The sequence below is a fragment of the Pseudomonas sp. P106(2024) genome, from assembly GCF_057480815.1.
In genome coordinates this window covers 165912-221707 of the sequence record NZ_JBLIYU010000002.1, presented here as the reverse complement: position 1 = coordinate 221707, position 55796 = coordinate 165912, and the positions used below count along the sequence as shown (strand labels likewise).

Annotated in this window: 49 protein-coding genes and 6 pseudogenes (2 of these 55 cut by a window edge); 38 read left to right on the top strand and 17 right to left on the bottom strand. The window is 63.3% G+C overall.

The annotated features are described in order from the left end of the window. Window positions 1-953, bottom strand: partial view of a cytochrome d ubiquinol oxidase subunit II gene (gene cydB, locus AC25M7_RS04575; RefSeq protein WP_486970773.1) — the 5' portion only. It extends 55 nt beyond the left edge of the window; 953 of the gene's 1008 nt are visible here — the first part of the coding sequence; it begins with the start codon at window positions 951-953; the stop codon falls past the left edge of the window. Between the two features lies 1 nt (window position 954). Beyond that, entirely contained in the window at window positions 955-2370 is a 1416-nt protein-coding gene (locus AC25M7_RS04570; RefSeq protein WP_207852627.1) for a cytochrome ubiquinol oxidase subunit I, read from the bottom strand. A gap of 290 nt (window positions 2371-2660) precedes the next feature. Here AC25M7_RS04570 and AC25M7_RS04565 point away from each other — a divergent pair, with 290 nt between their 5' ends. From AC25M7_RS04565 to AC25M7_RS04550, 4 genes and pseudogenes are all read left to right on the top strand, one after another. Continuing rightward, window positions 2661-3038 carry a DUF2946 domain-containing protein gene (locus AC25M7_RS04565; RefSeq protein ID WP_207852626.1) on the top strand — a complete coding sequence of 126 codons (378 nt, stop codon included), beginning with the start codon at window positions 2661-2663 and terminating at the stop codon, window positions 3036-3038. A 164-nt stretch (window positions 3039-3202) separates the two neighbouring features. Beyond that, window positions 3203-3592, top strand: a complete 390-nt coding sequence (locus AC25M7_RS04560; protein ID WP_207852625.1) for a DUF2946 family protein — start codon at window positions 3203-3205, stop codon at window positions 3590-3592. Between the two features lie 77 nt (window positions 3593-3669). Then, the gene (locus tag AC25M7_RS04555) at window positions 3670-4245 is read left to right on the top strand and encodes a putative natural product biosynthesis protein (protein ID WP_207852623.1); all 576 of its coding nucleotides are present in this window, start codon (window positions 3670-3672) and stop codon (window positions 4243-4245) included. Between the two features lie 72 nt (window positions 4246-4317). After that, a pseudogene (locus tag AC25M7_RS04550) lies at window positions 4318-4599 on the top strand (LysR family transcriptional regulator); the annotation flags it as partial. 41 nt (window positions 4600-4640) lie between these two features. Here the strand turns inward: AC25M7_RS04550 and AC25M7_RS04545 are convergent. Beyond that, the gene (locus AC25M7_RS04545) at window positions 4641-5129 is read right to left on the bottom strand and encodes a copper chaperone PCu(A)C (RefSeq protein ID WP_241410989.1); all 489 of its coding nucleotides are present in this window, start codon (window positions 5127-5129) and stop codon (window positions 4641-4643) included. Between the two features lie 342 nt (window positions 5130-5471). On the opposite strand from AC25M7_RS04545, the gene cydB (AC25M7_RS04540) reads away from it, so the two are divergent. Beyond that, a complete protein-coding gene (gene cydB / locus AC25M7_RS04540; RefSeq protein WP_247284403.1) occupies window positions 5472-6566 on the top strand; it encodes a cytochrome d ubiquinol oxidase subunit II in 1095 nt (364 codons plus the stop codon). Between the two features lie 418 nt (window positions 6567-6984). Further along, window positions 6985-7431: a four-helix bundle copper-binding protein gene (locus AC25M7_RS04535; protein ID WP_207852614.1), complete on the top strand. Its 447-nt coding sequence runs from the start codon at window positions 6985-6987 to the stop codon at window positions 7429-7431. 79 nt (window positions 7432-7510) lie between these two features. Here the strand turns inward: AC25M7_RS04535 and AC25M7_RS04530 are convergent, their stop codons facing one another. From AC25M7_RS04530 to AC25M7_RS04520, 3 genes are all read right to left on the bottom strand, one after another. After that, a complete protein-coding gene (locus AC25M7_RS04530) occupies window positions 7511-7942 on the bottom strand; it encodes a copper uptake system-associated protein (RefSeq protein WP_207852612.1) in 432 nt (143 codons plus the stop codon). 55 nt (window positions 7943-7997) lie between these two features. Beyond that, window positions 7998-9914 carry a TonB-dependent receptor gene (locus tag AC25M7_RS04525; protein ID WP_486970772.1) on the bottom strand — a complete coding sequence of 639 codons (1917 nt, stop codon included), beginning with the start codon at window positions 9912-9914 and terminating at the stop codon, window positions 7998-8000. A 108-nt stretch (window positions 9915-10022) separates the two neighbouring features. Continuing rightward, on the bottom strand, window positions 10023-10403 hold the full coding sequence (locus AC25M7_RS04520; RefSeq protein WP_241410995.1) for a DUF2946 family protein: 381 nt from the start codon (window positions 10401-10403) through the stop codon (window positions 10023-10025). A gap of 236 nt (window positions 10404-10639) precedes the next feature. On the opposite strand from AC25M7_RS04520, the gene AC25M7_RS04515 reads away from it, so the two are divergent. From AC25M7_RS04515 to AC25M7_RS04475, 9 genes are all read left to right on the top strand, one after another. Then, window positions 10640-11020 carry a DUF2946 domain-containing protein gene (locus AC25M7_RS04515; protein ID WP_247284406.1) on the top strand — a complete coding sequence of 127 codons (381 nt, stop codon included), beginning with the start codon at window positions 10640-10642 and terminating at the stop codon, window positions 11018-11020. Between the two features lie 198 nt (window positions 11021-11218). Then, window positions 11219-12148, top strand: a complete 930-nt coding sequence (locus tag AC25M7_RS04510) for a helix-turn-helix transcriptional regulator (RefSeq protein ID WP_241410999.1) — start codon at window positions 11219-11221, stop codon at window positions 12146-12148. A gap of 106 nt (window positions 12149-12254) precedes the next feature. Continuing rightward, window positions 12255-13418, top strand: coding sequence for a molybdopterin-synthase adenylyltransferase MoeB (gene moeB / locus AC25M7_RS04505; RefSeq protein WP_207852944.1), 1164 nt, complete (start codon window positions 12255-12257; stop codon window positions 13416-13418). A gap of 16 nt (window positions 13419-13434) precedes the next feature. After that, complete coding sequence (locus AC25M7_RS04500; RefSeq protein WP_207852947.1) at window positions 13435-13860, top strand: M67 family metallopeptidase; 426 nt, start codon at window positions 13435-13437, stop codon at window positions 13858-13860. Between the two features lie 51 nt (window positions 13861-13911). Continuing rightward, a complete protein-coding gene (locus AC25M7_RS04495; RefSeq protein ID WP_207852950.1) occupies window positions 13912-14190 on the top strand; it encodes a MoaD/ThiS family protein in 279 nt (92 codons plus the stop codon). Beyond that, window positions 14187-16001: a CoA transferase gene (locus AC25M7_RS04490; RefSeq protein ID WP_207852953.1), complete on the top strand. Its 1815-nt coding sequence runs from the start codon at window positions 14187-14189 to the stop codon at window positions 15999-16001. Before AC25M7_RS04495 ends, AC25M7_RS04490 begins: the two co-directional genes overlap by 4 nt. After that, window positions 15998-17647, top strand: coding sequence for a class I adenylate-forming enzyme family protein (locus AC25M7_RS04485; RefSeq protein WP_247284410.1), 1650 nt, complete (start codon window positions 15998-16000; stop codon window positions 17645-17647). The genes AC25M7_RS04490 and AC25M7_RS04485 overlap by 4 nt, the downstream gene beginning before the upstream one ends. Before the next feature lie 9 nt (window positions 17648-17656). After that, on the top strand, window positions 17657-18889 hold the full coding sequence (locus AC25M7_RS04480; protein WP_486970771.1) for an acyl-CoA dehydrogenase family protein: 1233 nt from the start codon (window positions 17657-17659) through the stop codon (window positions 18887-18889). Further along, entirely contained in the window at window positions 18868-20055 is a 1188-nt protein-coding gene (locus AC25M7_RS04475) for an MFS transporter (protein WP_241411011.1), read from the top strand. Before AC25M7_RS04480 ends, AC25M7_RS04475 begins: the two co-directional genes overlap by 22 nt. 38 nt (window positions 20056-20093) lie before the next feature. On the opposite strand, the gene AC25M7_RS04470 is transcribed toward AC25M7_RS04475, so the two are convergent. Together AC25M7_RS04470 and AC25M7_RS04465 are read right to left on the bottom strand one after the other, a co-directional pair. Continuing rightward, window positions 20094-20384, bottom strand: coding sequence for a c-type cytochrome (locus AC25M7_RS04470; RefSeq protein ID WP_486970770.1), 291 nt, complete (start codon window positions 20382-20384; stop codon window positions 20094-20096). A gap of 273 nt (window positions 20385-20657) precedes the next feature. Next, entirely contained in the window at window positions 20658-21149 is a 492-nt protein-coding gene (locus tag AC25M7_RS04465; protein ID WP_088852128.1) for a DUF1543 domain-containing protein, read from the bottom strand. A gap of 724 nt (window positions 21150-21873) precedes the next feature. Between AC25M7_RS04465 and AC25M7_RS04460 the strand changes: the two genes are divergently transcribed. The 4 genes from AC25M7_RS04460 to AC25M7_RS04445 are packed head-to-tail and all read left to right on the top strand — an operon-like array spanning window position 21874 to window position 24426. Continuing rightward, window positions 21874-22410 (top strand): DUF3833 domain-containing protein, encoded by a 537-nt coding sequence (locus tag AC25M7_RS04460; RefSeq protein WP_062364394.1) that lies wholly within the window; start codon window positions 21874-21876, stop codon window positions 22408-22410. Then, complete coding sequence (locus tag AC25M7_RS04455) at window positions 22407-22712, top strand: DUF6482 family protein (RefSeq protein WP_028689314.1); 306 nt, start codon at window positions 22407-22409, stop codon at window positions 22710-22712. The genes AC25M7_RS04460 and AC25M7_RS04455 overlap by 4 nt, the downstream gene beginning before the upstream one ends. 8 nt (window positions 22713-22720) lie before the next feature. After that, entirely contained in the window at window positions 22721-24247 is a 1527-nt protein-coding gene (locus AC25M7_RS04450) for a cryptochrome/photolyase family protein (protein ID WP_486970769.1), read from the top strand. After that, window positions 24244-24426: a DUF2256 domain-containing protein gene (locus AC25M7_RS04445; protein WP_083242113.1), complete on the top strand. Its 183-nt coding sequence runs from the start codon at window positions 24244-24246 to the stop codon at window positions 24424-24426. Before AC25M7_RS04450 ends, AC25M7_RS04445 begins: the two co-directional genes overlap by 4 nt. On the opposite strand, the pseudogene AC25M7_RS04440 reads toward AC25M7_RS04445, so the two are convergent. From AC25M7_RS04440 to AC25M7_RS04425, 4 genes and pseudogenes are all read right to left on the bottom strand, one after another. Continuing rightward, window positions 24364-24624: pseudogene (locus tag AC25M7_RS04440) on the bottom strand (DUF2878 family protein); the annotation flags it as partial. The gene AC25M7_RS04445 and the pseudogene AC25M7_RS04440 sit on opposite strands and share 63 nt — an antisense overlap. Before the next feature lie 83 nt (window positions 24625-24707). After that, window positions 24708-25643 carry a chemotaxis protein CheV gene (locus AC25M7_RS04435; RefSeq protein WP_207852972.1) on the bottom strand — a complete coding sequence of 312 codons (936 nt, stop codon included), beginning with the start codon at window positions 25641-25643 and terminating at the stop codon, window positions 24708-24710. 33 nt (window positions 25644-25676) lie between these two features. Then, window positions 25677-26642: pseudogene (locus AC25M7_RS04430) on the bottom strand (methyl-accepting chemotaxis protein); the annotation flags it as partial. Between the two features lie 330 nt (window positions 26643-26972). Further along, window positions 26973-27242 (bottom strand): annotated as a pseudogene (locus tag AC25M7_RS04425) (PAS domain-containing protein); the annotation flags it as partial. Between the two features lie 487 nt (window positions 27243-27729). Between AC25M7_RS04425 and AC25M7_RS04420 the strand changes: the two are divergent. The 10 genes and pseudogenes from AC25M7_RS04420 (at window position 27730) to AC25M7_RS04375 (ending at window position 39778) form a co-directional block, all read left to right on the top strand. Beyond that, the gene (locus AC25M7_RS04420; protein ID WP_486970768.1) at window positions 27730-30591 is read left to right on the top strand and encodes a sensor histidine kinase; all 2862 of its coding nucleotides are present in this window, start codon (window positions 27730-27732) and stop codon (window positions 30589-30591) included. Continuing rightward, window positions 30581-31702 (top strand): HD-GYP domain-containing protein, encoded by a 1122-nt coding sequence (locus AC25M7_RS04415; RefSeq protein ID WP_207852979.1) that lies wholly within the window; start codon window positions 30581-30583, stop codon window positions 31700-31702. The genes AC25M7_RS04420 and AC25M7_RS04415 overlap by 11 nt, the downstream gene beginning before the upstream one ends. Before the next feature lie 177 nt (window positions 31703-31879). Next, on the top strand, window positions 31880-32557 hold the full coding sequence (locus AC25M7_RS04410) for a thermostable hemolysin (RefSeq protein WP_182322589.1): 678 nt from the start codon (window positions 31880-31882) through the stop codon (window positions 32555-32557). Continuing rightward, on the top strand, window positions 32547-34010 hold the full coding sequence (locus tag AC25M7_RS04405) for an AMP-binding protein (RefSeq protein WP_486970767.1): 1464 nt from the start codon (window positions 32547-32549) through the stop codon (window positions 34008-34010). The genes AC25M7_RS04410 and AC25M7_RS04405 overlap by 11 nt, the downstream gene beginning before the upstream one ends. Before the next feature lie 8 nt (window positions 34011-34018). Beyond that, on the top strand, window positions 34019-34699 hold the full coding sequence (locus AC25M7_RS04400; protein ID WP_486970766.1) for an iron-containing redox enzyme family protein: 681 nt from the start codon (window positions 34019-34021) through the stop codon (window positions 34697-34699). Beyond that, window positions 34686-35492, top strand: a complete 807-nt coding sequence (locus tag AC25M7_RS04395; protein ID WP_069017769.1) for an SDR family oxidoreductase — start codon at window positions 34686-34688, stop codon at window positions 35490-35492. Before AC25M7_RS04400 ends, AC25M7_RS04395 begins: the two co-directional genes overlap by 14 nt. Next, entirely contained in the window at window positions 35489-36130 is a 642-nt protein-coding gene (locus tag AC25M7_RS04390) for a tetratricopeptide repeat protein (protein ID WP_028689321.1), read from the top strand. The genes AC25M7_RS04395 and AC25M7_RS04390 overlap by 4 nt, the downstream gene beginning before the upstream one ends. A gap of 2 nt (window positions 36131-36132) precedes the next feature. After that, window positions 36133-36795: a response regulator gene (locus tag AC25M7_RS04385; RefSeq protein ID WP_186594923.1), complete on the top strand. Its 663-nt coding sequence runs from the start codon at window positions 36133-36135 to the stop codon at window positions 36793-36795. Continuing rightward, window positions 36792-38156, top strand: coding sequence for a sensor histidine kinase (locus AC25M7_RS04380; protein WP_232853335.1), 1365 nt, complete (start codon window positions 36792-36794; stop codon window positions 38154-38156). The genes AC25M7_RS04385 and AC25M7_RS04380 overlap by 4 nt, the downstream gene beginning before the upstream one ends. A 340-nt stretch (window positions 38157-38496) precedes the next feature. After that, window positions 38497-39778, top strand: a pseudogene (locus tag AC25M7_RS04375) (DUF2254 domain-containing protein). A gap of 152 nt (window positions 39779-39930) precedes the next feature. Here AC25M7_RS04375 and acuI read toward each other — a convergent pair. Beyond that, on the bottom strand, window positions 39931-40914 hold the full coding sequence (acuI, locus tag AC25M7_RS04370) for an acrylyl-CoA reductase (NADPH) (protein WP_062364375.1): 984 nt from the start codon (window positions 40912-40914) through the stop codon (window positions 39931-39933). A 47-nt stretch (window positions 40915-40961) separates the two neighbouring features. Then, a complete protein-coding gene (gene acuR, locus AC25M7_RS04365) occupies window positions 40962-41594 on the bottom strand; it encodes an acrylate utilization transcriptional regulator AcuR (RefSeq protein ID WP_175406201.1) in 633 nt (210 codons plus the stop codon). Between the two features lie 280 nt (window positions 41595-41874). Between acuR and AC25M7_RS04360 the strand changes: the two are divergent. Continuing rightward, window positions 41875-42030: pseudogene (locus tag AC25M7_RS04360) on the top strand (transposase); the annotation flags it as partial. 18 nt (window positions 42031-42048) lie between these two features. On the opposite strand, the gene AC25M7_RS04355 reads toward AC25M7_RS04360, so the two are convergent. Then, window positions 42049-42963, bottom strand: coding sequence for a LysR family transcriptional regulator (locus AC25M7_RS04355; RefSeq protein ID WP_028689350.1), 915 nt, complete (start codon window positions 42961-42963; stop codon window positions 42049-42051). Window positions 42964-43170: 207 nt separating this feature from the next. On the opposite strand from AC25M7_RS04355, the gene AC25M7_RS04350 reads away from it, so the two are divergent. The 6 genes from AC25M7_RS04350 to AC25M7_RS04325 all read left to right on the top strand — a co-directional run bounded on the left by AC25M7_RS04350 (window position 43171) and on the right by AC25M7_RS04325 (window position 52603). Continuing rightward, on the top strand, window positions 43171-44193 hold the full coding sequence (locus AC25M7_RS04350) for a zinc-dependent alcohol dehydrogenase family protein (RefSeq protein WP_028689351.1): 1023 nt from the start codon (window positions 43171-43173) through the stop codon (window positions 44191-44193). A gap of 191 nt (window positions 44194-44384) precedes the next feature. Then, window positions 44385-45785: a hypothetical protein gene (locus tag AC25M7_RS04345; RefSeq protein WP_069017759.1), complete on the top strand. Its 1401-nt coding sequence runs from the start codon at window positions 44385-44387 to the stop codon at window positions 45783-45785. Window positions 45786-45901: 116 nt separating this feature from the next. Beyond that, window positions 45902-47557, top strand: coding sequence for a VRR-NUC domain-containing protein (locus AC25M7_RS04340; protein WP_088852109.1), 1656 nt, complete (start codon window positions 45902-45904; stop codon window positions 47555-47557). Then, entirely contained in the window at window positions 47554-49809 is a 2256-nt protein-coding gene (locus AC25M7_RS04335) for an ATP-dependent DNA helicase (protein ID WP_069017757.1), read from the top strand. The genes AC25M7_RS04340 and AC25M7_RS04335 overlap by 4 nt, the downstream gene beginning before the upstream one ends. Before the next feature lie 79 nt (window positions 49810-49888). Further along, window positions 49889-51526, top strand: coding sequence for a phosphoglucomutase (alpha-D-glucose-1,6-bisphosphate-dependent) (pgm, locus tag AC25M7_RS04330; RefSeq protein WP_486970765.1), 1638 nt, complete (start codon window positions 49889-49891; stop codon window positions 51524-51526). Between the two features lie 189 nt (window positions 51527-51715). Beyond that, window positions 51716-52603, top strand: a complete 888-nt coding sequence (locus AC25M7_RS04325; protein WP_197866797.1) for a pirin family protein — start codon at window positions 51716-51718, stop codon at window positions 52601-52603. Between the two features lie 95 nt (window positions 52604-52698). Here the strand turns inward: AC25M7_RS04325 and AC25M7_RS04320 are convergent, their stop codons facing one another. Together AC25M7_RS04320 and AC25M7_RS04315 are read right to left on the bottom strand one after the other, a co-directional pair. Then, on the bottom strand, window positions 52699-53115 hold the full coding sequence (locus AC25M7_RS04320) for a RidA family protein (protein WP_028689357.1): 417 nt from the start codon (window positions 53113-53115) through the stop codon (window positions 52699-52701). Continuing rightward, the gene (locus AC25M7_RS04315; RefSeq protein WP_069017755.1) at window positions 53115-54431 is read right to left on the bottom strand and encodes a flavin-containing monooxygenase; all 1317 of its coding nucleotides are present in this window, start codon (window positions 54429-54431) and stop codon (window positions 53115-53117) included. The genes AC25M7_RS04320 and AC25M7_RS04315 overlap by 1 nt, the downstream gene beginning before the upstream one ends. Before the next feature lie 286 nt (window positions 54432-54717). On the opposite strand from AC25M7_RS04315, the gene AC25M7_RS04310 reads away from it, so the two are divergent. Next, a complete protein-coding gene (locus tag AC25M7_RS04310) occupies window positions 54718-55395 on the top strand; it encodes a DUF1028 domain-containing protein (protein WP_486970764.1) in 678 nt (225 codons plus the stop codon). Next, window positions 55388-55796, top strand: partial view of an acetylornithine deacetylase gene (gene argE / locus AC25M7_RS04305; protein WP_236179432.1) — the 5' end (the start) only. It continues 752 nt past the right edge of the window; the window shows 409 of its 1161 coding nt (coding positions 1-409); it begins with the start codon at window positions 55388-55390; its stop codon lies off the right edge, out of view. The genes AC25M7_RS04310 and argE overlap by 8 nt, the downstream gene beginning before the upstream one ends.

Genomic DNA, 55796 nt, shown 5'->3' with positions numbered 1-55796 from the left:
AACGTGTAGCCGAGGATGATGGGCAGGATGAACAGCGTGCCCACCAGCATGAAGCCTTGGCTTTGCGGCGGCGCTGCGGCATCCCAGATGCTGACCGAAGGCGGGATGATGTTGGGCCACAGGCTGATGCCCAACCCGCTGTAACCCAGGAAGATCAACGCCAAGGTCAACAGGAACGGGGTGTAGTGTGCATTGCGTGCCACGGCACGCAGTAGCCCGTAGAAGGTGACCACTACCAGGATGGGCACCGGCAGGAACCACAGCAGGTTGGGCATGCTGAACCAGCGGGCGGCGATCTGCGGATAGGCCAGAGGCGTCCACAGGCTGACCACGGCGATGACCACCAGCAGCACCAACGCCAGCGGCTTGGCAACATCGTGCATGCGCTGCTGCAGCGGCCCCTCGGTCTTCATCACCAGCCAGGTGCAACCGAGCAGGGTGTAGGCAACCACCAAACCCAAGCCGCAGAACAGGCTGAACGGCGTGAGCCAGTCGAGTGCGCCGCCGACATAACTGCGCTCGACCACCTTGATGCCTTCGATGAAGGCGCCCAGGGCAACGCCTTGGGAGAAGGTCGCGATTAGCGAGCCCCAGATGAAGGCTTTGTCCCAGAGATGGCGCTTGGCGGGTTTGGCTTTGAAGCGAAATTCGAAGGCTACGCCCCTGAAGATCAGGCCGATCAGCATCAGGATCAGCGGTAGGTAGAGCGCTTCGAGCACCACCGCGTAGGCCAGGGGGAAGGCACCGAACAGTGCCGCCCCGCCGAGGATCAACCAGGTCTCGTTGCCGTCCCAGACCGGGGCGACCGTGTTCATCATCACATCACGGTCACGCTGGTCCTTGACGAAGGGGAAGAGCATGCCGATTCCCAGGTCAAAGCCATCCATCACCACATACATCATCACCCCGAAGATGATGATCACCGCCCAGATCAGTGGAAGGTCGATGCCCATGTCAATTCACCTCTGCCTGGTAATCGTCGGCGGCGGACAGCGGCCGCGCCGGGGTATGTTGCTGGCCGGGACCGCCTGGCGTGTGATGGTCGCCCTCGCCAGGTTTCGGCCCTTTGCGCACCAGGCGCATCATGTAGCCAAGGCCGGTGCCGAACAGGGCGAAATACACCACCACGAACGCCACCAGGGTAATGCTGAGTTGGGTGGCGTCATGGTTCGAGACCCCGTCGGCCGTGCGCAGCAGGCCGTAGACCACCCATGGCTGGCGGCCGATCTCGGTGGTGAACCAGCCTGCAAGGATCGCGATCAGCCCCGACGGCCCCATCCACAGCGTGAGGTAGAGGAACGGCCGCGAGCTGTACAACGTGCCGCGCTTGCGCAGCCACAGGCTCCACAGCCCCACGAAGATCATCAGCAAGCCCAGCCCGACCATGACCCGGAACGACCAGAACACGATGGTTGAATTCGGCCGGTCCTCAGGCGGGAACTCCTTCATCGCCGGCACCTGCTTGTCCAGGCTGTGGGTCAGGATCAGGCTACCCAACGCCGGAATCTCGATCTTGAAGCGCGTGGTCTCAGCCTTCATGTCAGGGATGCCGAATAGGATCAGCGGGGTCGGCTCGCCCGGCACGTTCTCCCAGTGGCCTTCGATGGCGGCGATCTTCACCGGCTGGTGCTTGAGCGTGTTCAGGCCATGGAAGTCACCGATCACCGCCTGGATCGGCGCGACGATCAACGCCATCCACATGGCCATCGACAGCATCTTGCGGACCGCCGGGTTGTCACGCCCGCGCAGCAGGTGCCAGGCCGCCGAAGCGCCGACGAAGAAGGCCGTGGCAACGAACGCCGCGGTGGCCATGTGCATCAGGCGGTAGGGGAACGAGGGGTTGAACACCACGGCCAGCCAGTCAGCCGGAATCACCCGGCCATCGACGATTTCGTAACCCTGGGGCGTCTGCATCCAGCTGTTGGAGGCGAGGATCCAGAAGGTCGACACCAGTGTGCCGAGCGCCACCATCACTGTGGAGAAAAAGTGCAGGCCACGGCCGACACGATTCCAGCCAAACAGCATGACACCAAGGAAGCCTGCTTCCAGGAAGAATGCGGTGAGGACCTCATAGGTCAGCAATGGGCCGGTAACGGCACCGGCGAAATCGGAGAACCGGCTCCAGTTGGTGCCGAACTGGTAGGCCATGACAAGGCCGGACACCACGCCCATGCCGAAATTGACGGCGAATATCTTCGACCAGAAATGGTAGAGGTCGCGGTAGACCTGCTGACTCGTTCGCAGCCACAAGCCTTCGAGCACTGCCAGGAAGCTGGCAAGGCCGATGGTGATGGCGGGGAACAGGATGTGGAAGGAAACAGTGAAGGCGAACTGGATACGAGCCAGATCTAGCGCCTCGAGCACGCTCATGATGATGGGGCCTCACGGGGTGGCGCACCTTGGCGCCGGTTTCGGGAAGCAGAGCCCGGGTCCTGGCCGGCTCAGCATTGGAGTCTGTGGGGAAATTGCACGGGCCATTGCGATGGCGGCGCCACTGTAAGGACGCTGGCGGGTGTGACCAACTGCGACAATCTGTCCTGGTAGGCCACCTGCATGGGTGAATCGAAGCCAGCTACGCGGGGTGTGACGGCTTGTCGCAGAGGGTGCATGCCGAAGGTCATGCTTCTACGGGTCCGGTTTCGATGCTAAAGTCGCCGCCCATGAACCGTCTGCTGTCAAACCGTCCCCTCATTGCCTGGGCACTGTACTTCTGTGTCCTGTTCAATGTACTTGGCTGTGGCCTTGCCCACGGGCAGGCATTGGGGTTTGCACTGAATGGATTCGGCGGTGCGTTCTGCAGCCTCGGGGGCGACACTGGCCTTTTGAAATCCAAGCAGGACAGCGCCTTGGCGGGCGATCTGAGCATCCCCTTCAGTTGCCCGATGGGATCGGCAGCCTTCCTTACCCTGGTGTTCCTGATTGCCGTCGCCTGGCTGCTGGCCAGCCGCGAACGCCGGCCATTGCCACGCGAAGTCCGCAGTCAGGCGCCGCCGCGTTATTGCTGGCCCTCGTCCAACCCTCGCGCTTCACCTCTCTGACGCTACCTGCGCCTTGGCGCCGTGGCGGGCCTGTGCCTGCCCTCAGAACGCCGACCCACTGTGCATGCACTGCATGTAACTGCTGGCTGGTTTGACCGTCGTTGGAGAGAAGCCCTCATGGCCTGTCGAATCTCCACGCCCGCGCTACCTGGCGAGGCGTGAACATGCGCCGTTGCGGCCTGCGCGCGCGCACCTGGGACAACCTCTGGGTCGTAGCGCTGCTCGCGATGCTGCTCAAGGTACTGGCATTGCCGATGGCCAGCACCCTGGGCGACCTGAGCCTGCAGCAGTTGCTGGCGGGCAGCTATTGTTCGTCGGGCGGCGTACAGCCGGCGATGCTGGACAAGGATGGCAACCTCAGCCCGAAAACGGCCGACCCCGGGCATTGCTGCTGCGCCCAGGGCGGTCCAGCGCCACTGCCTGTCACGCTGGTATTGACCGGCGTTGCTCTGGCTGCGCTGCCTGTCGACCTGCAACCCGCTGTCCCAGGGCGTTCGCCCCGACACTGCTGGCCGTCGATCAACCCCCGTGCCTCCCCGACGACTATCGCCTGACCTGCAAGGACCCAGGCCGCACCCGCGAAAGGCGGGGCGTGGGCCTGCCGATGGCTAGCCGTACCCAGGAGCACACGATGTTTCGTACCCTGACCGCTTCAGCGTTGCTGGAGCCTTCCGTTCGCCCGTCGCGCAGCGGCGACTTCCTCTTGCCGTTTCCCGACTACCCCTGCAACGCCCGCAGTTTCGTCAACCTCGATGCACGCCTGCTGCCTTACTGGCACACGCTGTTCGATGTCTGCCCAGGGCTGCTCAAGCTCGACCCGCCAGAGGGCCTGGAGTTGTTCCGACGCTTCATGACCTGGGCCTACCGGCACCACCCGGCGCTGGACTGGACCTACTACATCAGCGTTTGCCGTTGGTTGCTGAGCTCTCCGTACCAGGCACGGGTGACGGAGGAACATATCGAAGCCTTCATGGTGGCTGCAGCGGCGCTATGGGTGGCAACTGATGTGTCCCAGGCCCGTGGCCTGGTGCTGGCCTGGCAACCGATGGGTGAACGGGTGGTGGAGTGGAAAAGTGGCGTGCGCCCAGCGCTGCCAGCGCCCCAGGCGGATGAAGACTTGCCGCCACCTCCGTGGGAGTTTTCCTGGAGCCCGCTGAGTGCCAAGGGCGCGAGCAGCTTCCGGCGTTGGTTGCCGGTGCCCGGCTAAGCCAGGCCGGTACTTGGGCGGCAATACGCCGCCCGTTTCCCACTTCATTGAATGCCTAGCGAGATACTGACGATGGACGTACTCCAAGCCATGCGCGCGTTCAGTTGCGTGGTTCAGGCCGGCAGCCTGACCGGCGCGGCCGAATGCCTGGACACCACTACTGCCAGCGTTTCCCGGATGATCTCCAACCTGGAGGCGCACTTGCATATTCGCTTGCTCAACCGCACCACCCGCCGCATCGCCCTTACCGAAGCCGGCAACCGTTACTTGAAACGCTGCCGTGTGATCCTCGAACTGGTGGATACGGCAGAGCGCGAGATACACCGTACGCTGGATTTGCCCGCTAACGGGTTGCCTCGCACGCCAGCAAGCTCAGCGCTGCGACTGGGGGCGTGTTAGTCCGGCAAGTCGTCCTCACCGCTTGCCAGCGGACGCACCGGTGCATCGACCTTGACCAAGGTTTCGTTGCCATCATCATCGACAACGGTCAGGGTCAGCGGCACCGTGGCGCCTTCCTTGATCTGCTCTTTAGGGTTGATCAGCATGATGTGGTAGCCGTGGGTGTCGAGTACCACCGGCCGGCCCGCAGGCAACTCAAGGCTCGCCAATGGCTTCATGGTCATGACCCCGTCCTTCATGGTCATCTCGTGCAGTTCCGTCTTGGCGGCCACGGGCGAACTGACCCGAACGAGTTTGACGTCCTCGTTGGCGACAAGGCGCATGAAGGCACCCGTGGCGGGCTGGTTGGGCACCGTGGCCCTGACCCAGGGGTCTTCCACCTTGACTTCGACCTGGGCCAGGGCGGTGCTGGCGAAGCTCGTCAACAACACTCCGAACAGCAGGCCACTGGCTTTGCGCAAGCCTTCGAACATGAAGAGTTTCATTGGCAACTCCTTGCGGATTGGCGATGGCGGCCTGTTTTATGCCGGCCAGTCTGGATACTGGACAATAAGCATAGTCGTTGCTGCATGGGTTCGTGGCAGGGGCGCTGGCGCTGTGCTGTGGTGCGACAGGCTGCCGCAGCCAGCCCTGAACCACTGCCAGGCGTCCGTGCTGCCAGCGCTGGCCGTCACCTGCGTCGAGCGGTCGCAGTTGGGGGCTCAGGAGGCAACCCCTAGCATGGGCAGTGCCTATATCGCTGTTGTCCCATCCTCGTTGCGCGGCAGGCGATCCACAGCGGTCCTTCCCTCGGACGGGCCGCTTTCTTTCAGCCTTGGAGAGCCGTCATGGACCACGAATTGTTGAAGATCGTCTGGTGGCTATTGATTGGCGTAATGCTGATCAGTTTCATGCTGGCCGAAGGTCTGGATGTGGGCGCGCGGGTGCTGCTGCCGTGGCTATCGGGTCGAAGTGGCGAATCGCTGCAGCAAGTCCCGGTGGCGCCTCGGCATATCAACCTACTGTGGTTGCTGGCCCTGGGTTGCACGCTTGCGCTGGTCTGGCCTGCGCTCGGTGGCCTGGCCTGCTGGATGACAGGCCTGATGGGCCTGCTGATACTGTTGCGCCGAACTGCCTGGCAAATCGCCCGACCACGACAAGCCTGGCGAGCGCTGGCGATCGGCCTGCTGCCGGCAGCTCTGCTGGGTGGCATGCTCGGCAACCTGTTCCCTGGGTTGCCGTTCAGTCGCTGTGGTCAGGCGGCACTGCAGTTGCAGGGGACCGTGGCCGGGCTGTTCAGCCCGTTCGCCTTGCTGGCGACTGTCGTGAGCGTGGCGATGGTCTGCCAGTTTGGCGCTGCCTGGGTGATGCAGCGCGGCGGCCACTCCCTGTATAAGCCGGCAAGCCGGGCCGCAAGCGCTGCGGGTGTGGTGTTCCTGGCCAGTTTCATCGTGGCTGCGATCTGGCTGGCAGTGAACGCGCGCGGCTACAGCGTGTGGGCCATGGCGCGTCCGGCCACCCTGTGCGGGCCTGGCGCGTGGGTGGTGCTGGCCAACAACCCAGGTTGGCTGGCCAATTTTCAAGCCTGGCCTGCAGCCAGCTTGGCACCTGTGCTTGCCTTGTCTGGCACGCTCATGAGTCTGTTCGCCTGTACCCATGTCCGGCCTGGCATGGCGCTACTGGGCAGTGGCCTGACGGTAGGGGCGACGCTGTGCAGCGTAGGGGTTGCGTTATTTCCCTTCATCTTGCCTTCCAGCGTGCAACTGTCTGCCAGCATGACCCTATGGAGCGCGGCCAGTGATGAAAGAACCTTGGGTACCCTGCTGATTCTCGCCAGTGTGCTGCTCCCCATGTTGCTGGCTTGTACCCTGGGTGCAAGCCTCAAGGGCTCGCACTTGCTGATCGAGTCCCGGCCATTTGGTCTTGGCTTCAAAGCAAGTTGAGAAACGCCAGCAGCGCCATGCAATGGCAGCTTTGGCTGAACAAAGGCCCCAAGACGGTCCGGCCACCTCGCTTGCCGTCGGCGTGGGCTGCATGCCAGTTGCCACGGAAGAAGGCATTGCCGACAAAGAAGTCCATGCGCCTGCACGGGCTGAGGTTTGACGCGGGCATCGATAAGGCGTCCTTGTCTAAACGTTGGGCCGTGGTGGCGCCTCTTGCGAGGCGCTCGCCAGGTCCCGGTCGGGCGTTCGGGTCGCCGCAGCCAACCAGCAGGCCGGCCAGTGTCACCGTAAGTAGGTAAAGACAACCCGCCGCGCGCCTGCGCGACCTTGTTGAATGAGGCGGGTTGCCTGTAGGGTGTGGCGCAGTGCCGCAGTGAGGATGCGGTGCCATGTCCCCATGTTCATCAAGGAGTGAGCGATGCAGCGACGTGAAGTACTCAAGACAGTTGCCGGCGCGGTGGCAGTTGCCATGGTGGCGCCAGCAATGGCCGCTACCGAAGGCCACGAACACCACCATGATCATGGCGGTGGCAAGCCGTTTTCAGGTGTGATCGACAGCAGCAGTGTTTGCCTGAAGAGCGGGGAGGCCTGTCTGGCGCATTGCCTGGTGCTGTTGGGGCAGGGTGACAAGGAAATGGCCGGCTGTGCCCAGTCAGTCAACGAGCTGCTGGCAACGTGTACGGCTCTGATGAAGCTGGCTGCGCAAGGTTCCAGCTTCACGCCCGCCATGGCCGGGATGGCTGCCGATGTGTGTGCCAGTTGTGAGAAAGAGTGCCGCAAGCACGAAAACCAGCACGCTGAATGCAAGGCATGCGCCGACGCCTGTGCCGACTGCCTGAAGGCGTGCAAGGCAATCGCTGCCTGATCATTGCACGTGTCATCTGTTACAGGCTGACATTGCCGCGACACGACAAGCCGGGGCTCAACAGGCCCCGGCTTGCTTACTAGTGATTGCCGTGAGCGGCGTCCTTGTCGACCTTGACCACGCCCTGGAACAGCGCGAACTGCTTGACCCGCTCGGTTGGTTGCTCGCTTTCGGCCTGGCGCACTGCCTGGCTCAGCTGGGCCGAGTCCTGTTCACTGAGCCCGGCGCTGCGCAGGGTCGCCGGGTCGAGCAGTGAATCGCCGGCGCACAACACCACGCGCCAGCCGTGAGGCCCTTTGCGCAACAGGGCGCGACCGCCGCGCTGGTCCTGTAACCAACCGGCTACGGCATGGTCGCCCTGGACAGTAACCGGACCAACGTCCAGCGGCGAATCGGGGCGCTCGAAGTTGTGTCGCATCAGTTGCTGGATACTCTGCTGCTCGCTGGCGGTATCGGCCACGGCCATTAGCGGGCTGCAAGCCAGCAGCAAGGCAAGGATTGGTGCTTTCATCTGCTTTTTCCTTTACAAGGCTGCCGACGGTCGTCGGCAGCGTCCGGTGGCAGGCTCAGAAGCCCATCTTCACACCCAGCTGCGCCGAAGTGCCGGGCATCGGGTAGTTGGTACGGTAGGCGTAGTCACGGTCGAACAGGTTCTCCACGGCGACGAACACTTCGCCGACCTTGCCCAGCGCCGGCACGGCATAGCCCACGCGCATGTTGACCACGGTGAAGCTGTCGACCTTGGAGAAGTTGCTGGCACCGGCGCTGCGCTCCTCGGCCAGCACGTACATGTCCTTCTGGTACTGCGCGTCGGCTGACAGCCGCCATGGGCCAACCTCGTAGGTAGTGCCCAGCGACAGCGACTTCTGCGGCGCATAGGGCAAGGTCTTGAGCGACGGATCGAGCCAGGTGAAACCGACGAAGCTGCTCCAGTTGCTGGTCCAGCGCTGCTGCCAGGTGGCTTCGGCGCCCTTGACGTTGTAGTCGCCCAGGTTGATGTAGGACGGGCTCGAAACGGCCGGCGGGAAGGCAAACAGGTAGCGGTCCTGCAGCTTGTCCTTGAACACCGCCAGGTCGAGGGTGGCGTTGTCGATCGGGTTGAAGCGCACGCCCAGCTCCTGATGGTCGAGCTTTTCGGGCTTGAGGTCCTTCCAGGTTTCGCCCAGCGCCGGGATCAGGCTCGACATCACCGAGGCCTCCAGGCCCGGATAGTTGATGCCGCGCGAGGCATTGGCGCGAAACTCGACATTGTCCGACGAAAGCAGCAGCCCGGCGTGGGGCGCGGTGGCACTTTCGAAGACGTTGTGGTCGTAGGTGCGCAGGCCGGCCGATGGTGTCAGCGTCCAGCGGTCGTTGAGGGCGAAGGCATGGCTTACGGCGATATGCGGTGAGGTCACGCGCAGGGTGGGGGCATCGAATTTCGCCTGGGGGGCCGGGGCGATGCGTTTGAAGTGCACTTCACCCTTGCTTTCGTCGACGTCAATGCCCAAGGCTACTTCGCCACCTTGCCACGGGCGCAGTTGTTCCTCCCAGCGCAAGCCCTGCAGAGTGAAGTCGCTGATGGTGTCGCCGTCCAGGCCGGTCTGGTCCAGGGCGGAGCCACGGCCCTCGTTATGGTAGAGCTTGAGGCTGCCATTACCCCAATCATGCTCGTGGGCCACAGATAGCGAGGTCAGGGTGCCACGGGTGTTGAACTCGCCGTTCTTGGTCTCTGGCAAGCCTTTCTGGCCGGGATCGGAGACTTGGTTGTTGGCGTGCAGCACCAGCAAGCCGGTGCTCCAGTTGTCGTTCAGGCGATAGCCCAGGCGTGCCATGCCGTTGTTCAAGCGGCCATCGCCGTCGCTGCGGTCGCCGTCCGAGTGGGCGGCGCCCTGGGCCAGCAGGTAGTCGAAGTTGCCTTCGCGGCCGATCAGGCTGGCCTGTTCGGTGGCGGTACGGAAGCTGCCACCGGTCAGTTGCAGTTCGCCGTGGTGGGTGTCGCCTTGTTCCGCCACCTTTGGTGTGAGGTCGATGGCGGCGAAGGTGTTGCCGAACTTCTGCGGTTGCGGGCCCTTGTACACGCTGATGCTTTGCATGGCATTGATCGGCAGCAGGTCCAGCAGCGGGTGGCCCCATACCCCCATGTAGAAAGGCACGCCGTCGATGTAGGTCTTGATCTCGCTGCCCGGACGGCTGGCGCCCATGCCGCGGATGTACACGGCGCCACCTTCGGCGCCGCCGAACGAGCCGACCGGGTTGAAGCGTGACACCACTACACCCGGTGTGCGGCGCAGGGCGGAGGACAGGTCGAGGGCGTTGAGGTCACGGATTTGCTCCTGGCCGACCACGGTGGTCAGGCTGCCGAAGCTGTCAACGGTGTTCTGGTCAATGACCGATGTGCCGACCACCGTGGTTTCGGGCAGCTCCACGCTGTCGGTCTGGGCCAGTGCGGTACCACTGGTAAAGGCAAGTGCGGCTGCGCAGCAAAGCGTCTTGTTCTTCATGCTCTGGGTATTCCTGTTGCGAAAAGTCGAGGCGGGCCGGCAACGCGCGCATGGCAGCATTCCCCGTTGCATCTGAGCCAGGGGCGCGTTGTGGCCAGGGAGGACAAGTCAGGCCTGGGTGGGTGAGGCGCGGGGGTTGGCTGCTGGCCAGCAGCGGCGAGGCCAGGCTGCGGGGGAGGTGGGCAGGGAGATGTCGGTTGCCGCCCGGGCGACCGGCTGGTCGGGCAAAAGGGGCATGAACGCCAGGCCGGTGTGGCTGCACAACGGGCAATCGAGCGTAGTGCCGGCGGCCAAGGTATCACCTAGCCACTGCTCGAAGCCGAGCGGACCGGGCGCGGCCCCGGCGTGGCCGCAGAAGGCGCCGCCTGCGCCATTGAGGGTCAGGCCGCTGGCCTGGCCGTGGCCCAGCCCGCAGTGCAGTACGGCAAACAGCACGCTGGCGTAGAGGATCCAGGCGAAGGCGTGGCGACGTCCTGCTGGTCGGTGCATATCCCTTGCTCGATGGCCGCTGCGGTTGAAGTGTGCGATGCGCGAGTCTAGCAATGCTTCCTGTTCATGCAGGGTGCGACAGCCTGCCGCAGCTCGATGATACTAATACCGATTCGCAGTGGCCTGGCTGGTGGTGTGGCGAATTGTCGCAGGAGAGTCTAGAAAGCCTTGTACGGATTGCCAAGCGAGAATTGTCGTTGGCATTCGCCCCACCTTTCATGTCACGGATCCGGTTCATGAGTCGCCACCCGACACGACGCGCCTTCATCGCCTGGGCCTTGTACTTCAGCGTGCTGTTCAATGTGTTTTCCTGTGGCCTGAGCCATGGGCAAATGCTCGGGCTGGCGTTGAACGGCATCGGTGGGCAGTTCTGCTCGGTCCGTACCGATACCTCGGCGTTGGCCGCCAAGGACCTTGCGGCGTTGCCCGACAGCGGGCTGGCCACACCGTTCACTTGCCCGTTCTGCGCGGCAGGTTTCGTGCATCTGGTGTTCCTTGCCGCCTTGGCCTGGTTGCTGTCTAACATCGACCGGCGACGTTTCGCTCGTGCTCCCCATGGCCATGCGCCGCCACGCTATTGCTGGCCGTCCTCCAACCCTCGCGCCTCTCCCTGCTGAACCTCGTTTCGCGCACGTGCCCGTGCCGTGCGCGCGTCCCAGGCCCATGACAAAAGGCACAGGGCCGAAGAGGTGGCTTGCGGGACCACACAGCAAGCCTTGACCCAGCGAAGCGGGCGGCGGGCCGTCATGGTCGTGGGCCGCTTCATGGAGGAGTGCCGGCGATGGACGCTACCTTGCAAGTGGCGAATGAAACGCGTGGCATACGCTAGCGTCGACCTGCGTCGCGTTGCCCCGGATGCCCTGTTGCAGCGCCTGCGCGCCGTGCCGGCGAGCGCGCCACAAACACTGGCCATCGAGGACGACCTGCTGCTGTTGCGCCTCGATGCCAGCCACTCGAGCACCGGCGTGCAGCGCACCTGCGAACTGCTCGGCGGGCCGCTGCTGTGCCTGACGTTCCTGGAGCAGGGCCATGTGCAGTACGCCGACCGCAAAGGCCGCTGTTGGCGTTTCGAGGCGGGGCAGAGCATCGCCCAGTTGCTGCACGCGCCATACCAGGCCAGTCGCTTTCAATTCGGCAGGGGCGCCTGTGGCCTGCATCTGCTCGTCGGTGAACACACCTTGCGCCGTTACCTGGGTGAGCAGCAGGCCTGGCGCCTGCTGAATTGCCAGGGCGAGGCGCCGCTGCTGCAGCATGCTACCAGCCGTGATGCGTGTAGCCACGTCCAGGCTCTGGCCATGCGCCTGGCGCAAGGGCAATGCGCGCCACTGGACACCCACCTGCATGTGCTGAACCTGTTGAGCCACCCCCTGCGCCAGCTGGCCGTGTCGTCCCAGACCACGCCGCTGTTGCCTGCTGCTCAGGTCAAGCGACTGGAGCAAGCCCGGCAACTGTTGCACGACGAACTCGACCAGCCACTGACCGTCGCGCTGCTGTGTCGCCGTGTCGGCCTCAGTGCGGCGAAGCTCAAGCAGGGTTTTCATGAGCTGTTCGACACCACGCCCTATCGCATGCTGCTGGAACTGCGCATGCAGCGTGCGCACATCTTGCTTCAAGAGGGCTGCCAGGTCGCCCAGGTGGCTTACAGGGTTGGCTACAGCCACCCCAGCAATTTCAGCGCGGCCTTCAGCGGCTATTTCGGCTTTGCGCCCAAGGAGGTCGGCAAGCGCAGCGCCATGCCGACGTAATCCATATGTATCGAAACGCAATCCATATGAATGCATGCCGCCAACGGATAGGCGCGCCAAGTGGGCCGGCTAACAATGGGCAGGCCCTAAGCCAAGGAGCTTCACGATGAAACTTCCCGCACTGGTTGATGCATGCGCCCAACTGAGCAGCGAAGAAATTTCCCGCTACAGCCGCCACCTGTTGATTCCCGACGTCGGGCTCGACGGTCAGCGCCGGCTCAAGAGCAGCAAGGTGCTGGTCATCGGTGCCGGCGGGCTTGGCTCGCCTACTTTGCTGTACCTGGCGGCAGCTGGCGTCGGCACGCTCGGTATCGTCGATTTCGACATGGTCGAGGCGTCCAACCTGCAACGCCAGGTGATCCACCGTCAGTCCACCCTGGGCCAGGCCAAGAGCGACAGCGCCGCCCAGGCCATCGCCGACCTCAATCCCTTCGTCAACGTGCGCCGACACCCCCTGCGCCTGGAGCCGGAGAATGCCTTGGCGTTGCTCGCCGAATACGACCTGATCCTCGACGGCACCGATAACTTCGCCACTCGCTACCTGGTCAACGATGCCTGCGTGCTGGCCGGCAAACCCTATGTCTGGGGTTCGATCTTCCGTTTCGAGGGCCAGGTCTCGGTGTTCTGGGAGCAGGCGCCGGGCGGCGCGGGCCTCAACTACCGTGATCTTTACCCCGAACCGCCGCCACCGGAGTTGGCGCCGTCCTGCTCGGAAGGTGGGGTGCTGGGCATCCTCTGCGCGTCGATCGGCTCGATCATGGCCACCGAGGCAATCAAGCTGATCACCGGCATCGGCGACACATTGCTGGGCCGCCTGATGGTCTATGACGCTCTGGACATGAATTACCGCCAGATCCGGCTGCGCCGAGCACCGGACCGGCGACCCATTACCCGACTGGAGGACTACCAGGCCTTCTGCAGCGGTGTATCGCGAGCCCCGGTGACGGTGCCACAGGTCAGTGCCATGGAACTGAGCCGGCTGATGCGCGAAGACCCGGCCGTGGTCCTGATCGATGTGCGTGAACAGACCGAATGGGACATCGCGCACATCCAGGGCGCACGCCTGATGCCCAAGACCGACCAGTTGGCCGGGCAGCTCAAGGCCCTTTACGCCAGCGATACGCTGCTGGTCGTGCATTGCAAGTCCGGCGCCCGTTCACAGGCGGTAGTGCTGCAATTGCAGGCACTGGGCTTCACCCAGGTGCAGAACCTGCAAGGCGGCATCCTGGCCTGGATCGATGACGTCGAACCTGATCTGCCACGGTACTGAAAGGAAGGAACCTCCCATGCTGATCATTTCCAGGGCGTTGCTCGATGCCGCCATGGCCCATGCACAACAGCAACATCCCCTCGAAGCCTGTGGCGTGATGCCCGGCCGGCAAGGCACTGACCGGCCTTCGCGCTGGGTGCCCATGGTCAACCATGCCGGGTCGCAGACCTTCTTCCAGTTCGAGCCCCGCGAGCAGTTGCGGGTGTGGCGCGAGATGGACGCGCAGCAAGAAGAGCCGGTGGTGATCTATCACTCACACACCGCCAGCGATGCCTACCCGAGCCGGACCGACATCGACTTCGCCAACGAGCCGCACGCGCACTACCTGATCCTGTCCACCGCCAGCGGTTGCGAATACCCGGTGCGCAGTTACCGCATCGCCAATGGCCAGGTGATCGAAGAGAGCCTGCGCATCGTCGACGGCGACACCCGCGGGGCCTGAGTCGCGCCGTCTTCTTCCTTATTTGATCGGCCATTGGCCGAGGAGTACGCCATGCCGGTTTTTGTCAGTGTTCCGACCCTGTTGCGCAGCTACACCCAGGACAGCAAGCGCGTGCAAGCGCAAGGCACGACGGTGCGCGAGGTCGTCGACGACCTCGAACGGCGCTACCCGGGCATTCGCTCACGGCTGATGGATGCGCAGCAATTGCACCGCTTCGTCAACCTGTACCTCAACGACGAGGACATCCGCTTTCTCGACAACCTGGACACCGTCGTGGCTGACCGTGATGAGCTCACCATCCTGCCTGCCGTCGCGGGTGGTGCACGATGACTCAAGCGGCGGCGCTGCACGGCTGTCGCCTGCTCGGTGCGTTCGCCGATGCGCATGATCCGTTGCAGCATGCCCTGGCGGAGCAGGCGAGGGCGCTGGGGATTGCCGTGGAGCATGTATCCGACGCAGGACGCGAGCAGATCTATTGCCTGCAAGGCCAGGGGCTGCCCCCCGCGCATTGCCGTCTCACCGGGTGGGACGACGAAGCGCCTAGGGCCATCAGCGAATTCACCCTCCAGGCTGCCTGCGGGCTGATGGCTGTGCACGGCCGGGCCAGCGGGCAGGCCCAGGCCATCGACCTCGACTATCTCGCCCATGTGGTCGCGAGCCTGGCATTGACCGGGTTGATGGCGACGGCGTTGGCGCGTCTGCGCGGTGGCCAAGTGACGGACTGCAGCGTGTCGCTGCCAGGCGCCGGTCTGCAGTGCATCAGCCAGTACCTGGCTGGGGCAACGGCCGAAGAGGGCGCCGAGCGATTGCCTGCGGGGTGCTCGTCTGCCCGCTTGCGGCCACCCTTCGTCAGTGCCGATGGCGTGGTTTTCGAGCTGGAAACCCTGGACGCCGGCCCGTGGCTGGCATTCTGGGACTCCCTGGGCGTTGCCCGGGCCGACAGCAGCAAAGGCTGGCAGGGCTTCCTGCTGCGCTATGCCCGCGCCATTGCACCGATGCCCGAGGCGTTATGTCGGACGCTGGCGAGCCTGCCGTACGCGCAGGTCGTCGAGCACTGCACGGCGGTGGGAATGGCCGTCACGCCAGTCCATCAACCTGGCCAGCGCGATACCCTGACGCCAGTCAGTGATACGCCTTGGGCGTTCAAGCTGCATCCGGTGGCGGTGCCGCCGCGTCCATGCAACCAGGCGCTGCCATTGAGCGGCTTGCGCGTCATCGAGTCGTGCCGGCGTATTCAGGGGCCTTTGGCCGGCCATTTGCTGGCGACGCTCGGGGCACAGGTAACCCGCCTGGAAATGCCCGGCGGCGATCCACTGCGCGGCATGGCGCCGCTGGCGCAGGGCTGTTCGGTACGTTTCGATGCGCTCAACGGCCTGAAGGCAGTGGTCGAACTGGACCTGAAGTCGGCCAGCGAGCGTGAGCAGCTGCGTCGGAACATCGACGAGGTGGATGTGTTCCTGCACAACTGGGCCCCTGGCAAGGCCGAGGAGCTGGCGCTCGATCAAGCGGACCTGGCCCGAGTCAATCCCGCGTTGATTTATGCCTACGCCGGTGGTTGGGGCAATGCCCAGGTGCCCGTCGGGCTGCCGGGCACCGACTTCACCGTGCAGGCCTGGTCGGGCATCGCCCACCTGATCGGTCAGGGCGAGGGCAACCCCGGCGGCTCGCTGTTCACCGTACTGGATGTGTTCGGCGGGGTGATCGCCGCCCAGGGCATCGTCGCCGCGCTGCTGGCCCGCCATCTGCATGGCCATGCCGGGCGCGTGGACAGCTCATTGCTCGGAGCCGCCGATCTGCTGTGCCGCTCGCGGATGACGCGTACACGCCCACTGAGCGCGGGCGTGTTCCGTTGCCAGGACGCCAGCCTGGCGATTGACTGCTGCGCCCCTGAGCACCTTGAAACCCTCGCACGCTTGTTCGACTTCCCCTTGCCCTGCGCGTGGCAGACCCTACGCGAGCCGTTGGCGCAGCAACTGGCCGGGCGGCCGGCTGCCCACTGGCAAGCGCGGCTACTGGCTGCAGGCGTGCCCGTGGCGATCGTCCGCCAAGACCTTGCCGAACTGCAACAAGACCCACGCCTGGCGCCTTGGCTCGCGCCTGGTCGTTATACCCGCGTGCTTTCCCCATGGAGGTTCACATGAACGAATCCGGCATCATCGATCTGGTCCCCGTCACCGCCAGGCAGGCCTGGCGCGAGGCCGGCTGGTACGCCGACCGGCCATTGTTCGAGTTGTTCGAGGCGCACGTGATGGCCGAGCCCGAGAAACTGGCAGTACTGACCCTGGACGGGCAGGTGAGTTACCGCCAGCTCCACGACCAGGCCTTGCGCCTGGCCCGTGGCCTGCGGGAGCGTGGCGTGGTGGCGGGTGATGTGGTCGCCTATCAACTCGGCAACGGCTGGCAGTGCTGTGCCATCGACCTGGCCGCCGCTGTACTGGGCGCGGTGGTCGCGCCGTTCCCGCCGGGGCGCGGGCGGTTGGATATCGAAGCCTTGCTCAAGCGCTGCTGCGCGCGGGCGGTGATCGTCGCGCCTTGCCAGGGCGAAGCCGACCTGTGCGCGGTGGTGGAGTCGCTGCGCCCAAACTTGCTGGGCTTGCGCGTGCTGGTGGTCGACGGCGACGAGCGCCAGGGCTGGTCGACCTTGAGCGGGCTGCTGGCGTCGGAACCACTGACGGCGGCCGAGCGCCCTCAGGTATGTCCCGACAGCCCGGCGCGGTTGCTGGTGTCTTCCGGCACTGAGTCCGAACCCAAGCTGGTGGCCTATTCGCATAATGCGCTGGTCGGTGGACGCGGGCGCTTCCTGCAACGCCTGTATCCAGAGGGGCAGGCTTTACGCGGGCTGTATCTGGTGCCACTGGGTTCGGCGTTCGGCTCCACCGCCACGGCCGGGTGCTTGGCCTGGCTGGGTGGCTCGCTGGCGGTGCTGGCGCACTTTGAAGTGGCAGATGCCATCCGTGCCATCGAGCAGTTGCGCCCGACTCACGTGTTCGCCGTGCCGACCATGTTGCAGCGGATCGCCGCCGAGCCGGCACTGGCCCAGGCCGACCGCCGTAGCCTGGTGGCGCTGGTCAGCGGCGGAGCACTGATCGACGGGCAGAGCATCCGCCGTTGTGTCGAGGCGTTCGGCTGCCCCGTGGTGAGCCTGTACGGCTCGGCTGACGGAGTCAATTGCCATAACCTGCCGGATGACCCGCTGGAGGTGGTGTTGAACAGCGTCGGCACGCCCAACCCTAGCGTGTGCCAGATCAAGATCGTCGATGACGAGGGTAACGAACTGCCCATCGGCGAAGTCGGTGAGATCAAGGCCCGCGGCCCCTTGAGCCCGATGCAGTATGTCAATGCGCCCGAGCTCGATCAGCGCTACCGCGACGCGCAGGGATGGGTGTGTACCGGCGACTTGGGCCTGATCGATGCCGCGGGCCGCCTGGTGCTGGCCGGGCGCAAGAAAGACGTGATCATCCGCGGCGGCGCCAATATCAGCCCGGCACAGATCGAGCGGCTGGCCACCGCGCACCCGGACGTGGTCAGTGCCGCCTGCGTGGCGGTGGCCGATGCCGAACTGGGCCAGCGCGTGTGCATCTGCCTGAGCCTGCGCCTGGGCGCCCGGCGTTTTGCCCTGAAGCACCTGACCGATTACCTGGGCGACCAGGGCCTGGAAAAGAACAAATGGCCGGAGTACCTGCGCTTCTACCGCGAATTGCCCCTGAGCCCCGCCGGCAAGGTGGACAAGAAAGCGTTGGCCGCCGACTTGGCGTTCCTGCAACCCACCCTGAACATTGCCTGCTGAGGAGCGCGCATGCCTGAGCATGATCAACTTCATCCCGTGGCCCGGCGCATTCGCCGGTTCGTGGACCAGCGGCTGTTACCGCTGGAGCCTTGCCTGGACGCAGGCGATGCCAAGGCCGAGGGCTGTCTGGTGCTACTGCAGCAGGCGGCTCGCGATGCCGGCTTGTGGGGGCAGGCCAACGGCCTGGCGCCAGGCCGGCTGCTCGACTACCTGCCCTTGGCCGAGCAGGAAGGCCGGTCCGAATACGGGCCGGCCGTGTTCGGCGCCGAAGCCGTGCTGGACGGCTACATGTTACGTCACGCCAACCCACGTCTGCAGCGCGAGGTACTTGCGCCCGTGCTGGCAGGGGAGGCGCTTGTCAGCTATGGCATGTCCGAGCCGAACAGCATTGGCTCGATACCCGCGACGCTGACCACCCGCGCCCGTTGGTGCGGTGACCACTGGCAACTGGACGGTGAGAAGTGGTTCATCTGCCGCGCCGAGCAGGCGGCTTTCTTCACCGTGGTGGCGCGAACCGCCGAAGGGCCGGTGGAGCAAGCCCTGAGCCTGTTCGTGGTGCCAGCCGGCACGCCTGGCCTGGAGGTCGGCGAGCGGATGAAGGTGCTGGGGCGCTATCAGGGGCAAGCGCCTATACGCCTGAGCGCGGTCCGGCTAGCAGAGGATCAGTTGCTCGGCCAGGTGGGCCAGGGTTTCGCGCTGATTCAGGAGCGCCTTGCCCTGGGCCGGTTGCTGCGCGCGGCACACTGGCTGGGCATGGCTCAGCGCTGCTTCGATTTGATGGGAGCGCGCATCGTCTCGCCCCGTGGCGCCTTGGCGCGGCTGGCGGACAAGCAACTGGTGCGCCTGCGCATGGTCGAGGCGTACCAGGCTATCCATGCCGCGCGGTCGTTGCTGCACGATGCCGCGACCCGGTTCGACCAGGGCCGGAGCAATGACGTGGAGGCCAACCTTGCCAAGCTGGCTGCTTCGCGGGCCTTGAGCCTGAACGTCGATTCGGCGATCCAGATCCACGGCGCCGAAGGCTTGACCGACGGTACGCCACTCTCGGGGATTTACCGGCATGCCCGCGCCACCCACTTCATGGATGGCACCGACGATGCGCTGGTCAGTGCCCTGGGCAGACAGTTGATTGGCGCGTATCAGGGGGGCGGCGGGGTGAATTTTGCCGCGCCTTCTTCGTCACCCGTGGATTGGACAGGTTCATCGGACGAGGAGGGCCCGTGCAGACTGATCACGAGCTGAGCAGCCAGCCTTCCACCTGGCTGTTGCGCAGCTTGCTGGGCGCGGCCATGGCTCTGCCCATGCTGGTGTTCTATGCCATTGGAGCGCTGGGCCCCTACTTGATTGCCGACCTGCAGGTGCCCGAGCACTGGCTGGGTTACCTGACCATGAGCGCTTTTGGCCTGGCTGCGATGCTGTCGTTGGGCGCCGGGGCCATCGTCGAGCGGTTGGGCGGGCGTCGGGCGCTGGGGCTGTTGTTCGGCTGCTGCGCCGTGGCCTACACCTTGGCTGGCGTATTGCCGGGGTTTCTCGGGCTGGTGCTGGCGCTGGCCGTGTGTGGCGTGGCCCAGGCCTTGGCCAACCCGGCCACCAACCTGCTGATCGCTGAACAGCTTCCCGTGGCCGAGCGGGCCGCGACCGTGGGCTTCAAACAGGCCGGCGTGCAAGTGTCGGCGCTGTTCGCGGGGCTACTCTTGCCGCTGTTGGCCCAGTACCTGGGCTGGCGGGTAGCGTTGGTGCTGTTCGCGCCATTGGCGTTACTGCTGGGCTGGACGGTCTTGCGTCATCTGCCGGGCTTGCCGGGCAGTGCTCGCGGTGTCTCGACTACCCTGCGCCAGCCCTCGGCTGGGCTGGCGCTGTTGATGGCTGTGCAGTGCAGCGTGGCCATCGCCCTGTCATCGTTCGTGACCTACCTGGGCGTGTTCGCCCGTGCCCAGGAGGTGCCGGCGGTGCTGGCGGGGTCGTTGGTGGCGGTGTTCGGCGTGACGGGCATCGTCGCGCGGGTGTTACTGACACCCCTGGCGGCGCGGATGCGCGACGAAAGCCTGATGCTGGGTGCGCTGTGCGCATTGGCGGCGCTGGCGGTGTTCAGCCTGAGCCTGGCCACGCCGCAAGCTTGGATCTGGCTCTGGGTCGGCAGCACCGGCATGGGGTTGACGGCGGTGGCGACCAACGCGGTAGCCATGAGCATGGTCCTGCGTGATCGCGTATTCGGCGCGCCGGCGGCTTCGGCGAGCCTGCTGTCGGTGGGGTTCTTTGCGGGCTTCGCGCTGGGGCCGCCGCTGTTGGGCGCATTGCTGCGGGCCCGGGGCTACGGTTTGGTTCTGGACACGATGGTCGTGGCGCTGCTGATAGGCATGCTGCTGTGCCTGTGGCTACGGGCCTGGCGCCGGGCGGAGCGCCGGTAGTGGTGCCACCCGTGCCGGGCACGGCACGGGTGGCCGCGTCACTTGGACATGAAGTCGATCACTGCCTGGTAGTCCTCGGCGGTGCAGTCCATGCACAGGCCTCGCGGCGGCATGGCGTTGAAACCTTCGGTGACATGCTTGACCAGCACGTCGTTGCCCTTGGCCAGGCGAGGTTTCCAGGCTTCCTGGTCGCCCTTTTTCGGGGCCATGAGCAGTTGGCCGTTGTGGCACATCTGGCAGGCGCGGTTGAACACCGCTTCCGGCTCTTGGGCCGCCTGGGCCACGCTGGCGATTACCAGGCAGGCAAGCATTACCAATGTTTTTTTCATGACCGACCTCTCAGGTTTTTTTATTCGAAGCCGGAGTCTATGGAAGTGTCGGCAACTGTCAGGTGCGACGACTTGACGCAGACTTGGCGCGCCAGCTGCTGATGTGGCATCTCCATCATGGGTGTGGCAGCTTGTCGCATGCTGGCGGGGGGTGAGGGCCGTGCTAAGTTGAAATTGGCCGGGTGTTTTACTCTTGGCAGGGTTTTCACCCGGCTGAAAAAAACCGGGGCTGGTCACCAGCCCCGGTTTGGTTATTGCCTCGACTCAGGGCCTTCAGAGCAGGATGTAGTCACTGAACTGGCGGATACCTCCATGCTCGCCCTTGACCAGATGCACATAGCGTCCCGCCACTAGATCGACCGGCAGGCAATCGTCGACGTCGAGCACAGCGTCGGTATGCGGCTTGAGCCAATCAGATGCCATGCGTTGCTTGCCCAGGCGCTTGGCCTCGGCCTTGTCGGTGGCCGCCACCAGCAGGTAGCGATGCGCTTCACCGAATACCTGCCGTTCATAGCCGCCCAGGTTCAGGAAGAACAGGCGCATGGTGTCGGGGCCCGGAGCCACCTGGCTCAGTTCGACGCGATAACCATCGACACCGGCAACTTCCAGCCAGGAGTCGATGTGCAGGCCTTCCGCGCTGCCGAACCAGGCTTCGCGCAATTGCGGATAGAGCTGTTCCAGGGTATCGGCCTGGGCGAAGACCACATCGTGGACTTCGATGTGGGCTCGAGGGTGACGACCGCCGAGCATGACGATGTAGAGCATGATCAATCCTTCAGGGCAGCAAAAAGCGCTGTGGTGTGAACACTACAACGCTGTTCGCCAAGCACGCAATCAGCGTAACGGTGCCTGAACCCCCTGTGCAGACGTCGCCAGGCCAGTACGACACCACTGAGCGCAAGACCAGGCCACCAATGCTCATGGCAACGAGCAGGCTTTCGCGTAGCAGCGGCCTGGCCAGCCGGCGTTGTCAATCCCAGCTATACAGCAGTTTGAACAAACAGCGGCCGAACCGTTGCGTGTGCGACTACCTCGCCGTTCGGCGTTTCGCCTGGGCACCTTGGGGCGCCTTTGACGTGCTCATAATCACGCTTTGTGTGTTTGCAGCAGGTTTGCGTAAGGCCTATGCGTTGCTGACCTTGGCATTCGTGCCTGTCGATATTGCGGACTTGGCGATATTGCTAGTGACCTGATCGAGGTCTGGCGCTGCCCATCAAAATCTATACGGTTGCAGCGAAAAATTGTACAAGATGCTATTGTTGTACAGTATTTGCGTGCGATCGAGGTCATCATGGCGCACCGTACTCGTTGGACTTGCCTTTGTCTGTTACTGGTTATCTTCTCGGCGGGCGCGAGCTGGAGGGCCGAGCTGCCTGGTGCGCAACGGCTCGGGAGTGGTGAGTTTCTTCTCCATCTGGCTAGACCCACGCTCCAGGGGCCCGCAACTGCGCCTGCTTGGGCTGGCTAGCAACGACTGAGGAACATGAACATGTACAAAGTACTGTTGCTGGTTTCCTGCATGCTTCTGGGCAGCTGCAGCAATGTCGTTGTCGAGCACTATGCCCAGGAGCAACCGAAACTCGACCTGGCTGCATACTTCTCGCGACCGGTGCAGGCCTGGGGGATGTTCCAGAAGCGTTCCGGAGAAGTGGTCAAGCGGTTCCACGTGCGTATCGACAGCCGCCGCGATGGTGAGCGACTGATCCTCGACGAACATTTTCTCTATAGCGATGGCACTCGCCAGCAGCGTACCTGGACCCTGGTGCCAGACGGCCCTGGTCGCTGGCGCGGAACAGCAGGAGATGTGATCGGCGAGGCGCGCGGTGAAGTAGCCGGTAACGCGTTGCGATGGCGTTACCAACTGGACCTGCCAGTTGACGGGCGGCACTGGCAGGTAGACCTGGACGACTGGATGTATCTGATGGATGACGACACTCTGATCAACCGTTCAAGCATGAGCAAGCTGGGCATCGAAATCGGCCAGATCACCCTGTTTTTCCGCCGCCAGCCAGAGGGCACACAATGAACCTGATAGCGCTTACCCAGCTGGTCTCGACCGGCGCAGCAAAGGAGCTTGAACTGCTGTCGCTGGAGGGTGGCTTCTACCTTCTGCGCGCCTTGACCGACGCCGGTCCCGTGACATTGAGCGACGCGCATGGGCAGCCTGTTCGCGTGCGTTCCACTACCGAGCTGCGGCAGCTGTTGGCCGACCTGCCACCCGTGCCTTGCATGCTGGTACAGCAGGTGGTGCATGATGAGATGTGCGGGCAACGTGACGGCCCCATTGCGCCGCTTCGCGTACCGGTCACGCTCACCAGCCAGTGGTAGCCTGAACGATGCGCCTGGGCCTTGTGCTGGGTGACCAGCTGTCGTTCGACCTGGCGAGCCTGGCTGCCCTTGACCCCGCCCGCGATGCTGTTCTGATGGCGGAAGTGGAGGGTGAGGCTCGCTATGTGCCGCATCATCCGCTCAAGATCGTGCTCATCTTCAGCGCCATGCGGCACTTTGCCCAGACCCTGCGTGAGCGGGGTTGGCAGGTGCATTATGTCGAGCTTGATGCTGACGGCAACAGCGGCAGCATCGTTGGCGAGTTGCATCGCTGGCAAGAAGCCCTGGGCGCCACGCAAATTCACCTGACCGAGTGCGGGGAATGGCGCCTGGAGCAGGCTCTGCGTGATGCCGGTTTGCCCCTCGTGTGGCATCGCGACACGCGTTTTCTGTGCTCTCGCGAAGCCTTTGCGCGCTGGGCCCACGAGCGTCGTCAGCTGCGTATGGAGCACTTCTACCGGGGCATGCGCAAGCGAACCGGCCTGCTTATGCAGCCCGACGGCAGCCCGGCAGGTGGGGCCTGGAATTTTGATGGTGACAACCGCAAGCCCCTGCCTCGCCAGTTGCGTGGGCCGTTCGCTGCGCATTTCGCGCAGGACGGGATCACAGCAGCGGTGGTGGCCTTGGTACGACGGCGCTTCAGCGACCACTACGGGGACATCGACGGCTTTGACTACCCCGTGACCCACGCCGAGGCAAAGCAGCTGTGGCAGCACTTTCTGGATTTTGGCCTGGCGGCTTTCGGCGACTACCAGGACGCGATGGCCGAGGGCGAGCCGTACCTGTTCCATGCGCGCATCAGTGCGGCGCTCAACATCGGGCTTCTGGATGTGCGATGTGTGTGTGAAGAGGTCGACAAGGCCTGGCGCGAGGGGCGGGTGCCGCTCAATGCAGCGGAAGGCTTCATTCGCCAGTTGATCGGCTGGCGCGAGTATGTGCGCGGTATCTATTGGCTGCGCATGCCTGAATATGCCGGGCTCAATCACCTGGGCAACGACCGAGCGCTACCTGAATTCTATTGGACCGGGCGCACCCGCATGCGCTGCATGGAGCAAGCCATCGGGCAGACCCTGCGGTTGGGCTACGCGCACCATATCCAGCGGTTGATGGTGACCGGCAACTTTGCCTTGCTGGCGGGTATCGTGCCTACCGCGATTTGCGAGTGGTACCTGGCGGTGTACATGGATGCCTTCGACTGGGTCGAGCTGCCCAACACGCTTGGCATGGTGATGCACGCCGACGCCGGCTACCTGGGGTCCAAGCCATACTGCGCCAGTGGTCGTTACATCCAGCGCATGTCCGATCATTGCCAGGCGTGCAGTTACAAGGTGAATCATGTGATCGAGGACGACGGCTGCCCGTTCAATGCCCTGTACTGGCATTTCCTCATCCGCCATCGCCCCCTGCTGTCGCCGAACCCGCGCTTGGCTCTGGTTTATCGCAGCCTTGATGGCATGACTGCTAGTCGGCGCGATGCCGTGTGGCAGCGTGGCCAAGCACTGTTGGCGCAGCTTGATGCGCAGCAGCCGTTATGAAAAAGAGTCTTTTGCCCAGCAAGGTCTGCGTGGCATGTGATCGGCCGTTCAACTGGCGCAAGCGCTGGGCCCGCTGTTGGGACCAAGTGCGCTACTGTTCAGAGCGATGCCGCAGGTCAGCGCCGCGCCGCGAGGCGCGCGAGCAGTGGCATGGCCAAGGTCCATATCGGCATCAGTAGCTGGCCGGTTTGCAGCGTGCCAAGCGGCAGGGCGACATCTGCAAACCTTGCGCCACCTACTTAGGCCAACGGGCCACCCAGTGCACCCAGCAGCGCACCGAGGTGCCTGCCGGCCCATGACTGGCTGTGGCGCATGCCGGTGGACAGAACCTGCCACAGCAGCGCCAGCCAAAGAGGCAGCGGCCAGGCGTCGAAACCGTTCTTCGGCGCTTTCTTGGTTTTTACTGGGTAAAGATGTTGTTTGCTCTTGTGGATAATGCACCTGATTTTGCTTTTTTTGATTAGGTATGTAGAGCAAATGTCCTGATTCGGGCCATCACCAAACCTGCTAACTCGTCAGGGCGAAACTTGGCTAGGAACTCGTCCGCGCCAACCTTCTTTACCATGGCTTCGTTGAACGCCCCGGACAGCGATGTGTGCAGTGCAATATGCAGGCTGGACATAAGGGGATTTGATCGAATCTCGGACGTCAGCGTATAGCCGTCCATTTCCGGCATCTCGATATCTGAGATCATCATCAACAGCTCATGGCTTGGCTGTTTTCCGTCCTCCAGCATCGTTTCCAACAAAGACAGGGCTTGGCTGCCGTCGTTGCATGCCAGCACTTGAACCCCCACGGCTTGCAGGCAACGACTGACCTGCAGGCGAGCCACCGAAGAGTCATCCACGATCAGCACCTTGAAATGGCTGGCTTGTCGACGGATTTCCGCATCGAGGGTACCTTCGCTGAGTTGCTCGCAGATCGGCGACACCTCGTTGAGAACCTTTTCGACATCGATGATCTCAACCAGCTCGCCGTCTACATTCGTGACCGCCGTCAGATAATGGTGTCGTCCACTTCCCCGAGGTGGAGGATGAATCCCTTCCCAGTTCAAGTTGACGATGTGCTCGACTTCGCTAACCAAAAAGCCTTGGGTGCGGCCGTTGTATTCGGTGATGATCACAAAGGCCGTTTCGCGATCTCGGAGCCTTGGCAGCCCGGTGGCATGCGCTAGGTCGAGGATCGAGATAGATTTGCCACGTACGTTTGCTACGCCGCAGACCACTGAATGGGATCCTGGTAGTCGCGACATAGGGGGGCACTTGAGAATCTCCCGTACCTTGAACACGTTAATGCCATACAGCTGTTTTTCGTCGAAACGGAACAGCAACAGTTCCAGGCGATTTTTGCCAGCCAACTGCGTCCGGCTGTCGACGGTTTCCAATAGACCAGCCATTTTCTCACCTCATCGATCTACCTGAGCGCGTATTCAGCCGTTGAACCGCGTGACCAATGCGTTGAGTGCATGAGCCGTGTTTTCAAGATCTCCGCCCAGAGCGCAAGAGTTTTCAGCGATGTCGGCGTTCTGGTCTGATACGTGCGCGATGCTGGTGATCTGCCGAGAAATTTCCTCTGCGACGTGTGCCTGCTCTTCGGAGGCCGTGGCCATTTGTTGACTCATTTCATGGATACGGCTGACGGCCGTGTTGATGCCGTCCAACGCTTGTTGGGTGCTGATTACCTGAGCCACACCGCTGACCGCTTCGCCACTTCCTTGGCGTGCAACCGCCACCGCTTGGTTTGCTACATCTTGCAGGGTTTGGATGATGCGCTGGATGGTCTGGGTAGACTCCTGAGTTTTGGAGGCCAAGGCGCGCACCTCGTCTGCCACGACCGCGAAGCCTCTGCCTTGTTCACCTGCCCGTGCAGCCTCGATGGCAGCGTTGAGCGCGAGCAAGTTGGTCTGTTCGGCAATTGAGCGGATCATGTTTGCCGCTTGCTGTATGGTCTGTGTTTCGTTGGCCAGACCCTCCACGGAATGGCTTACCGCTTCGACCGTTTCGGCCAGTTTCTCGATCACGTGACGGGTCTTCTGCGCTTCCTGCGAACCGGTCTGGGTCAGCAGGTTCACTTCATCGGCCGCCTTGGCGGTGTGATTGATGTGCACCGCCACTTCGGCAATCGACATCGCCATCTGGTTCATAGCGGTGGCTGCCATATCGGCTTCGTCACGTTGTTTGGTCAGAGCTTGCTCCGACTGACGCGAAAGTGACTGGCTTTGTGTGGCAAGGGCTGCAGTTTGGTTGGCGAAGTCGCCCAACCTACTTAGTGCGGTGCGAATCTTGGCTTGTTCGCTGATCAGGATCATTTGCAGTTGCCCGGCCATGCCGCGCTCATCGGTATAGGTGCGGGCGATCAACTCACTGTCGAAACTGCCTGCCGAGACGCTGCGGATCGTATTCAGGGTCTTGCGGACCAACACTTCCGCCAGCCCTTGCAGCGAGAACATCCCTACGGCAGCCGTGAGTGCACCTGGTAGCGTACCTGCCCACTCGAAGACCCCGGCACTTGCAGCAGCGACCAACGTCGGAGGCAAGATCATGCGAACCCAGAAGCCCAGACGTTCGCGCAAGGGTTGGCTCTGCTTGTTGTCCTTGAGTCGGGCATACAACTGGATTGCACGTTGGATCTGATCCCTATCTGGTTTGACCCGCACTGATTCATAGCCGGTCAGAACCCCTTGAGAAAAGATGGGCGTGACATAGGCGTTAACCCAGTAGTGGTCGCCATTGCTGCAGCGATTTTTCACCACGCCCATCCAGCTTTTGCCTTCCTTGAGGTAGGACCACATGTGCGCGAATACCGCGCTGGGCATGTCCGGATGACGAACGATGTTGTGCGGACTACCGAGCAACTGTTCGCGGGTGTAGCCGCTCACCGCCACGAACTCATCGTTGCAGTAGGTAAGCTTACCGTGCAAATCAGTGGCGGAGATCAGGCGCTGGCCTGCCGAAAATTCGAGTTCTTTTTGAGTGACTGGAAGATTAGTCCGCATGATGCAAACCTCTGTGAACGCTGTAGGCAATTTTTTGTTAATGGCTGTCCATTAGCTCAATCGCAGCGTCCTGCTGTCTTCGCGAGGCGGTCCGGGGGCTGGTCTGGGCGTGGGCACCTGTACTCAGGTCAGTGATGAGTTGCAGGCTAATTGGTGGCTCTTTGATGTCAATCGACCGAGCAGAAAAATCTTGTTACATGTATCTCTTTCGCTTGGCCCATTGATTTGGATCAGTGTTTAGCGGGCTAAGGGCTGGTAAGGGAGAGTGAATTTCAGTTGCTACTCGTATGCCGGTGAGAGCCATTTAAATTTGCAGTAGATTGCTATTTGGACGATCGCGATTCATCTAAACGGTTATTTGGCAACGCCCAATAGTTTTCTAAACTGAACCGACGAAGGGAGTTTGTGTTTTGAGCCGGTGGGCTATAAAACCAATAGTGGCTTAATGCCGCTACTGGTCGAGACCTCAGGCATGCACGGAGGCGAAATGAGCAAAGCGGTGAGCCGGATCCTGTTGCGACAGTGGATGTGGCGGGCGTTCATGCGCAGCGCGCTCATTCCCCTGATTCTGGTCGAGACGGTTCTGGTCGGCTGCTACCTGCTGAGCAATCAGGCCATCCGCGATGCGCAACTGGGCTACCTCGACCGCAGTGCAATCGACAGCCTGGCGGCTAGCGCCGAACAGAATGCACTGATCATCCAGAACCAGCTCGACCACATTGGCGATACCGCGAGCTTGCTGGCGAGGTTGACCGAACGTGCCTTGCAGGGGCCAGCCCTAGGTGCCGTGGAAAACCTGTCGGTGTCTGCGCAAGGCGCCAGGTTTAGCCCGGTGGACCGAGGCGGTGCAGCCTCTTTCTACTCTTCTGCGACGCCGTTGGATCATCAGGACCTGGACAAGGTAAACCGGCTGGCTTCCCTTGATCCGCTGTTCATGGAAATCAAGAACCATGACCCGATCATTGCCAGCCTGTATTTCAATAGTTGGGACAGCTATAACCGAATCTACCCCTGGTTCCGTACTGACGAGCAGTATCCGCCCGACATGCGCATTCCAGAATTCAACTTTTACTACTTGGCGGATGCGGCCCATAATCCGGAACGCCGCACACGCTGGACCGACGTCTACCTAGATCCGGCAGGGCATGGGTGGATGATGTCGGCGGTGGCTCCGGTCTACACCGGAGACTTTCTCGAAGGCGTCGTCGGTATTGATGTCACCATCGGCGGGGTATTGCCACAGCTTGAGAAATTGAAAGTCCCTTGGGATGGATACCTGCTGCTTGTCGGGCGCGACGGGACGATCATGGCCATGCCCGAAAAAGCCGAGCACGACTTCGATCTGCGGGAACTGCTCCATGCCCCTAGCCAGAACAAAATCAGCAGTGAACGTTTTAAGCCACAGAACTTCAACCTAGGGGGGCGCGACGACACACGCCAACTGGCTGAGCAGTTGAACGCGTCCAGCTCGGGCAATACGCAACTGGCCCTGAAGGGGCGTGATCACCTGATTGCCTGGAGTGCCATTGGCAGCACGGGGTGGCACCTGCTGGCGGTGGTCGACAAGGAAATGGTCATGAGCGCGACCAATGCCTTGGCGGAGCACTACCGCGACATTGGCTATCTCATGATCGCCGGTCTGGTGGTTTTCTACCTGGGCTATTTCAGCGTGCTCTGGATACGCTCGCAAAAGCTCAGTGAACGCTTGCGCAAAACCATCGCTGATATCAGCGGCATGCTCAGTGAAATCGGTCGAGGCCATTGGCAGCCACAACGCGCCGAATCACAGATTCAAGAGCTGGACGAGATAGCGGGTGATGTGTTGACCATGGGAGCGCAATTGGCGACCAGCGATTTGCATCGGCGTATCGCGCAGCGTCGGTTGATGCAGATCATGGACTACCCAACCTCGGGCATGTGGGAGTACCACACGGATGATGACTGCCTGAGCCTGCGCGGTGGATTGTGCGAACGCTTGGGCTGGCCGGGTAACCAGATTTCCCGGGAAGCGTTCCTGGAAAGGCTTGACCTGCCTAGCGCAAGGCAATTCCAGAAGGTGCTCGACAGCCTACGTTCAGGAAACACACAGCGCATCGAGTTAGAGCTGAGGGTGTGCCAAGCTGATGGTCACTTCCTATGGGTGTTGTGCCAAGGCCGTATGTTGGACGTCTCAGCCGAGACCAGCCGAGTTGCACTGGGCACCCTGGTCGACATTGACATGCTCAAGTTGGCCGAGGCTGACCTCAAAGCGCGCACCCATCAGGCGCAGGCCGCGAATCAAGCTAAGTCTCGCTTCATTTCCAGTATCAGCCACGAATTGCGAACCCCGCTCAACGCCATCCATGGTTTTGGGCAACTCCTGCATATGCAGGTGCATGATGCGGTGGCCAAAGATCAGGTTGAGGAGATCTTGGGTGCCAGCAGCCACCTAACCAATTTGGTGGATGACCTGCTCGACTGGTCCAGCCTGCAGGCAGAAACCCAAAACCTCAGCCTGGTGCCGGTTCAGGTCTCCAGCGTGCTGGAGGAGTGTTCGGAGATGATGGCCGCTCAAGCTCAGGCAGCCGGACTGAAGCTGCACCTTTGCCCGGTACCACAGCAATTATGGGTGCGCTCGGAGCCCAGACGTTTGCGACAGGTCATGCTGAATCTGCTGTCCAACGCCATCAAATACAACAGACCCCAAGGCAGGCTGTTGGTCGGCGCCGAAGCGCTGGCGGGTGTCGTGCGTCTGTACGTCGAAGATGGGGGCATGGGCATCGAGCCTCAATTGCAAGCAGCCCTTTTCGAGCCCTTCCAGCGCCTGGGCAAGGAGAACACATCGATTCAAGGCACCGGTATTGGTTTGGCACTGTGCCGCGAGTTGGCCGGCCTGATGGGCGGGTCTATGGGACTGCACAGTGTGCCCGGAGAGGGTAGCCGCTTCTGGATCGAGTTGCTTGATGTCGCGCAGTGGGAGTGCCCCGAAGGCACGACCGAGCCGAGTGTGTTCTATGCCGGGCATGATAACGATCTCGTCACGCAAGTGCCCATGCTGTTGGCCCCGCAAGTTCACTTCGAGCACGGCACTTTGCAGGCCTGTCTAACCCATGCCTGCGAGCATGGGGCGCCGCAGGTGCTGCTGCTTGATTGTGACGAGGATGAACCGCAGCGATTAAGCCTGCTGGATCGAGTCCGTCGTACCGCCGGGGCAGAGTTGATGTCACTGATTCTGATTGGCAGTGAGCCGCGCAAACTGGCGCTGCTGGGGATCGAATTCCAGGGCGTGCTAGCTAAGCCCGTCAGCCGTGAAGAACTTGCCCAATTGCTCAGCGCGCTGTTGGAACAGGAGCCTACGAATGTTCACTGATATCCCAGATGATGTACGCATTGTCGTGATCGATGACGTCGCTGCCAACATACGCTTGCTCTGCTCAAGCCTGAAAGCCTTTGGACTTTCTGATGTGGTGTGTTTTTCAGACTCAGCTGAAGGCTTGCGATGGTTGACAGATAAGCCTTGGGATTTGCTGCTGCTGGATCTCGACATGCCAGAGCCAAATGGCTTTCAGATACTAGAACAGCTCAGTGGACGGGACCGGTCGCGTCAGCCGGTCATCATACTCACTGCTTTAACCGACGCGGCCAGCCGACGCCGAGGACTGGAGCTAGGTGCCAACGACTATCTGCCCAAGCCTCTGGATCTGCCGGAGCTCGTGCTCAGGGTGCGCAACTGCCTGCGCCTTGCACAAGCGACGCGCCGCCTGCTGGAGACCAACCTGGATCTTGAGCTACAGGTACTGCAACGCACGATGCAGTTGCAAGAAAGCTATCGTGCGGCGATCCGTGCCCTGGGCAGAGCCGCGAGCTATCGGGATAACGAGACGGGCGAGCACATTCAGCGTATCGGCGACGCATCGGCATTGATCGCTCGAGCGATGGGGCAGCCGGCCAACTGGTGCGAGCGTTTGAGAATGGCGGCGCCGATGCATGACGTGGGCAAAATCGGGATTGCCGACCACATCTTGCTCAAGGAGGGCGTGCTTACGGCGCAAGAGCGTCAAGTGATCATGTGCCATCCAGAAATTGGCTATAGCATCCTGCATGATGGCACGACGGATGAACTGACCGAGATGGCGGCGCAAATCGCATACTGCCATCACGAAAAATGGGATGGCACCGGCTACCCGCGTGGGCTGTCTGGCGAGCAAATCCCTCTTGAAGCGCGCATCGTGGCGCTTTGCGATGTGTATGACGCATTGCGCATGCCCCGTCCCTACAAACCCAGTTGGAGCGCGCAACGCGCCCAAGCCTTCATCCTGGAGCAGTCAGGGCAGCATTTTGATCCGCATTTGGTCCAGGTCATCCAAGGATGCTTCGAGCAAATCGAGCAGTATTTCGAATCATCCAAAACGGCACAGGGCCTTTCTGAGGGACACGAGCCCCCACGCCGGGAGGATCAACATCGCGCTGCCGGTGCTTGATCAGCCCAGAGCCTGTTGCCGGGTGACAGTTTTTCGAATTCGAACGCCTACAAAGGTGGGTGTTTGCAGCAATTTAGCCGTCAGGCCGAATTCACCTAAAGTCGAAAACGTCACTTCAGATTCTATTCAGATTCGACCCCGATAATCCCTCCGTCGAACCCAATCGGGGGGAGTTTCATGACCGAATCTCAATGGAGCAGTCTGCTCCCGCTACCCATCGGTAGCCATGCCGACCACCGCGCGCAGCTTTCGCTTTGTCTGGAGGGAGATGATTCACGTGCGGATCTTGAGCAATTCATCCACACGTGTTTCGCCGCCGTGCATCAAGCGAATGTGCAGCATTACCTACCAGAACTCTTGGCATTGCATGACAGCCACGGCCGCCTGATCGCCGCGGCCGGCATGCGCCCGGCCAGCCAGGGTCCAGTATTTCTCGAACGGTACCTGGACGTGCCTTTGGAAACCGCCGTTTCTCAAGTTGCGGGTATTTCATTGGATCGCACCTGCATAGTCGAAGTAGGAAACTTGGCCTCCCTCAGCGCTGGCAGTGCTCGCATCATGATCATCGCTGTCACGTGGTTGTTGGCCAACCGCGGCCTTGAGTGGGTCACGTTCACTGGGGCGGCGACACTGATAAACAGTTTTCAACGGCTTGGGCTTACGCCCTGCGTGTTGGCCGCCGCCGATCCCGATCGCCTACAGGGGCAGATGGATCAGTGGGGGACCTACTATGACCAACATCCGCAGGTGTTTGCCGGAAACATCGGCTATGGCTTCGACGCCCTGACCCGAGCCGGCGTGTTCCAAAGGCTGGGTTTTCCAGTGCTCGCCGAGGAGACTGGCCATGCCGCGTGAACTGGAGCGGTTTCAAGAGCTGCTGATGTCGTTCGCCCGAGATCATGCCGGTGCCGTGGCGGTGAAAGGTGATGCTCACAGCTACACATACCGGCAGTTACTCGGTGAAGTGGGACTGCGAGCCCATGTGCTGCACCGGCAACCTGCTGGGGCATTGGTGCTGGCCCTGGATAACGGCCCTGATCTGCTGTTCTGGGACCTGGCCGCCTTGTTCGCGGCGCGCCCCTGCGTGATCGTGCCGTCGTTCTTCAGCGCGACGCAGTTTGATCACTGCATTGCCCAGAGTGGTGCTTCAACCGTGCTTTGCACGACGCAGTGGGAGCCGCGACTGGTCAGTGAGGGGTTTGTTCAGGAAGGTGAGTTCTGGGTGCGCGAGCGGTTGGCCAGCGCCCGATTGCCTGATGGTACCGCCAAGATTACCTACACCTCTGGCAGCACCGGGCACCCTAAAGGTGTCTGCCTGAGCGCTGACGCCATGCTGCGGGTAGCACGGGAATTGGAGGCGGCAAGCCGGCCCACTGAACCGCAGCAGTACCTGGCCGTGCTGCCTTTGGGCGTATTGCTGGAGAACCTCGGCGTATATGCCGCACTGATGGCGGGTGCCTGCGTACAGCTCTATCCGCAGCATCAGTTGGGCATGGGCGGGGCAAGTCAGGTGGATTTCAAGCGACTGCTGGGCGCCATTGCCCTCAGTGGTGCGCAGAGCCTGATCCTCGTGCCGCAGTTGCTGATGGGGCTGGTCACGGCCATTGAGCGCGGGTTGATGCGCGTTGGCCCACTGCGTTTCGTGGCGGTGGGCGGTGCCCGGGTATCGCCAAGCCTGCTAGCCCGGGCCGAGGCGGTCGGGTTGCCGGTGTTCGAAGGCTACGGCTTGTCGGAGTGTGCCTCCGTGGTCGCATTGAATCGCCCTGGTGCCGTACGCCACGGCAGCGTCGGCCAGCCATTGCCCCATGTGCAAGTGCGTATTGCCGACGACGGCGAGGTGCTGGTGGCCGGCTCGACACTGCTTGGCTACCTGGAGGACGCCCCGATGACCCAGTCCTGGTGGGCAACGGGCGACCTGGGCCACCTCGACGAAGAAGGCTATCTGTTCCTCGATGGACGCAAGAAACACCAGTTCATCACCAGCTTCGGGCGCAACGTCAACCCGGAGTGGGTAGAAGCCGAACTCACCCAGAGCGGCGTCATCGCCCAGGCATTCGTGCATGGCGAAGCCTTGCCGCAAAACCTGGCTCTGCTTTGGCCTCTTGACCCTGCCGCCAGCGACGATGCCATCGAACTGGCCGTGCAGCAGTGCAACGCGCAGCTGCCCGACTACGCCCGGGTACATACCTGGCGGCGCTTGCCGGCCCCCTTCAGCACCCGTGACGAAACCCTGACTGCCAACGGCCGCCCGCGACGCGAGGCGATCCTGCAGCACTACCAAACCCTGTTATCCGACATCTCGTTGTGAGGCTCCCCATGTCCTTTTTCGACACCCTGCAACTACAAACAACCCAAGAGCGTCAGGCGTTGTTCGCCGTGCCGGTGATCCGTGACGCCCTGGCCGGCCAGGTCAGCCTGGACAGTTACATTGCCTTCCTGACCCAGGCCTACCACCATGTCCGCCATACGGTTCCGCTGATGATGGCCTGTGGCGCGCGCTTGCCGTCGCGCCTGGAGTGGCTGCGCGGCGCGGTATGCGAGTACATCGACGAGGAATACGGCCACGAGCAGTGGATCCTCAACGATATCAACGCCTGTGGTGGTAACTGGGAGGCGGTGCGTGATGGTCGGCCGGCGCGGTCGATCGAGCTGATGGTCGCCTACCTCTACGACCTGATCGCCCGCGGCAACCCGGTCGGGCTCTTCGGCATGGTCAACGTGCTCGAAGGCACCAGCATCGCCCTGGCCACCCAAGCGGCGGGCACGATCAAAACCACACTGAACCTGCCTGACAAGGCGTTCAGCTACCTGAGCTCCCATGGGGCGCTGGACCAGGACCACATGGTGACCTACAAGCAACTGATGGACCGCCTAGATGATGCCGCAGACCAACAGGCCGTCATCCATGCGGCGAAGGTCGTCTACCACTTGTACACCGAAATGTTCCAAGGCTTGCCGCGCGCGGGGCAGCTAGAGGTGCATCATGCGCTTGCCTGAGTCCGTGGTGATCCTCACCGGTGCCAGCGGCGGCATCGGCCTGGAGCTGGCCGAACAGTTGTGCGCTGCCGGCGCCCAGGTACTGGCTGTCAGTCGGCACATGGGCAAGCTGGCAGGCTTGATGAATCGCTACCCGGATCGCCTGCGTTGGCAGGAGGCCGACTTGCGCAGCCAGGCGGGGCGCGAACAGGTCGTGAGCCGAGCCCGCGAGATGGGCACTGTCAACGTGCTGATCAATGCGGCCGGCGTGAATCGCTTCGCCCTGCTCGACCAATTGGACGAGCACGCGCTCGACGAGCTGCTGGACATCAACCTCAAGGCACCGCTGCAGCTGACGCGCGCCTGCCTGCCGCTGCTGCGTGCTCAGCCCAAGGCACTGGTGGTCAATGTCGGGTCCACCTATGGCTCGATCGGCTATCCCGGCTACGCCACCTACTGCGCCAGCAAGTTCGCCCTGCGCGGTTTCTCCGAGGCACTGCGACGCGAACTGGCCGACACCACGGTCAACGTCTTGTATGCCGCCCCCCGGGCGACCCGTACCGGCATGAACAGCAGTGCTGCGACTGCGCTCAATCAAGCGCTTAAAGTCGGCATGGACGACCCGGCGGATGTTGCTCGCGCCGTGCTCGAGGCGGTGCAGTCCGAGCGCAGCGAACTTTACCTGGGGTGGCCGGAAAAGCTTTTCGTGCGCATCAACAGCATGTTGCCGGGCGTGGTCGACCGCGCACTGCGCAAGCAACTCCCCGTCATTCGGCGCTATATCGCTAACCACTCCAAGGAGTCGATCAAATGAAGCGTCTGTTCGTCGCCAGCTTGTTGGCATTCGCACCCTTGACCTGGGCATTGGACCAGGCAGGCACACAGCACCTGAGCGATCTGCAGCAGCACTGGGCGCAGATCCAGTACCAGGTACCCAAGGACAAACGTGCCGACGCCTTTGAAAAGCTCTCCGCTGACGCGGCGGCATTCGTTCATCAGTACCCCGGATCACCTGAGCCGTTGATCTGGCAAGGCATCATCGACAGCAGCTGGGCGGGCGCCACCGGTGGCCTCGGCGCACTGGGCAAGGTCAAGGCGGCGAAGGCCAGTCTTGAGCAGGCCATGAAACTGGACCCCAATGCTCTGCAGGGTTCGGCTTATACCAGCCTGGGCACTTTGTACGACCAGGTGCCCGGCTGGCCAATCGGTTTCGGCGACACCGACAAGGCTGACGCCCTGCTGCGCAAGGCGCTGCAAATCAACCCCAATGGTATCGACAGCAACTATTTCTGGGCCGATCATCTGTATCGGCAAAAGCGCTACCCTGAGGCTACTGCTGCTCTGCAGAAAGCCTTGCAGGCCCCGGCCCGGCCAGGGCGTGAGTTGGCTGACCAGGGCCGGCGTGCCGATATCGATGTTTTAATGAAAGCGATCAAGGACAAACAGGACTGAACATGCGGCTGCTGCTGGTTGAGGACGACATTGCACTGGGAGAGGGCATCTGCGACGGCTTGCGCCAGGAAGGCTATACGCTCGACTGGTTGCGCGACGGCGTCAGTGGCTTGCATGCGCTGCAGCATGAAACCTTCGACCTGGTGATCCTGGACCTTGGCCTGCCGCGCATGGATGGCCTGGAACTGCTGCGGCGGGTGCGCGCCGGCGGCGACAGCCTGCCGGTGCTGATCCTCACCGCGCGGGATGCGCTGGACGACCGCATTACCGGGCTTGATGCCGGTGCCGATGATTACCTGGTGAAACCTTTCGACCTCAACGAACTGAAGGCACGCTTGCGCGCCTTGCTGCGGCGCAGTGCGGGGCGGGCGAAGGTAGTGGTCGAACATGCCGGGGTCAGCCTCGACCCTGCCACCCAGCAAGTGCACTATAACGGTGTCGAAGTGGTGCTGACCCCGAAGGAGTATGTGCTGTTACATGAACTGTTGGCGCAACCCGGCAAGGTATTCACCCGCGAGCGCCTGACCCAGCTGCTGTATGGCTGGGACGAAGAGCCCGAGAGCAATACGCTGGAGGTGAACATCTACCACCTGCGCAAGAAGCTGTTCAACGGGTTGATCCGAACGGTACGCGGCATCGGCTACCTGGTCGAGGCCAAGGCATGAGCTCGCTGCGCCAGCGCACACTGTGGCGGGTGATGTTGTTGCTGCTGCTCGGCACCGGTCTGCTGGCGCTCTACAACTACCACGATAGCCGCCGCGAAATTAACGAGGTGTATGACGCCCATCTCGCCCAGAACGCCCGCCTGCTGCAGGGTGTCATGAGCCTGCCAGTGCAGGACGGCTCGCGTGAGGCGCTCTACCGGGCCTTCAACGAAGCGTTGGGCAGGGCAGGGCGACATCAGGTGGGGCACCCTTACGAAAGCAAGCTGGCTTTTCAGGTCTGGCAGGTCGGCGGAGCCCTTCTGGTGCATACACCCAGCGCGCCAGCGTTCGATTCGCCACCGACGGTACCAGGCTTCTACGACTTCACCAGCGGCGGCGAACAATGGCGCGGTTTCGTCTTGCCGGTGCCGGAAAAACGCTGGGTGATCTGGGTCGGCGAGCGTGATGACGTACGCTACGACCTGATCGACCGTATTGTCCGCCATACTCTGTTCCCGTTCCTCCTGGGCAGCCTGGCATTGGCGCTGTTGGTCTGGGCGGCGATCGGCTGGGGGCTGCGGCCGTTGCAGAACATGGCCAATGTCATCCGCGCGCGCCACGCCGACTCCCTTGAGCCATTGCAACTGGTGCCGCTTCCCTCGGAGCTTGAGCCGATGCAGGCCGCCATCAATCGCCTGTTGGCGCAGATCGAGGACCTTTTGCGGCGTGAGCATCGGTTCATTGCCGATGCCGCTCACGAAATGCGCACGCCGCTGGCCGTCCTGCGCCTGCATGCACAGAACGCGCTGGCCGCCAGCAACGACATGGAGCGGCAAAAAGCGCTGGGGTTCCTGATGGGCGGGGTCGACCGGCTGACCCGGGTGGTCAACCAGTTGCTGACACTCGCCCGCGTCGAGCCGAAACTGGGGCAGCGTGCCAGTACCTGCGTCGACCTGGCTGAGGTGGTTACCGAGACCCTGGCTGAGCTGACCCCGTGGATACTTGATCGCGGCCTGGAGCCCTCGCTGGAGATCGGTGAAGGCGACCATCACCTGGCGATCGATGCTGGCGCGTTGGGCATTGCGCTACAGAACCTGGTGTCCAACGCGGTTGAACATTCACCCCCGGCAGGCCGCATAACCGTATCACTCAGGCGTCTGGATGGCGCCTTGGAGCTGGTGGTCGAGGACGAGGGGCCAGGTATCGATGAAGCAAGCCTTTCTCGTGTATTCGAGCGTTTCTATAGCCGCAACAGCCCGAATGGCGCCGGCCTTGGTCTGTCGATCGTTGCGACCATCATCGATCGCCTGGGCGGGCAGGTCCGGTTGGAGAATCGAGCTGGCGGGGGACTGGCCGCCACCTTGCTGCTGCCAAGGGATTGAGTCCATCGGCACATGCGCTGGGCAAGTCCTGCCGATGACCTGCGGCGCAACGCAACGTTGATAGCTTCAGACTGCGCCGCCCGGGCTTGAACTTGCACTGAGCCTCGCCGCCGGTGCGGCGAGACTAGGAGGGCAGCAGTTGTGCGACTGCCTGGGCATCGCAGAGTGCTCGATAGCGTGCATTGAAAGCCGGCAGGGCAAGAGGTCTATGGCGGCGACACGTCCCCGTTACAGCAGCGCGGTAGTCAAGGTTACAGGTTAGGCTGATGGACAGATGCAATGACAGTGGGGGCGTCAACCTGATTGCGTTTACGGCGTGGGCTGCCTGGAGGGCTTACGGATGATGGCACGCTGGCGTTGGGTCGCTGTACGAGTCACCAAGCGACTATGGTTCCGGGCGACTTTGTTTTCGCTGCTTGGCGTGGCGACAGCCTTGATGGCGGTGGTGTTGAAAGACTTCATTCCGGCGTCGTTACCCGCTCGGATAGGCGCGGAAGCTGTCGACAAGATCCTCGGCATCATTGCGTCCAGCATGCTGGCGGTCACCACGTTTTCCTTAAGTACCATGGTGGCGGCATACGGTGCAGCCAGCACGGGGGTAACGCCTCGTGCCACAACGCTGGTGATGGAGGATACGACCACGCACAATGCGCTGGCCACTTTCATCGGTTCCTTCCTGTTCAGCCTTGTGGGGCTGATTGCTTTAAGTACGGGAGCCTATGGTGATCAAGGGAGGGTATTGCTGTTTGCGGTGACCATCGCAGTTGTCATCCTGATCGTTTACACCTTGCTGCGCTGGATCGATCACCTCTCCAGGCTCGGGCGGGTAGGTGAGACTATCGACCGCGTAGAAGGGGCTGCGATAGAGGCTATCGAGCATCGGGCCAAATGGCCCTACCTGGGGGGGGGCGGCATACCCGCAAGGCATGGTTTTCCCTCCTTCTGCCCTGCGTTTGCTCAGTCATCGAACCGGCTACGTTCAGCACATTGACATGGAGGCGTTGGCAGCCATTACCCAGCGGCACCACGTTCAGATCTATATGGATGTGCTGCCTGGTGCATTCGTCTATCCAGGAGCGCTGCTGGCGACCATTGTGGCGCAACCCGGCCAAGACGTGGGGTTTGCTGGGGGCTTCGAGCATGAGGTACATGAAGCGATCACAGTGGGCACCCGTCGGACCTTCGAGCATGACCCTCGCTTCGGCTTGTCAGTGCTGTCCGAGATCGCTTCCAGGGCGTTGTCGCCTGCTGTCAATGACCCCGGCACGGCGATCGATGTCATCGGTAGAGGTGTCAGGTGCTTATCGCACTGGGGGCGGCCTCAGGCGCTGGCTCCATCTCAGGGAGCCTGTGCCCACGTTTACCTGCACGGTATTGTGGTCGATGATTTGTTCGATGATTTCTTCGGGCCGATCGCTCGAGACGGGGCGGCGCTGCAGGAGGTGAATATACGACTGCTCAAGGCATTGTTGAGCCTGGCTCAAATCAATCCACGGCTGTTTGAAGGCAGTGCAAGCAGGCATGCACGGCGGCTGCTTGGTTTTGCCAATGCTGCGCTGGTGCTCGAAGATGAAAAGTTTCAATTACGCAGCTTGGCAGCGCAACTGAGTGAAGCGAGGTGATGTTTATTGCTGGGTGGGACTACTGGGGCGTGCTGGTCGCTTGATCGGACGTTACGGGGTCTTCGGAAATGATAGATGCCGGTCAAGTGAGCACAGCTGAGCAGCCCTCGATCAGTAATAAAGAGGACTGCTCTGAAGACATTTGCAAACGCCTATCCGTTTACGTCCACAATCAAGCGACCCCGGATCTTTCCATTTATCAAGTCTGAGGCTGACGCGATCACGCTTTGCAGGCCGATTTCTTTTGTCATGAGCGATAATGCGCCCAAGTTCAGCTGAGTCGACAGTCTCTCCCACGCTTGCACTCGTCGCTCATAAGGCTGAGTCACGCTATTGATGCCGAGCAGGCTTACCCCTCTGAGAATGAACGGTGCGACGGTGGCCGGAAAATCCATACCTTGAGCCAATCCGCAGGCAGCTACCAAACCTTCGGACATTGTGCTTGCGCACGCATTGACCAGCGTATGGCTGCCGACCGAGTCCACGACGGCCGCCCATTTCTCTTTCGCCAACGGACGCCCCGGGGCCGACAGTTCGGCGCGGTCGATGATAGTTGTCGCACCCAGGCTTTTCAGGTACTCGTGCTCACTGGATTTGCCTGTGGCGGCGGTTACGGTATACCCCGCACCTGCCAGAAGGCTGATGGCGAAACTGCCCACGCCGCCGGTGGCGCCGGTAACCAGCACTGGCCCGTGGGAGGGTTTCAGCCCATGGCGTTCCAATGCCATCAGGCACAGCATGGCGGTGTAACCGGCTGTGCCAATGGCCATCGATTGGCGCTCATTCAGCCCCTGGGGATGGGGGATGAGCCAGTCGGCGTTCAACCGAGCCTTTTGTGCAAGGCCTCCCCAATGGCCCTCGCCAACGCCCCAGCCATTGAGCAGCACGCGATCGCCAGGCTGGTAGCGAGGATCGTCACTCGTCTCAACAGTACCCGCGAGGTCGATACCAGGGACCATCGGAAACTGACGTACAACCGGCCCCTTACCGGTGATTGCCAGCGCATCTTTGTAGTTCAAGGTGCTGTAGGCCACCTTGACGGCCACGTTTGCGGGTGGGAGTTGATCCTCCCGCAGCTCGGTGACGCGGGCGGTGTGTTGGTCATCTTGCTTCTCGATCAGAATGGCATTGAACATGGTGCGCCCTCATTTAGACCGGTTGTCTTTAAATCATCCGAAAGGAATCAGTGGGTGATTCCGTTCAGAAAACCTTGATAGAAAATGTCCAGCGGACGGACATTCTGCGTAAGCCGTGCACGAAGCACGGCACCCTCCCAACCTACCCAAAAGTAGGCTGCGAGTGCCTTGCAGTCATGTCTGCTAGGCACTTCACCCAGCACGACTGCTTGTTCCAGGCAGGCTGCCAAGCGCTGCTCCCAATCCTGCAGGGTCAGTTCCAGCTGTTCGCGGAAGCTGTCGGGGAGCACCAGTACCTCTTGGCCAAGGTTGCCTACCAGGCAGCCTCTTCTAAACTGATACCGGGCCATCCCCGCTTTCGCCTCCTCGACGAAGTTGGACAGCCGTTGCAAGGGCGATGCGCTCAAATCACCGAAGTTGCGCTCGAGCTTTTGAGCGAAATAGTCGGCATAGCGTTGCAGTACGGCTTGGCCAAATGCTTCTTTACTGTCGAAGTAGTGATAAAACGAACCCTTGGGCACCTGCACGCGCTTGAGCACGGCCTCGATGCCGGTGGCGGCGAAGCCTTGTTCGGTGAGGATTTCCATACCGCAACGCAATAGCATTTCGAGGGTTTCGCCATGCTCACGTGCGACTTTGGGGGGGCGGCCTCGACGAGGTGCAGGTTTGGAGATAGTCATGCGTTGTAATTTAGACTGATCGTCTCTAATGTCAACCACCGAGCGATTCGATCCCCGAGGAGCCGAGTGTTGGATGCGTCATGAAAAAGCGTTTACCGCCTTTGAACTGGCTTCGAGCAAATGGACGAACGACAGACTGCTGATACTGTTTTGATTACGATACACCCAGAGGCTAGATAGCAAGGTTTCTATTTTTCTGCTTACTAGCAAGAACTCAGAATTTTCTGGGCTCTTCCCTTCCATGCAGCGTATGTATGGCGGACTCTAAGGATTCTTTTAACAGCAGCGGAACGCTATCGAACGGCTATTTGGTTGGTTGAAGGAGCTCCGCCGCCTGGGTACACGCTATTGCAAGCTAGCGGAAGGCTTCCCAGTGATCATTATATTGGCTTGCTGGCGGCGGTGTTTACGACATTGCTTTTCGTACAGTGCCTAACAAGCGTGCGCGAAGCCCCTAAAGACTGTCAGGGTCCCCGAAAAACATCTGAATCCGCGAGCGTAACCACCGTTCCGCCGGGTCATTGTCCTGCGCCCCGCGCCAGGCCATGTGCAGCTCGAAGCTGCGCACCTCCAGCGGCAGGTCTTCCGCGCGCAACCCACCCGCCGCGGTCAGCGCATCGGCGGTGTAGTCCGGCACCGTGGCGACGATATCGGTCCCCGCCAGCAAACTCCCCAATCCGTTGAACTGCGGCACCGCCAGCACCACATGACGCTTGCGGCCGATCTCGTCCAGCGCCTCGTCGATGAACCCCGAGAGGTCGCCGGCGAATGACACCAGGGCATGGGGGCGGGCGCAGAAGTCATCCAGGGTGATGCTGCCGGGCATGCTGTCGGCGCGTAGCAGCTTGGGCATGCTGCGGCGCAGCACCTTGCGCTTGGCGTTGGCGGGGAGTTCACTGGTGTAGCTCACGCCCACCGAGATCTCGCCCGAGGCCAGCAGGGTGGGCATCAGCAGGTAGTTGACCCGGCGCACCACCAGGACGATGCCGGGGGCTTCGGCGCGGATGCGCTTGAGCAGCTGCGGCAGCAGGGCGAATTCGGCGTCGTCCGACAGACCGATGCGGAACACCGCGTTGCTGGTCGCCGGGTCGAACTCGGCGGCGCGGCTGACGGCGGTGGAGATCGAGTCCAGCGCCGGCGACAGCAGGGCGAAGATCTCGTGGGCCCGTGCCGACGGTTCCATGCTGCGGCCGGTGCGCACGAACAGCGGGTCGTCAAACAGGTTGCGCAGGCGCGAAAGCGCGGCGCTGATCGCCGGCTGGCCGAGGAACAGTTTCTCGGCGGCGCGGGTCACGCTGCGTTCGTGCATGAGCGTTTCGAACACGATCAACAGGTTGAGGTCTACGCGACGCAAGTCGTTACGATTCATTCGATGCGGCTCGCCAGAAGTGGGGCAGGGGTGAATCTTAAGGCCAAAGGCTGGTACCCTGCACCGATTTCCGGGTGCCAATGCACAGAATTGTCAGGGGCCCAATCAATGACAGGCATGTCGACTATTAACAGCCACTGATGGTCCAACCGTGAAAGCCCGGATAAAGTCCGTGGTAATACGAGATTCACACAGGCGAGGTATGCGATGTCCCGCATGATCCGTTTCCACAAGTTCGGCCAGGCCGATGTGCTCCGATGCGAGGAGCAGGCCGAACCGTCCCCGGCTGCAGGCGAGGTGCAGATCCGCGTCGAGGCGATCGGCGTCAGCTGGTACGACGTGCTCTGGCGGCAGAACCTGGCGCCGTCCCAGGCGCGGCTGCCGGCCGGTATCGGCCACGAGATGGCCGGCGTGGTTACCGCCGTGGGCGAGGGTGTGGACGATATCGCGGTGGGCGATCGGGTCGCCAGCTTCCCGGCCACCAGCGCCAACGACCACCCGGTTTACGGCGACGTGATCGTCCTCCCGCGCAGCGCCATCACCCGTTACCCGGATGTGCTGACCCCGATTGAGGCCAGCGTGCATTACACGCCGCTGCTGATCGCCTATTTCGCCTACGTCGACCTGGCCCGGGCCAAGGCCGGGCAGACCGCGCTGGTCACCGATGCCAGCCACTGCGCGGGGCCGGCCTTCGTGCAACTGGGCAAGGCTCTGGGGTTGAAGGTGATCGCCGCCACCAAGGAGCCCGAGCAGCGCGAGTACCTGCTGGGGCTGGGCGCGGACAAGGTGATCGTCACCGAGGAACAGGACCTGCTGATGCAGATCGGCAAGTACACCGATGGGCGTGGTGTGGACATGGTCCTTGACGGCATGGGTGGCCCACAGATGTCGCTGCTCGGCGATGTCCTGGCACCGCGTGGCAGCCTGGTGCTGTACGGCCTGCAGGGCGGCAACCAGACGCCGTTCCCGGCCTGCGCGGCGTTCCAGAAAAACATCCAGTTCCATGTGCACTGCATCGGCAACTTCACCGGCAAGCCGGAGCTGGGCATCGCCCAGGACCAGGTGGCCCTGCAGCGGGCGTTGCGCGACATCAACCAGTTCACCGCCGACCAACTGCTGACGCCGCAGATCATCAAGGTGTATCCGTTCGAGCAGGTGGTCGAGGCGCACCGGCACATGGACGAATGTCCGTGTGGCGGGCGGGTGGTGCTGGACATGGGGACGCACTGATCGGGCGATGAAGAAGCTCTCAGGACATTCACGCTCCCGCAGGGGAGCGTGCAGCCTGCAGGGCTGAGACATCAGCCAGTTTTTGCTAAATGTCCTACTGGGGTTTGGGAGGTTTCCTTCAAGCTCGGTTTGCTATTCATCTGCCAGAATCGGACTTCAACTCGAAGCCGTCAGGGAGATGGAGCGATAGCATGACCGAGACTCACGACCAAGCCATGCATTATGTCTACCAGCAAGTCCTGCAGCGCCTGCTGGAGCACATGACCCAGGCCCAGCGCGCCTCGGTGCAGCTGCTGGTCCAGCGATTGCTGGTCGTCGCCGGCGGCCAGGAATACGTCGGCAACGTCCGGGTGCTGGTGCTGCACGGCGTTGACCGACGCAGCGCGCACCTGCTGGCCTGCCTGCGCGCCGCGCAGTTGAGCATCGCCCTGCGCCATGGTGCCACCTTCCGCCTGCGGGTGCTGGCGGCCCGTTTGCCAACCCTCGACGACACCGCCCTTGCCCTTCACGACCGCTGTTTCAGCGCGCTGTTCCTGCACGACGACCCGCGGGTAGAGCTACTGCGTGCGGATGGCGGGCGGCTCGGCCCGTTCGGCGCTCGCCAGGCCTGCTCGGCCGAACAACTGACCGAGACGGGCAACGCCTGGCTGCTGTTCGGTCATCTGGTCGGCGGTCAGCCGGACGCGCTGCTCGGTGCCAGGGGTTACCTGGAGCTGGCTAACGGCTTGGGCCAGGCACTGATGGAGGAGGCCGGCGAGCAGATCCTGATCAGCGCCGAGCCGTTCGCTCAACGCCATCGCCTGCTGGCCTGGGGGCGGCGCTGCCTGCGCCATACCGTGGAGGTGGCCCACGCCCTGACGCCCCACAATGTGCTGGCAGCGGGCCTTGAGCAGTTAGGCAAGGTGCTGGCCGATCCCTGGCAACCGCCGACTTCACCCGTGCTGCGCCAGCCTGGCGGCGAGCCGCGGCTGGTGATGGTTGAGGACCTGTTGCGCCACCCGGACGACGGTGAGCTGCTGGACCGCATGCTCGGCCGGCAGGACGCCCTGGGCAGGCACGCCCAGGGGCCGTCAGGGCTGTTCGATCCCTTGCCGTTGGCCCACCTGCATGGGCTCAAGGCGCAGTACCTGAATCAGCGCAGCTATCGCGAAGGCACGCAGGCGTTCTTCCAGCGTTTTGGCCAACCGTCGGTTGCCTGGCCACAGGGGCGGGCCTTGCGCAGCGAGGCACAGGCACGCCTGGCTGGCGCCTATGACGTGAACGAGGCGCAACTGGTCTGCCAGCTGTTCACCCCGTTCGAGGCGCAGGGGCACAACTTAGAGACCTTTGTGCTGCGCTGTCATCCAGGGATGCGTGTCGCGCTGCCGTATCTGCACCGCGCCTTGCAGGGGCTCCCTTGCCCGGAACCGGTTAGCCAGTGGCTGGTTGAAACCAGTGGCCTGCAGCTCACGCAACTGCGGGGGGTGTATGCTGGCACGCTCAGCCTCCACGCCCGGCGCCTGTTCCAGCTGTTGGGCCGGCGCGATCAGTGGTTGCGGCCCCTGTCAGCCAGTCCGAGCGGCGGCTTTGCGCCATTGCGCGCGGTCGATTAGTCCTGTTGTCGTGGCGAGCACGAGTACTGATCGCGTGACCGTCGATCCAGCGCGCTTGCCCACGACTGCGGTCTGTATGTATAACCAGTGCTTGTTCATCACACCTGACTTGCACCGTGATCGCCCACTCCGTCGATGATCCCTTGTACTACCTGCACAACTTTCGCCAGGTCCTGAGCTGGGTCGGGCAGCGCTATGCCGACCTGCTGGACCGCAACGAGCATGGATTCATCCAGGTTTTCAGCCAACTGCCGGTACCCAGCCAAGCTGTGCTGGTGCGCATGGTCATGCGCAAGGGCGAGCTGTTTCGCAGCGACAAGCTCGCCTATGCCGAGATCGGCGAAACCGAGGCGGCTCTGGCGCCGTTGCTGGTGCTGGGCTGGGTGGTCGACGATGCGCCGGTGACGGTGGAGCAACTGTGGGCGTTGCTGCGCAAGGACGAGCTGGCGACATGCTTCGCAGGGCGGCTTCCCCGCCCGCGCGCTGGCAAGGGCGACTTGCTGGAGCAGTTGCAGGCCCTGGGCTTGCCGCCAGGCCCGCTGGCCCAGTGGTGTCCCGGTTTCCCGGTGCGGATCCTGCACTGGCGCCGGCAGCCGTTGTGCGACCGTCTGCGCCTGCTGTTCTTCGGCAACCTCTACCAGAGCTGGTCGGACTTCGTGCTGGCCGACCTGGGCGTGTTCCGCTATGAACAGGTGGCGTTCAGCGACGACTCGCGGGCCTTGCGCCAGCGCTCCGAGGTCGATCTGGCCATCGCCCTGCACCAGTGTGCCGAGCGCCTGGAGCAGGGCGCCGCGCCTGCCGAGCTGCTCGCGGCGCTGGACGGATTCGACGACAGCAACCCCTGGCTGGCCAGGCGCCGGGCGCGCCTGCTGTTCAGCCTCGGCCAGCAATGCGAGCGCCTGGGGGACTGGGACTTGGCACTGGGGATCTACGCCGAGTGCGCGCACCCCGAGGCACGTATCCGCCAGGTCCGGGTCTACGAGCGCAGCGAGCAATGGCCGCAGGCTCACGCTTTGGCCCAGCATATGGCCCTGGCACCCGCCAACGCCCTGGAGCGTCAGGCCCTGGAACGCCTGCTGCCACGTCTGGTGCGCAAGCTGGGCGGTCCGGCACAGCCGCGCCGGCGCAGCGAGGCGGTGATGCTTATCGAACTGGAACTGCCGACGGAACTTGCGTCACTGGGAGTGGAAGAGGCGGTGCGTCAGCACCTGGAGCAGGAAGGCGGCAGTGTTCACTATGTCGAGAACTCCCTGTTCAACAGCCTGTTCGGCCTGCTGTGCTGGGAGGCGGTCTTCGCCCCGGTGCCGGGGGCGTTCTTCCACCCGTTCCAGAGCGGGCCTCAGGACTTGCACGACGTCGACTTCCAGCAGCGCCGCGCGGCACTGTTCGACGTCTGCCTCGGGCGCCTGGACGATGGCAGTCATCGCCAGGCCATCCTTGACTGCTTCCAGGCCAAGAAGGGCCTGCAGTCGCCTTTCGTGTTCTGGCAGATGCTCGATGAGGCGCTGCTCGAACAGGCACTCGACTACCTGCCGCCCGCGCACCTGAAGGCCTGCTTCCTGCGCCTGCTGCAGGATATCCGCGCCAACCGCGCCGGCATGCCTGACCTGATCCAGTTCTGGCCGGGGCAGGGCGGTTACCGCATGGTTGAGGTCAAGGGGCCGGGCGATCGCCTGCAGGACAACCAACTGCGCTGGCTCGAGTTCTGCCATGCCCACGGTCTGCCGGTCGCGGTGTGCCATGTGCGCTGGAAGGGGGGCGTATCGGTATGAGCTACACCGTGGCCGTGCGCGCACTGTGTGAGTTCAGCGCCAAGGTCGGCGACCTCGACCTGCGTTTCACCCCGTCGCCCACCGCCCAGGAGGGCATCGCCGGGCACCGTCGGGTGGTGGCGCGGCGCGCCGCTGGTTATGAGTCGGAGGTGGCGCTGGAGGGCGAGTACCAGGGGCTGCGGGTACGCGGCCGCGCCGATGGCTACGACCCGGCGCGCAACCGTCTGGAGGAAATCAAGACCCACCGCGGCGACCTGGCCCGGCAGCCCGACAACCATCGTCAACTGCACTGGGCCCAGGCCAAGGTCTACGCCTGGTTGCTGTGCCAGGCCCGGCAGTTGCCGGCGATCGATGTGGCGCTGGTCTATCTCGATGTCGACAGTGATGGCCAGACGCTGATCAGCGAGGGTTATCAAGCCGATGACCTGAAGCGCTTCTTCGAGACCCAGTGCCAGCGTTTTTTGGCCTGGGCGCAGGCGCAAGAGCAGCGGCTGAGCGAGCGGGACCGGGATCTTGGCGCGTTGACATTTCCCTATCCCGAATTCAGGCAGGGCCAGCGCCAACTGGCCGAGACGCTGTACAAGGCCGTGAGCACCGGCCGCTGTCTGATGGCCCAGGCCAGCACCGGTATCGGCAAGACCCTCGGCACCCTGTTTCCGCTGCTCAAGGCCGTGGTGCCGCAGCAGTTGGACAAGCTCTACTTTCTCACCGCCAAGACCCCGGGCCGGGCCCTGGCCCTCGATGCACTGCGCCAGATCACCCGGGCGTCGCCGCAGCCGGCGCTGCGCAGCCTTGAACTGATCGCCCGCGACAAGGCCTGCGAGCACCCCGAAAACGCCTGCCATGGTGAGTCCTGCCCCTTGGCGCGGGGTTTCTACGAGCGCCTGCCGGCCGCCCGCGAAGCCGCCGCGCAGGTGCCGCTGCTCGACCGCGCCAACCTGCGCGAGGTGGCCCTGGCGCATCAGGTCTGCCCCTATTACCTGGCCCAGGAAATGGCGCGCTGGGTCGACCTGCTGGTGGCCGACTACAACTACTACTTCGACGCTCATGCCTTGCTGTTCGGCCTGGCCCAGGCCAACCAATGGCGCACGGCGGTGCTGGTGGACGAGGCGCACAACCTGGTGGAGCGGGGACGGCAGATGTACAGTGCCAGCCTTGACCAGGGCCAGTTGCTGGCACTGCGCCAGAGCAAGCCGGCCGGACTCGGCAGTGCCCTCGACCGACTCAACCGGCAGTGGAACGCGCTGTACAAGGCCCAGGTGGCGCCGTATCAAGCCAGCGAACAACTGCCGGACGCCTTCCTGCGTGCTCTGCAGCAATGCATCGGGCTGATCCAGGAACGCATGAACCAGGCGCCCGCCGAGGTCGAGCCCAAGGTGCTGGAGTTCTTCTTCCAGGCCCTGCAGTTCAGCCGCATCGCCGAGCTGTTCGATGAGCACTTCCTGTTCGATATCAGCCCGCGCAACGGCCCACGGGGGCGGCGCCTGGCCACGTTGTGCCTGCGCAACGTGGTGCCGGCGCGGCTGCTGGGGCCGCGCATGAGCGCGGCGCGCAGCGTCACGCTGTTTTCCGCCACGCTCAATCCGCGGCACTTCTACAGCGACCTGCTGGGCATGCCCGCCGACACGGCCTGGCTGGAGGTCGCCGCGCCGTTCCGCGCCGAGCAGTTGCAGGTGCACATCGTCAGCGAGGTGTCCACCCGCTACCAGCAGCGCCAGGCGTCGCTTGCGCCGATTGTCGAACTCATCGCCGCCCAGTTCACCCGCCAGCCGGGCAACTACCTGGCCTTTTTCAGCAGTTTCGAATACCTGGAGCAGGTGGCGCGACTGCTGGCCGAGCGCTATCCGGTACTGCCGATCTGGTGCCAGGCGCCCGGCATGGACGAGGCCGGGCGCGAGGCCTTCCTGGCGCGGTTCGTGGAGCACGGGCAGGGGGTGGGCTTCGCCGTGCTCGGCGGCGCCTTCGGCGAGGGCGTGGACCTGCCCGGCACGCGCCTGATCGGCGCCTTCGTCGCCACCCTCGGGCTGCCCCAGGTCAACCCGGTCAACGAGCAGTTCAAGCAGCGCCTGGGCCGCCAGTTCGGCGCCGGTTTCGACTACGCGTACCTGTACCCGGGCGTGCGCAAGGTGATCCAGGCCGCCGGCCGGGTGATCCGCGGCGACCAGGACCGTGGCGTGCTGATGCTGATCGACGAACGCTTCGCCGAGCCCCGGGTGCGGCAGATGTTCCCCAGCTGGTGGCAACTGGGGTGAACGCCGCCATCGCCTGGCGCTGAAACTCCCAGTACACTGCGCGTTCCAACACCTACTTCTGTTGATTTCGAGGTTCCGCATGACGCTCAGTCCTTTGGCAGGCAAGCCGGCTCCGGCAAGCGTGCTGGTCGATATTCCCCGCCTGTTGACCGCCTACTACACCGGCTGTCCCGACGCCGCGGTTGCGGCCCAGCGCGTGGCCTTCGGCACCTCGGGGCACCGCGGCACGTCGTTCGAACTGAGCTTCAACGAGTACCACGTGCTGGCGATCACCCAGGCTATCTGCCTGTATCGCCAGGAAAAGGGCATCGATGGCCCACTGTTCATCGGCGCCGACACCCACGCGCTGTCGGCGCCGGCCGCGGCCAGCGCCCTGGAAGTGCTGGCCGCCAACGGCGTGCAGGTGATGCTGAGCCAGGATGACGAGTACACCCCGACCCCGGCGGTGTCCCACGCCATCCTCTGCTACAACCGTGGCCGCCAGCAGGGCCTCGCCGACGGCATCGTCATCACACCGTCGCACAACCCGCCGCAGAGCGGCGGCTTCAAGTACAACCCGCCCAACGGCGGCCCGGCCGACAGCGACGTGACCAAGTGGATCGAGGCCAAGGCCAACGAGCTGCTGGCGGCGAACCTGGCCGGTGTCAAGCGCATGGACTACAAGCAGGCGCTGGCGGCACCCACCACCCAGCGTCACGACTACGTCAGCAGCTACGTCGCCGACCTGGAAAACGTCATCGACTTCGAGGTAATCCGTGGCGCCAACTTGCGCCTGGGCGTCGATCCACTGGGCGGCGCCGGGGTGCGCTACTGGTCGGCCATCGCCGAGCGCTACCAGCTGAACCTGGAAGTGGTGAACACCGAGGTCGACCCGACCTTCCGCTTCATGACCGTCGACTGGGACGGCCAGATCCGCATGGACCCATCCTCGCCGTACGCCATGCAGGGCCTGATCAGCCTGCGCGAGCGCTTCGACGTGGCTTTCGCCTGCGACCCCGACCACGACCGTCACGGCATCGTCACTGCCGATGGCCTGCTGCAACCGAACAACTACCTGGCCGTGGCCATCGATTACCTGTACCGCAACCGCCCGCAATGGCGTAGAGACGCGGCCGTGGGCAAGACCGTGGTCTCCAGTGGCCTGATCGACCGGGTCACCGCCGCGCTGGGCCGTGACCTGTACGAAGTGCCGGTGGGCTTCAAGTTCTTCGCCCAGGGCCTGTTCGACGGCTCGCTGGGCTTTGGCGGCGAAGAGAGCGCCGGCGCCTCGTTCCTGCGCAAGGACGGCAGCGTCTGGGCCACCGACAAGGACGGCCTGATCCCGGCGCTGCTGGCGGCCGAAATGACCGCCCGCACTGGGCGCAACCCGAGCCAGATCTACGCCGACCTCACCGCCAAGCTGGGCAAGCCGTACGCCACCCGTGTCGAGGCCAAGGCCGATGCACGGCAGAAGGCGCTGCTGAGCAAGCTGGCGCCGGAGCAGGTCAAGTCCACCGAGCTGGCTGGCGAACCGATCCAGCAGATCCTCAGCCATGCGCCGGGCAACAACCAGGCCATCGGCGGCCTGAAGGTGATGACCGAGAACGGCTGGTTCGCCGCCCGTCCTTCGGGCACCGAGGACATCTACAAGATCTACGCCGAGAGCTTCATCGACGAGGCGCACCTCAAGCGCCTGGTGGCCGAAGCCCAGGTGCTGGTGGACGCGGCGATCGCCTGATCGTCCGTTGAAGCCAATCGCGGGGCAAGCGCGCTCCCACAAGGCCCATGTACGTTGGCCTTGTGGGAGCGCGCTTGCCCCGCGATGCCTTTGATTGTTCCGTTTGTGGAACGAGCAGTGCTGTTTTTGCTGCCTACCGAATCATTAGTCTCATCTGTAAGGTGATAGCCATCAAACAGGAGGCTTCTCATGAAAAACATCCAGGGTATCCACCGCAGCCCCCACGCTCACTGGGTGGGCGACGGCTTCCCGGTGCGCAGCCTGTTCACCTACGACCACCTGGCCCGGCACATCAGCCCGTTTCTGCTGCTGGACTACGCCGGCCCCCACGACTTCACCCCGACCACGGCCAGGCGTGGCGTCGGCCAGCATCCGCATCGCGGCTTCGAGACGGTGACCATCGTCTACCAGGGCGAACTGGAGCACCGTGACTCCACCGGCGCCGGCGGCCTGATCGGTCCGGGCGATGTGCAATGGATGACCGCCGGGGGCGGCATCATCCACGAGGAGTTCCATTCCCCGGCCTTTGCCCGTAGTGGCGGCACCCTGGAGATGGTGCAACTGTGGGTCAACCTGCCGGCCAAGGACAAGCGTGCCGCGGCGGGTTACCAGACGCTGTTGGCCAACGACATTCCCGTGGTGGCGCTGGCAGGCGAGGCGGGCAGCCTGCGGGTGATTGCCGGACGCTACCTGAATCATCAGGGGCCGGCGCGCACCTTCACCGAGATGGACGTCTGGGACCTGCGGCTGAAGGCCGGCGCGACACTGCAACTGCCCTTGGCCGCCGGGCGCAATGCCGCGCTGGTGGTGCTGCGCGGCAACCTGCGGGTCAACGACGAGCGCGAGGCCGGCCCGGCCAGCCTGGTGCTGCTGGAGCGCGATGGCAGCGATGTGCGCCTCGAGGCGCTGGAGGAGGTCAGCGTGCTGCTGCTCAGCGGCGAGCCGATCGACGAACCCATCGTTGGCTACGGGCCGTTCGTGATGAACAGCCAGGCGGAAATCGCCGAGTCGTTCGATGATTTCCAGGCCGGGCGGTTCGGGCAGATGGGCGGCGTCGAGCGCGGCGCCCGACAATAACAAAGCGTTGACTCCAATCGCCGGCAAGCCGGCTCCCACAGGATCTGCGCGATCCCTGTGGGAGCCGGCTTGCCGGCGATTGCTTTTTCAGGGGATCACGGCTGATCCGGCACCACCGCGATCACGTCGATTTCCATCAGCCACTCAGCCTGGGCCAACCCCGCCACCACCAACCCGGTGGAAATCGGGAACACCCCCTTGAGCCACTTGCCCACTTCCTTGTACACCGGCTCGCGGAAGCGCGGGTCGGTGATGTAGGTGGTGGTCTTGACGATATGCGACAGGTCCGAGCCCGCTTCTTCGAGCAGCTGCTTGACGTTCTTCATCGCCTGCTCGGCCTGGGCCCGTGGGTCGCCCAGGCCCACCAGCCGGCCTTCGAAGTCGGTGCCGACCTGACCGCGCACGTAGATGGTGTTGCCGGCCCGCACAGCCTGGCACAGGTCGTTGTCCAGGGTCTGGTTGGGGTAGGTGGCCTTGGTGTTGAACATGCGGATGCGAGTGTGGGTAGGCATCAGAGGGCTCCGAAGGTGCTGACGTTGCTGATCGAGGGTTGCTGCTCATCCGCCGCGCGCTGCTCGCGGTCGCGGTAGGCCAGGTAGGTGCGCTGGGTGGCGATGTGGCCGGCGACGTGCTTGGCGTCGTGCCACACGCCCCAGATGAATGACGAGCCGCGGCGCGACAGCCAGGGCAGGCCGAGGAAGTACACGCCCGGCTCCTTCGACACGCCGCGTTGGTGTTGCGGCTTGCCGTTGGCGTCGAAGGCGTCCACCTGCAACCAGCTGAAATCCACGCCATAGCCGGTGGCCCAGATGATGCTCCTGACGTTGGCCTCGGCGAGGTTGAGTTCCAGCAGCGGCTGGCTGACGCAGGCCGGGTCGGGCAGGCGCTTGCGGGCCTCGGGCTCCTCCGGCAGGTCCAGACCGTTGCGTTCGATATAGGCGTCGGCGGCGTCCAGCAGGGCCAGGTAGTTCTCGTCGCCGCGGTTGATGTTCTCGGCCAGGTTGTCCTGGAAACGGGCCACGCCGCCCTCGAACGACTGGGTCAGGCCGACCAGGGTCATGCCCTGGTGGGCGAGGGCGCGAAAGTCCACGGTGTGGCCGCCGCGGGCGCCGGACACGGCGATGGTCACGTGCTCGCGGCCGGGCTTGGCGATCTCCGCGTCCCACTCGCCGAGCACGCCCAGCCACCAGCAGAAATCGCGGTTGCGGTAGCTGCGCGGCGGACGGTCATGGGCGCCGACCGACAGGTACACCTGGCGCCCGGCACGCATCAGTTCCTCGGCGATCTGCACCCCGGAAGAGCCGGCGCCGACCACCAGCACCGCGCCCTCAGGCAGTTGCTGCGGGTTGAAGTAGGCGGCGGAGTGGATCTGGTGCAGGCCTTCGTCCTTTGGCGCGATGGCCGGGATCACCGGGCGCTGGAACGGGCCGGTGGCGGCCACCACGCGGTTGGCGCGGATCACGCCCTGGTTGGTGTCGATGGTGAAGCCCGGGCGGTCGGCGTTGCGCACCACCTTCCTCACCTCGACCCCGGTGCGTACCGGCAGGTTGTACTTGCGCACGTACTGCTCGAAGTAGTCGGCGACCTGGTCCTTGCCGGCGAAGGCGTCGGCGTCGAGGTCGAATTCCAGGCCCGGGAAGCGGTCGTGCCAGACCGGCCCGTTGGCCACCAGCGAATCCCAGCGTCCGGTGCGCCAGGCCTCGGCGATGCGCTTGCGCTCCAGCACAAGGTGTGGCACGCCGAGCTTGCTCAGGTGTTCGCTCATGGCCACGCCGGCCTGGCCGGCGCCGACCACGAGGGTGTCGATTTCGATGTTGTTCAGTGTCATGTCCCAGCCCTTCTTCAGCGGCGTTCTTGTTAAGGTCGGTGGGGACCGCCTTTGCCTGGGGCCAGACTAGGGATGGGCGGGAAATCGCGAAAATAGTATTTAGTTGGGGCTTGCCGATAAATTGGCGAAGGCTCTGCTGGCAATGGGCTGCAGCGGTTTCTAGGGATTGCGCAGGACCCTGTGGAGCGGCCTTAGTTTTTTCCTGCCCAGTGCCGAGGAAAATGTTGGTTTCGCAGCTCCCGGGGCCCACCGAGAATGCCGGTAACCCCAACACAGGAGCTGCACCATGACCTTCTCCATCATCGGCCGCTGCCAGGAAACCGGCCAGGTCGGCATCGCCATCAGTTCATCGAGCATCGCCGTCGGCGCCCGCTGCCCATGGGTGCGGGCCGGGGTCGGTGCCGTGGCCACCCAGAACATCACCCTGCCGGCCCTGGGCCCGCAGATCCTCGACGCCCTCGAGCAGGGCCAGCTGCCGCCCGCCGCGGCACTGGACCGGGTGCTGAGCGCCAATGGCTGGAGCGAGTATCGCCAGGTCACGGTGATCGACAGCCAGGGCCAGGTGGGGCTGTTCACCGGCAAGGAGGCCCTGGGCGTGCACAACGCCGTGGCCGGCGAACAATGCGCCGCGGCCGGCAACCTGCTGTCGTCGCGGGCGGTGATCGAGGCCATGGTGGCTGCGTTCGAACAGGCCGGCGGCCACCTGGCCGACCGCCTGCTGGCGGCGATGTACGCGGCCATGGCCGCCGGTGGCGAGGCGGGGCCGGTACACTCGGCGGCGTTGAAGATCGCCGGCGAGCTGACCTGGCCGCTGGTGGACCTGCGCGTGGACTGGACCGAGCACGATCCCATCGCCGAGCTGGACAACCTCTGGCAGGCCTACCGCCCGCAGATGCAGGACTATGTGACCCGCGCCCTGAACCCGACCGCCGCGCCGAGCTATGGAGTGCCGGGCGATGAATGAGGTTTCCAGCCGTGCGCTGTTGGAACGGTTGGTCGGGTTCGCCACGGTCAGTCGCGATTCCAACCTCGAGCTGATCGCCTTCATCCGCGACTACTTGGCCGGGCTTGGTGTCGCCAGCGAGCTGTTCCACAACGAAGAGGGCACCAAGGCCAATCTGTTCGCCACCATCGGCCCCGACGACCGTGGCGGCGTGGTGCTCTCCGGGCACACCGACGTGGTGCCGGTGGAGGGCCAGGCCTGGAGCGTCGAACCGTTCCGGCTGACTGAGCGCGAAGGGCGCCTGTACGGTCGCGGCACGGCCGACATGAAGGGCTTCATCGCCTCGGTGCTGGCGGCGGTGCCGGCGTTGCTCGCCCAGCCGCTGAAGCTGCCGGTGCACCTGGCGTTTTCCTATGACGAAG

Bases quoted from the DNA above. Each gene is read 5' to 3' on its own strand.
- AC25M7_RS04570 (WP_207852627.1), bottom strand. From the start codon at position 2,370: ATGAGCGTGCTCGAGGCGCTAGATCTGGCTCGTATCCAGTTCGCCTTC.
- AC25M7_RS04565 (WP_207852626.1), top strand. From the start codon at position 2,661: ATGAACCGTCTGCTGTCAAACCGTCCCCTCATTGCCTGGGCACTGTAC.
- AC25M7_RS04560 (WP_207852625.1), top strand. From the start codon at position 3,203: ATGCGCCGTTGCGGCCTGCGCGCGCGCACCTGGGACAACCTCTGGGTC.
- AC25M7_RS04555 (WP_207852623.1), top strand. From the start codon at position 3,670: ATGTTTCGTACCCTGACCGCTTCAGCGTTGCTGGAGCCTTCCGTTCGC.
- AC25M7_RS04545 (WP_241410989.1), bottom strand. From the start codon at position 5,129: ATGAAACTCTTCATGTTCGAAGGCTTGCGCAAAGCCAGTGGCCTGCTG.
- cydB (WP_247284403.1), top strand. From the start codon at position 5,472: ATGGACCACGAATTGTTGAAGATCGTCTGGTGGCTATTGATTGGCGTA.
- AC25M7_RS04535 (WP_207852614.1), top strand. From the start codon at position 6,985: ATGCAGCGACGTGAAGTACTCAAGACAGTTGCCGGCGCGGTGGCAGTT.
- AC25M7_RS04530 (WP_207852612.1), bottom strand. From the start codon at position 7,942: ATGAAAGCACCAATCCTTGCCTTGCTGCTGGCTTGCAGCCCGCTAATG.
- AC25M7_RS04525 (WP_486970772.1), bottom strand. From the start codon at position 9,914: ATGAAGAACAAGACGCTTTGCTGCGCAGCCGCACTTGCCTTTACCAGT.
- AC25M7_RS04520 (WP_241410995.1), bottom strand. From the start codon at position 10,403: ATGCACCGACCAGCAGGACGTCGCCACGCCTTCGCCTGGATCCTCTAC.
- AC25M7_RS04515 (WP_247284406.1), top strand. From the start codon at position 10,640: ATGAGTCGCCACCCGACACGACGCGCCTTCATCGCCTGGGCCTTGTAC.
- moeB (WP_207852944.1), top strand. From the start codon at position 12,255: ATGAAACTTCCCGCACTGGTTGATGCATGCGCCCAACTGAGCAGCGAA.
- AC25M7_RS04500 (WP_207852947.1), top strand. From the start codon at position 13,435: ATGCTGATCATTTCCAGGGCGTTGCTCGATGCCGCCATGGCCCATGCA.
- AC25M7_RS04495 (WP_207852950.1), top strand. From the start codon at position 13,912: ATGCCGGTTTTTGTCAGTGTTCCGACCCTGTTGCGCAGCTACACCCAG.
- AC25M7_RS04490 (WP_207852953.1), top strand. From the start codon at position 14,187: ATGACTCAAGCGGCGGCGCTGCACGGCTGTCGCCTGCTCGGTGCGTTC.
- AC25M7_RS04485 (WP_247284410.1), top strand. From the start codon at position 15,998: ATGAACGAATCCGGCATCATCGATCTGGTCCCCGTCACCGCCAGGCAG.
- AC25M7_RS04480 (WP_486970771.1), top strand. From the start codon at position 17,657: ATGCCTGAGCATGATCAACTTCATCCCGTGGCCCGGCGCATTCGCCGG.
- AC25M7_RS04470 (WP_486970770.1), bottom strand. From the start codon at position 20,384: ATGAAAAAAACATTGGTAATGCTTGCCTGCCTGGTAATCGCCAGCGTG.
- AC25M7_RS04465 (WP_088852128.1), bottom strand. From the start codon at position 21,149: ATGCTCTACATCGTCATGCTCGGCGGTCGTCACCCTCGAGCCCACATC.
- AC25M7_RS04460 (WP_062364394.1), top strand. From the start codon at position 21,874: ATGTACAAAGTACTGTTGCTGGTTTCCTGCATGCTTCTGGGCAGCTGC.
- AC25M7_RS04455 (WP_028689314.1), top strand. From the start codon at position 22,407: ATGAACCTGATAGCGCTTACCCAGCTGGTCTCGACCGGCGCAGCAAAG.
- AC25M7_RS04450 (WP_486970769.1), top strand. From the start codon at position 22,721: ATGCGCCTGGGCCTTGTGCTGGGTGACCAGCTGTCGTTCGACCTGGCG.
- AC25M7_RS04445 (WP_083242113.1), top strand. From the start codon at position 24,244: ATGAAAAAGAGTCTTTTGCCCAGCAAGGTCTGCGTGGCATGTGATCGG.
- AC25M7_RS04435 (WP_207852972.1), bottom strand. From the start codon at position 25,643: ATGGCTGGTCTATTGGAAACCGTCGACAGCCGGACGCAGTTGGCTGGC.
- AC25M7_RS04420 (WP_486970768.1), top strand. From the start codon at position 27,730: ATGAGCAAAGCGGTGAGCCGGATCCTGTTGCGACAGTGGATGTGGCGG.
- AC25M7_RS04415 (WP_207852979.1), top strand. From the start codon at position 30,581: ATGTTCACTGATATCCCAGATGATGTACGCATTGTCGTGATCGATGAC.
- AC25M7_RS04410 (WP_182322589.1), top strand. From the start codon at position 31,880: ATGACCGAATCTCAATGGAGCAGTCTGCTCCCGCTACCCATCGGTAGC.
- AC25M7_RS04405 (WP_486970767.1), top strand. From the start codon at position 32,547: ATGCCGCGTGAACTGGAGCGGTTTCAAGAGCTGCTGATGTCGTTCGCC.
- AC25M7_RS04400 (WP_486970766.1), top strand. From the start codon at position 34,019: ATGTCCTTTTTCGACACCCTGCAACTACAAACAACCCAAGAGCGTCAG.
- AC25M7_RS04395 (WP_069017769.1), top strand. From the start codon at position 34,686: ATGCGCTTGCCTGAGTCCGTGGTGATCCTCACCGGTGCCAGCGGCGGC.
- AC25M7_RS04390 (WP_028689321.1), top strand. From the start codon at position 35,489: ATGAAGCGTCTGTTCGTCGCCAGCTTGTTGGCATTCGCACCCTTGACC.
- AC25M7_RS04385 (WP_186594923.1), top strand. From the start codon at position 36,133: ATGCGGCTGCTGCTGGTTGAGGACGACATTGCACTGGGAGAGGGCATC.
- AC25M7_RS04380 (WP_232853335.1), top strand. From the start codon at position 36,792: ATGAGCTCGCTGCGCCAGCGCACACTGTGGCGGGTGATGTTGTTGCTG.
- acuI (WP_062364375.1), bottom strand. From the start codon at position 40,914: ATGTTCAATGCCATTCTGATCGAGAAGCAAGATGACCAACACACCGCC.
- acuR (WP_175406201.1), bottom strand. From the start codon at position 41,594: ATGACTATCTCCAAACCTGCACCTCGTCGAGGCCGCCCCCCCAAAGTC.
- AC25M7_RS04355 (WP_028689350.1), bottom strand. From the start codon at position 42,963: ATGAATCGTAACGACTTGCGTCGCGTAGACCTCAACCTGTTGATCGTG.
- AC25M7_RS04350 (WP_028689351.1), top strand. From the start codon at position 43,171: ATGTCCCGCATGATCCGTTTCCACAAGTTCGGCCAGGCCGATGTGCTC.
- AC25M7_RS04345 (WP_069017759.1), top strand. From the start codon at position 44,385: ATGACCGAGACTCACGACCAAGCCATGCATTATGTCTACCAGCAAGTC.
- AC25M7_RS04335 (WP_069017757.1), top strand. From the start codon at position 47,554: ATGAGCTACACCGTGGCCGTGCGCGCACTGTGTGAGTTCAGCGCCAAG.
- pgm (WP_486970765.1), top strand. From the start codon at position 49,889: ATGACGCTCAGTCCTTTGGCAGGCAAGCCGGCTCCGGCAAGCGTGCTG.
- AC25M7_RS04325 (WP_197866797.1), top strand. From the start codon at position 51,716: ATGAAAAACATCCAGGGTATCCACCGCAGCCCCCACGCTCACTGGGTG.
- AC25M7_RS04320 (WP_028689357.1), bottom strand. From the start codon at position 53,115: ATGCCTACCCACACTCGCATCCGCATGTTCAACACCAAGGCCACCTAC.
- AC25M7_RS04315 (WP_069017755.1), bottom strand. From the start codon at position 54,431: ATGACACTGAACAACATCGAAATCGACACCCTCGTGGTCGGCGCCGGC.
- AC25M7_RS04310 (WP_486970764.1), top strand. From the start codon at position 54,718: ATGACCTTCTCCATCATCGGCCGCTGCCAGGAAACCGGCCAGGTCGGC.